This is a genomic window from Streptomyces shaanxiensis (genome assembly GCF_039537145.1).
Taxonomy (GTDB): Bacteria; Actinomycetota; Actinomycetes; order Streptomycetales; family Streptomycetaceae; genus Streptomyces; species Streptomyces shaanxiensis.
On record NZ_BAAAZY010000012.1, the window covers coordinates 931,685 to 975,160 of the forward strand.

The 43,476-nt window shown below is 70.5% G+C and carries 41 protein-coding genes and 1 pseudogene (1 of these 42 running past the window's edge); 20 read left to right on the top strand and 22 right to left on the bottom strand.

What is annotated here, in order from left to right; all coding sequences use genetic code 11:
* Both ABD932_RS27240 and ABD932_RS27245 read left to right on the top strand, forming a co-directional pair.
* Positions 1 to 332: the end of an RNA polymerase sigma factor gene (locus ABD932_RS27240; protein WP_345016212.1), read on the top strand. The gene continues 895 nt to the left of window position 1, outside the view; only the last 332 of its 1,227 coding nucleotides appear in the window; its start codon lies off the left edge, out of view; it ends in the stop codon at positions 330 to 332.
* A gap of 9 nt (positions 333 to 341) precedes the next feature.
* Positions 342 to 674 (top strand): DUF952 domain-containing protein, encoded by a 333-nt coding sequence (locus tag ABD932_RS27245; protein ID WP_345016214.1) that lies wholly within the window; start codon positions 342 to 344, stop codon positions 672 to 674.
* A gap of 225 nt (positions 675 to 899) precedes the next feature.
* Here ABD932_RS27245 and ABD932_RS27250 read toward each other — a convergent pair whose 3' ends face one another.
* Positions 900 to 1,637 carry a VOC family protein gene (locus ABD932_RS27250; RefSeq protein WP_345016216.1) on the bottom strand — a complete coding sequence of 246 codons (738 nt, stop codon included), beginning with the start codon at positions 1,635 to 1,637 and terminating at the stop codon, positions 900 to 902.
* A 161-nt stretch (positions 1,638 to 1,798) separates the two neighbouring features.
* On the opposite strand from ABD932_RS27250, the gene ABD932_RS27255 reads away from it, so the two are divergent.
* Together ABD932_RS27255 and ABD932_RS27260 are read left to right on the top strand one after the other, a co-directional pair.
* Positions 1,799 to 2,953 carry an inorganic phosphate transporter gene (locus ABD932_RS27255; RefSeq protein ID WP_345016218.1) on the top strand — a complete coding sequence of 385 codons (1,155 nt, stop codon included), beginning with the start codon at positions 1,799 to 1,801 and terminating at the stop codon, positions 2,951 to 2,953.
* Positions 2,954 to 3,026: 73 nt separating this feature from the next.
* Positions 3,027 to 3,257: a hypothetical protein gene (locus ABD932_RS27260; RefSeq protein ID WP_250089171.1), complete on the top strand. Its 231-nt coding sequence runs from the start codon at positions 3,027 to 3,029 to the stop codon at positions 3,255 to 3,257.
* A 151-nt stretch (positions 3,258 to 3,408) separates the two neighbouring features.
* Here the strand turns inward: ABD932_RS27260 and ABD932_RS27265 are convergent, their stop codons facing one another.
* The 4 genes from ABD932_RS27265 to sodN all read right to left on the bottom strand — a co-directional run bounded on the left by ABD932_RS27265 (position 3,409) and on the right by sodN (position 7,640).
* A complete protein-coding gene (locus tag ABD932_RS27265) occupies positions 3,409 to 4,869 on the bottom strand; it encodes a glycosyltransferase family 39 protein (RefSeq protein WP_345016222.1) in 1,461 nt (486 codons plus the stop codon).
* A gap of 327 nt (positions 4,870 to 5,196) precedes the next feature.
* Complete coding sequence (locus ABD932_RS27270; RefSeq protein ID WP_345016224.1) at positions 5,197 to 6,030, bottom strand: M55 family metallopeptidase; 834 nt, start codon at positions 6,028 to 6,030, stop codon at positions 5,197 to 5,199.
* Positions 6,031 to 6,108: 78 nt separating this feature from the next.
* Positions 6,109 to 7,047: a MerR family transcriptional regulator gene (locus ABD932_RS27275; protein WP_345016226.1), complete on the bottom strand. Its 939-nt coding sequence runs from the start codon at positions 7,045 to 7,047 to the stop codon at positions 6,109 to 6,111.
* A 197-nt stretch (positions 7,048 to 7,244) separates the two neighbouring features.
* Complete coding sequence (gene sodN / locus ABD932_RS27280; protein WP_059192389.1) at positions 7,245 to 7,640, bottom strand: superoxide dismutase, Ni; 396 nt, start codon at positions 7,638 to 7,640, stop codon at positions 7,245 to 7,247.
* A 145-nt stretch (positions 7,641 to 7,785) separates the two neighbouring features.
* On the opposite strand from sodN, the gene sodX reads away from it, so the two are divergent.
* A complete protein-coding gene (gene sodX / locus ABD932_RS27285; protein WP_345016433.1) occupies positions 7,786 to 8,220 on the top strand; it encodes a nickel-type superoxide dismutase maturation protease in 435 nt (144 codons plus the stop codon).
* On the opposite strand, the gene ABD932_RS27290 is transcribed toward sodX, so the two are convergent.
* Complete coding sequence (locus ABD932_RS27290) at positions 8,124 to 8,753, bottom strand: CGNR zinc finger domain-containing protein (RefSeq protein ID WP_126395015.1); 630 nt, start codon at positions 8,751 to 8,753, stop codon at positions 8,124 to 8,126. The two genes, sodX and ABD932_RS27290, sit on opposite strands and share 97 nt — an antisense overlap.
* 99 nt (positions 8,754 to 8,852) lie before the next feature.
* On the opposite strand from ABD932_RS27290, the gene ABD932_RS27295 reads away from it, so the two are divergent.
* Complete coding sequence (locus tag ABD932_RS27295) at positions 8,853 to 9,620, top strand: class I SAM-dependent methyltransferase (protein WP_345016231.1); 768 nt, start codon at positions 8,853 to 8,855, stop codon at positions 9,618 to 9,620.
* A gap of 264 nt (positions 9,621 to 9,884) precedes the next feature.
* On the opposite strand, the gene ABD932_RS27300 is transcribed toward ABD932_RS27295, so the two are convergent.
* Genes ABD932_RS27300 through ABD932_RS27310 form a run of 3 tightly spaced genes read right to left on the bottom strand, consistent with a single transcriptional unit; the run spans position 9,885 to position 12,583 of the window.
* Positions 9,885 to 10,646: an amino acid ABC transporter ATP-binding protein gene (locus ABD932_RS27300; protein ID WP_345016233.1), complete on the bottom strand. Its 762-nt coding sequence runs from the start codon at positions 10,644 to 10,646 to the stop codon at positions 9,885 to 9,887.
* Complete coding sequence (locus tag ABD932_RS27305) at positions 10,643 to 11,587, bottom strand: amino acid ABC transporter permease (RefSeq protein WP_345016235.1); 945 nt, start codon at positions 11,585 to 11,587, stop codon at positions 10,643 to 10,645. Before ABD932_RS27305 ends, ABD932_RS27300 begins: the two co-directional genes overlap by 4 nt.
* Positions 11,588 to 11,623: 36 nt before the next feature.
* Positions 11,624 to 12,583, bottom strand: coding sequence for an ABC transporter substrate-binding protein (locus ABD932_RS27310; protein ID WP_345016237.1), 960 nt, complete (start codon positions 12,581 to 12,583; stop codon positions 11,624 to 11,626).
* Positions 12,584 to 13,229: 646 nt separating this feature from the next.
* Here ABD932_RS27310 and ABD932_RS27315 point away from each other — a divergent pair.
* From ABD932_RS27315 to ABD932_RS27330, 4 genes are all read left to right on the top strand, one after another.
* Positions 13,230 to 14,453, top strand: coding sequence for an NAD(P)-dependent malic enzyme (locus tag ABD932_RS27315; RefSeq protein ID WP_345016238.1), 1,224 nt, complete (start codon positions 13,230 to 13,232; stop codon positions 14,451 to 14,453).
* A gap of 192 nt (positions 14,454 to 14,645) precedes the next feature.
* On the top strand, positions 14,646 to 15,608 hold the full coding sequence (locus tag ABD932_RS27320) for a zinc-binding dehydrogenase (protein ID WP_345016240.1): 963 nt from the start codon (positions 14,646 to 14,648) through the stop codon (positions 15,606 to 15,608).
* 111 nt (positions 15,609 to 15,719) lie between these two features.
* Positions 15,720 to 15,929, top strand: a complete 210-nt coding sequence (locus tag ABD932_RS27325) for a helix-turn-helix domain-containing protein (protein ID WP_062155215.1) — start codon at positions 15,720 to 15,722, stop codon at positions 15,927 to 15,929.
* A complete protein-coding gene (locus ABD932_RS27330; RefSeq protein ID WP_345016244.1) occupies positions 15,929 to 16,492 on the top strand; it encodes a Clp protease N-terminal domain-containing protein in 564 nt (187 codons plus the stop codon). Before ABD932_RS27325 ends, ABD932_RS27330 begins: the two co-directional genes overlap by 1 nt.
* A gap of 136 nt (positions 16,493 to 16,628) precedes the next feature.
* On the opposite strand, the gene ABD932_RS27335 is transcribed toward ABD932_RS27330, so the two are convergent.
* Together ABD932_RS27335 and ABD932_RS27340 are read right to left on the bottom strand one after the other, a co-directional pair.
* Positions 16,629 to 17,678, bottom strand: a complete 1,050-nt coding sequence (locus ABD932_RS27335) for a PadR family transcriptional regulator (RefSeq protein ID WP_345016246.1) — start codon at positions 17,676 to 17,678, stop codon at positions 16,629 to 16,631.
* 1 nt (position 17,679) lies between these two features.
* Positions 17,680 to 18,774 carry a DUF4097 family beta strand repeat-containing protein gene (locus ABD932_RS27340; RefSeq protein WP_345016248.1) on the bottom strand — a complete coding sequence of 365 codons (1,095 nt, stop codon included), beginning with the start codon at positions 18,772 to 18,774 and terminating at the stop codon, positions 17,680 to 17,682.
* Positions 18,775 to 18,943: 169 nt separating this feature from the next.
* Here ABD932_RS27340 and ABD932_RS27345 point away from each other — a divergent pair, with 169 nt between their 5' ends.
* Positions 18,944 to 19,786, top strand: a complete 843-nt coding sequence (locus tag ABD932_RS27345) for a hypothetical protein (protein WP_345016250.1) — start codon at positions 18,944 to 18,946, stop codon at positions 19,784 to 19,786.
* Between the two features lie 153 nt (positions 19,787 to 19,939).
* Here ABD932_RS27345 and ABD932_RS27350 read toward each other — a convergent pair whose 3' ends face one another.
* Positions 19,940 to 20,122 (bottom strand): DUF6104 family protein, encoded by a 183-nt coding sequence (locus tag ABD932_RS27350; protein ID WP_003997970.1) that lies wholly within the window; start codon positions 20,120 to 20,122, stop codon positions 19,940 to 19,942.
* 127 nt (positions 20,123 to 20,249) lie between these two features.
* Here ABD932_RS27350 and ABD932_RS27355 point away from each other — a divergent pair, with 127 nt between their 5' ends.
* Positions 20,250 to 21,239: a hypothetical protein gene (locus ABD932_RS27355; protein WP_345016254.1), complete on the top strand. Its 990-nt coding sequence runs from the start codon at positions 20,250 to 20,252 to the stop codon at positions 21,237 to 21,239.
* A gap of 158 nt (positions 21,240 to 21,397) precedes the next feature.
* Here the strand turns inward: ABD932_RS27355 and ABD932_RS27360 are convergent, their stop codons facing one another.
* The 4 genes from ABD932_RS27360 to ABD932_RS27375 form a co-directional block, all read right to left on the bottom strand.
* Positions 21,398 to 25,183: a multifunctional oxoglutarate decarboxylase/oxoglutarate dehydrogenase thiamine pyrophosphate-binding subunit/dihydrolipoyllysine-residue succinyltransferase subunit gene (locus ABD932_RS27360; protein WP_345016256.1), complete on the bottom strand. Its 3,786-nt coding sequence runs from the start codon at positions 25,181 to 25,183 to the stop codon at positions 21,398 to 21,400.
* 281 nt (positions 25,184 to 25,464) lie between these two features.
* Complete coding sequence (locus ABD932_RS27365) at positions 25,465 to 26,571, bottom strand: HAMP domain-containing sensor histidine kinase (RefSeq protein ID WP_345016258.1); 1,107 nt, start codon at positions 26,569 to 26,571, stop codon at positions 25,465 to 25,467.
* On the bottom strand, positions 26,568 to 27,305 hold the full coding sequence (locus ABD932_RS27370; RefSeq protein ID WP_003997964.1) for a response regulator transcription factor: 738 nt from the start codon (positions 27,303 to 27,305) through the stop codon (positions 26,568 to 26,570). The genes ABD932_RS27365 and ABD932_RS27370 overlap by 4 nt, the downstream gene beginning before the upstream one ends.
* A 132-nt stretch (positions 27,306 to 27,437) precedes the next feature.
* Positions 27,438 to 28,115, bottom strand: a complete 678-nt coding sequence (locus ABD932_RS27375; RefSeq protein ID WP_345016261.1) for a spermidine synthase family protein — start codon at positions 28,113 to 28,115, stop codon at positions 27,438 to 27,440.
* A 175-nt stretch (positions 28,116 to 28,290) separates the two neighbouring features.
* Between ABD932_RS27375 and ABD932_RS27380 the strand changes: the two genes are divergently transcribed.
* Positions 28,291 to 29,160, top strand: coding sequence for a rhomboid-like protein (locus ABD932_RS27380; RefSeq protein WP_345016263.1), 870 nt, complete (start codon positions 28,291 to 28,293; stop codon positions 29,158 to 29,160).
* Here ABD932_RS27380 and ABD932_RS27385 read toward each other — a convergent pair.
* Positions 29,143 to 29,710, bottom strand: a pseudogene (locus tag ABD932_RS27385) (GNAT family N-acetyltransferase); the annotation flags it as partial. The gene ABD932_RS27380 and the pseudogene ABD932_RS27385 sit on opposite strands and share 18 nt — an antisense overlap.
* A gap of 153 nt (positions 29,711 to 29,863) precedes the next feature.
* Between ABD932_RS27385 and lon the strand changes: the two are divergent.
* A complete protein-coding gene (lon, locus tag ABD932_RS27390) occupies positions 29,864 to 32,284 on the top strand; it encodes an endopeptidase La (RefSeq protein WP_345016265.1) in 2,421 nt (806 codons plus the stop codon).
* Positions 32,285 to 32,395: 111 nt separating this feature from the next.
* Here the strand turns inward: lon and ABD932_RS27395 are convergent, their stop codons facing one another.
* Complete coding sequence (locus tag ABD932_RS27395) at positions 32,396 to 33,229, bottom strand: lysozyme (protein ID WP_345016267.1); 834 nt, start codon at positions 33,227 to 33,229, stop codon at positions 32,396 to 32,398.
* A 249-nt stretch (positions 33,230 to 33,478) separates the two neighbouring features.
* On the opposite strand from ABD932_RS27395, the gene ABD932_RS27400 reads away from it, so the two are divergent.
* Positions 33,479 to 33,991 carry a MarR family winged helix-turn-helix transcriptional regulator gene (locus ABD932_RS27400; RefSeq protein WP_425587517.1) on the top strand — a complete coding sequence of 171 codons (513 nt, stop codon included), beginning with the start codon at positions 33,479 to 33,481 and terminating at the stop codon, positions 33,989 to 33,991.
* 364 nt (positions 33,992 to 34,355) lie between these two features.
* On the opposite strand, the gene ABD932_RS27405 is transcribed toward ABD932_RS27400, so the two are convergent.
* Positions 34,356 to 35,144, bottom strand: a complete 789-nt coding sequence (locus ABD932_RS27405; protein WP_345016270.1) for a protein phosphatase 2C domain-containing protein — start codon at positions 35,142 to 35,144, stop codon at positions 34,356 to 34,358.
* Positions 35,145 to 35,513: 369 nt separating this feature from the next.
* Here ABD932_RS27405 and ABD932_RS27410 point away from each other — a divergent pair, with 369 nt between their 5' ends.
* From ABD932_RS27410 to ABD932_RS27430, 5 genes are read left to right on the top strand one after another with little or no spacing between them, the layout of a single operon-like run.
* Entirely contained in the window at positions 35,514 to 38,339 is a 2,826-nt protein-coding gene (locus ABD932_RS27410) for a sensor histidine kinase (RefSeq protein ID WP_425587518.1), read from the top strand.
* The gene (locus ABD932_RS27415) at positions 38,336 to 38,839 is read left to right on the top strand and encodes a roadblock/LC7 domain-containing protein (protein ID WP_345016274.1); all 504 of its coding nucleotides are present in this window, start codon (positions 38,336 to 38,338) and stop codon (positions 38,837 to 38,839) included. Before ABD932_RS27410 ends, ABD932_RS27415 begins: the two co-directional genes overlap by 4 nt.
* Positions 38,836 to 39,264, top strand: a complete 429-nt coding sequence (locus ABD932_RS27420) for a DUF742 domain-containing protein (protein WP_126395038.1) — start codon at positions 38,836 to 38,838, stop codon at positions 39,262 to 39,264. The genes ABD932_RS27415 and ABD932_RS27420 overlap by 4 nt, the downstream gene beginning before the upstream one ends.
* Positions 39,245 to 39,883, top strand: a complete 639-nt coding sequence (locus ABD932_RS27425) for a GTP-binding protein (protein WP_345016276.1) — start codon at positions 39,245 to 39,247, stop codon at positions 39,881 to 39,883. The genes ABD932_RS27420 and ABD932_RS27425 overlap by 20 nt, the downstream gene beginning before the upstream one ends.
* 26 nt (positions 39,884 to 39,909) lie before the next feature.
* Complete coding sequence (locus ABD932_RS27430) at positions 39,910 to 41,163, top strand: styrene monooxygenase/indole monooxygenase family protein (protein ID WP_345016278.1); 1,254 nt, start codon at positions 39,910 to 39,912, stop codon at positions 41,161 to 41,163.
* Here the strand turns inward: ABD932_RS27430 and ABD932_RS27435 are convergent.
* The 3 genes from ABD932_RS27435 to ABD932_RS27445 all read right to left on the bottom strand — a co-directional run bounded on the left by ABD932_RS27435 (position 41,081) and on the right by ABD932_RS27445 (position 43,280).
* Complete coding sequence (locus tag ABD932_RS27435) at positions 41,081 to 42,202, bottom strand: C40 family peptidase (protein WP_345016280.1); 1,122 nt, start codon at positions 42,200 to 42,202, stop codon at positions 41,081 to 41,083. The two genes, ABD932_RS27430 and ABD932_RS27435, sit on opposite strands and share 83 nt — an antisense overlap.
* 102 nt (positions 42,203 to 42,304) lie before the next feature.
* Positions 42,305 to 42,616, bottom strand: a complete 312-nt coding sequence (locus ABD932_RS27440) for a hypothetical protein (protein WP_345016282.1) — start codon at positions 42,614 to 42,616, stop codon at positions 42,305 to 42,307.
* A gap of 10 nt (positions 42,617 to 42,626) precedes the next feature.
* On the bottom strand, positions 42,627 to 43,280 hold the full coding sequence (locus ABD932_RS27445; protein ID WP_345016284.1) for a TetR/AcrR family transcriptional regulator: 654 nt from the start codon (positions 43,278 to 43,280) through the stop codon (positions 42,627 to 42,629).
* Positions 43,281 to 43,476 lie beyond the last annotated feature (196 nt).

The following is a 43,476-nucleotide window of genomic DNA, read 5'->3' on the forward strand; positions in this document are numbered from 1 at the left end:
ACGAGGCGCCCTGCGCGCGGGCCACCGACTGGCAGGAGATCCTCGGCCTCTACGACGTCCTGGTCCGTCTCGTCCCCGGTCCCGTCGAGCGCCTCAACCGCGCGGTCGCCGTCGCCATGGTCCGCGGCCCACGCGCGGGACTGGCCGAACTGGCCGCGCTGGAGGACGAGTTGGGTACAGGGCACCGCCTGGACGCGGTCCGCGGCCACCTCCTGGAGCGGTCGGGCGCCCACGACGAGGCCCGGGCCGCCTACGAGTCCGCCGCCGCGAAGACCCTGAGCCTGCCGGAGCAGCGCTATTTGCACGCGCGGGCGGCACGGCTGAAGCCGTAGCGTGGGCCCATGCCCGAACAGACGCACATCCTCCACATCACCGAGCGCTCCCTGTGGGACGCGGCCCGCGAGCACGGCACGTACGAGATGTCGACGCGTGGTCGCACCCTCCGGGAGGAGGGCTTCGTCCACTGCTCGACCCGCGCCCAACTGCCCGCCGTGGCGTCCTTCCTGTACGGCTCCTACGACGGCCCCGACGAACTGGTGGTGCTGGTCGTGGACCCGGCCCGGCTCGACGTGCCGCTGAAGTACGAGGCGCCGGAGCCCGGGGGCGAGGAGTTCCCGCATGTGTACGGGCCGATTCCGGTGGACGCGGTGGTGGCCGTGGAGCCGTGGCGGTGACGGGTCGCCGCAGGTTATGGCGGCGGTTCGTGGTGGCGTGGGTGATCGCCGTGGCCGTCGCGGGCGGGGCGACGCTGTGGTTGCGGGACTCGGCCGAGCCTCCGGACCGTACGGGTGGGAGGAGGCCAGTCCGACGCCGTCACCTCCGGAGGGCTGGGAGTCGGCGTGCGCGAGGGCCACGCCCGATGAGAACGGCCAATCGCTCTGCTTCGTCAGGACCCGGCCCTAGCCGGCCAGTCCCCCCGTCTCCGGATCCCGGCCGGTCAGGCAGTACGTACCGCCCGCGGGGTCGCGCATCACGGTCCAGTGGGCCCCCTGGGCGACGACGGCCGCGCCCAGCTCCTCGTGCCGGGTCCGGGTCGCCGCGATGTCCGCGCAGGCGAGGTCCAGGTGGGCGGAGGCGGGGCGCTCCTCGCCGAGCCGCTGGAGCAGGATGCGGATCGGCAGCCCGGGCGGCGGCTTCAGCACCTGGAACTCGGGGCGGGAGCCCGGCGCCGACGCCCAGTCGGCCAACAGGGCGCTCCAGAAGGCGACTTCGGCGTCGTACAGCGAGGGCGGTACGTCGACGCAGACCTGGTCGAGCCGGCTCCCGCGCACCACGGGCGGCCGCGCCGACTCCCCGTGCCAGGGCACGGCGCAGAACAACTGCCCGGCGGGCGACCGCAGTACCGCCCACCCCTCGTGCTCGGCGGCGATGCCCGCGCCCAGCCGGAGCGCCGACTTCACGAAATCCGGTACGTCGTCCACGGCGAAGTCGAGATGCGCGCCGCCGCCGCCCGAGTCGACCCCCTGGGCCTTGACGCAGGCGTCGGCCCCGTCGCCCGGCAGCAGCGTCACGAACTCCCCCTGCTCACCGCGGAACTCGGACAGCCGGGTGTCCGTGACCGCGGTCCAGAAGGTGTGCGCCCGGTCGAAGGACCCGGCGGGGCGGTCGATGAAGGCGTAGGTCCAGCGGATGCTCATCGGGCGATCGTAGATCCGCCGAGGCGTGGCGGGCCCGGCATATTTCGTACGGCGTCCACCACGCCGGCTTTGCAGGACCCTTACCAACCGCGCGCCGGTTCCTGGGACACGCTTTGCCATCAGTTCCCCGCATATTGGCCCGCGCTTGTTTGCATTGGGGAATGGACCACATCACGTTCCTGGTGGCGGTCGTCATCGTGACGGCCCTCGCTTTCGACTTCACCAATGGATTCCACGACACGGCGAACGCGATGGCCACGTCCATCGCCACGGGGGCGCTCAAACCGAGGGCAGCGGTACTCATCAGTGGCGTCCTGAACGTCATCGGCGCATTTCTGTCCACCGAGGTCGCCAAGACGATCTCCGGTGGCATCGTGGACGACACACTCGTCTCACCGGGCATGATCTTCGCCGGTCTCGTCGGGGCGATCCTGTGGAATCTGCTCACCTGGCTGGTCGGGCTGCCGTCCAGCTCGTCGCACGCGCTGTTCGGCGGGCTGATCGGGGCCGTCTGGGTGGGTGCGGGGTCGCATGGCGTGCACTTTGACAAGGTTGTCGAGAAGGTGCTGATCCCGGCGGTGGCCTCGCCGATCGTGGCGGGGGTCGCGGCGCTGCTGGCCACGTACCTGGCGTACAAGCTCACCTCTCGGGCCCGCAAGCAGTCCGTCACCAAGGGATTCCGCCTCGGCCAGATCGCCTCGGCCTCGCTGGTCTCGCTGGCCCACGGCACCAACGACGCGCAGAAGACGATGGGCGTCATCACGCTGACCCTGATCTCGGCCGGCGCGCTGGGCCACGACGCCGGCCCGCCCCTGTGGGTGATCGCCTCGGCCGGTCTGGCGATCGGCCTCGGCACCTACCTCGGCGGCTGGCGGATCATCCGCACGATGGGCAAGGGCCTGACGGAGATTCAGTCCCCGCAGGGCTTCGCCGCCGAGACGGCCTCCACGACGGTGATCCTCACCTCGGCCCACCTCGGCTTCGCCCTGTCCACCACCCAGGTCGCCTCCGGCAGCATCCTCGGCGCGGGCCTGGGCCGCCGTCTGGCGGAGGTCCGCTGGGGCGTGGCCGGCCGCATGGTCGTGGCCTGGCTGGTCACCCTGCCCGCGGCCGCGCTGGTGGGCGGTGTCTCGGCGAGCGCGGTCAAGCACGGCGGCAACGTCGGTACGGCCGTGGTCGCCCTGGTCGGCGCCGCCGTGGCCGCCGCCATCGTGCTCGTCTCCCGCCGCAACCCGGTGTCCGCGCACAACGTCAACGACACCCACGAGGTCACCGTCCGCGGCGCGGAGCCGGAGCAGGTCGGCACGGCCGCCTGACGCGGCGGTCGCCCGAAAGTCGAAAGTCGTCCGAAAGTCTCCTGAGAGTTTCTGGGAAAGGGGAGTTCACACCATGAACCTCGACTGGACCGCACTCGGCCAGGTCGCCGCGGTGAGCCTCGCCGTCACGGTGGCCGTGGTCGCCGTCTTCGCCCTCGGCGTGCTGGGTCTGGCCCGTCACGAGGGGGCGCGCGAGGAGGGCGGCACGTCCACCCTCGGCTCCGCACAGGCCGGGCTGTGCTTCCTCGCCTGCGCGGCGGTGGTGGCGTACGGGATCTATCTGATCGTGCCGCAGTTCCACTGAGGGATCCGATCCCGCGGACAGCAGCGAAGGCCCGGCCGGAGCGTCGGCCGGGCCCTGGGGCTGCGCCTGCCTTCGCCTCCGCCTGCCTTCGCCTCCGCCTGCCTTCCCCTTCGTCTGCCTTCGGCTGCGCCTGCCTTCGGCTCCGCCCGCCCTACGGCCGTTCCGGCCCGAGCCGCTCGTACACAGTCACCCGCCGCCCGCGGACCTGCTCGTCCGCCACCACCCTGAAGTGCTCCTCCAGCACGGCGGTCTTCACCTTGTCCCGCTGGTTCGACAGGGGTCGGGCCACGTCGGGCGCGTCGGTGACCAGCAGTATGCGCCGCTGGGCCAGCATCGCCGACCGTATCCGGGCCGGATCCGCCTCCTCGCCCTTCAACGTCCCCGACGCCACCGGGTCTTCCGCCAGTGCGACGTCCCGCAGGCCGGTGAAGTGTCCGGGGGAGACCAGCGCGGTGTCGCGCCGGGCCGCGGGGATGAACACGACCGCGTCCCCGTTCTCCTTCAGCCGCCGTACGTCGGCCGCCACCGCCAGGACGTCGTCCACCCGGCTGGCCGGGGACCGCTTGGCCAGCGACTGCGGCAACAGTGCCGCCATCGCGACGGCGACCACCGCCGGGACGAGCCACAGCGAGGCTCTCGGGAAGCGCGGTCGGATCGCCCGTACGGCCGTGCCCAGCGCCGTGCCGATCAGCAGCGCCAGGCCGAGCAGGCTGAACAGGATGTAGCGGTCCAGGAAAAGGGGTCGGACCAGGGACAGGCCGATGAGGCCGAGCTGGGGTATCGCCAGCAGTGGCAGCCCGACGGCCGCGACGGACAGCCGGCCCGCTCGCGGCCGGTCCAGCAGGGCCCCGAGCCCGCCGATCGCCAGCAGGATCGCCGGGCCGATCAGCATGTGCCAGGTGAGCGGCGGGATCCAGGAGACCTGGTTGGACTGACGTCGGCTGAACAAAATCAACGGCAGTACGGCGGCGACGGCGACTGTCGCGGCCACCGTCCAGCGCACGCGGGTCCCGCGCCGGGCCCGGGTCCAGAGCAGGGTCGCCAGATGGGCAGGCAGGATCAGCAGCGAGAGCCAGTTGAGCAGCCCGCACAGCGCGACCGTGCTCCCGTACGCCACCCAGTGCCCGGCTCGGCCACGCTCCTGCAGGACAGTCACCAGCAGCAGGGTCGACAGCGCCGCCCCGGCCGTGACCAGCGCGTACGGCCGTCCCTCCTGGAGGTGGAACTGCACGGCCGGAAGCAGCCCGAACGCCAGCCCTGCGGCGAGGCCCGCCCACACCCCGGCCAGCCGTTGGCCGATGACGGTGACGCAGGCCGCCGCGACCGCCGCGGCCAGCACGGAGGGCAGCCGCAGCGTGGTGGTACCGGCCCCGAAGCACTCGAACAGGCCGTGCATCAGCAGGTAGTAGAGCCCGTGCACGGCGTCGACCTGCCCCAGCATGTGCCAGATGTCGCCGGCGGACCGCTGGGCCACCTGCCAGGTCGCGGCCTCGTCCCGCCACACGCTGTTGTGCCGGGACAGCCCCCACAGGCCGAGGGCGAGCGTCCAGAGCAGCGGTATCGGCCAGAGGGGCGGGCGGCGGCGCAGGGGTTTCTCCCGGGGGATCGACATCCGGTACGGCGGGGGCCGACCCGCCGGGTGATGTGGTCCCCCACACGCCCGCTGCTTCGGAGCACGCCGACGCACGCCTCGGCCGAGAAGGCCGAGACGGGATCCGAGCGGTGCTCAAACTCCCCCGTGAACCCACCCGCCTCGAAGATTGGCCGAGGGGATGGACATGCCAGAACCTACGGGACGGTTACCACCCGCAGCCACTGTTCGCCGCGTGAACACAATCACCGGGAATGCAGGCAACCTTGAGCTCGTGACATCGCCCCAAATGTCTCATTCACCGGCTATTGAGGGGTTGTCATCTCCGGGAAGCCGACGGCATGGCGGTCAGCAGTACGGCGGTTGGTTGGTCAGCGAGGCCGCCACCCGCATCCACACCCCGAAGAGCCGATACAGGCCGGGCAGTGCGCCTTGAGCCTGGACGGTTCGGCTGTCTGTCGAGGTGACCCCCGGAATTCCCAGGAGGGTGGCGGCCACGGAGGCCGACTGCCAGCGGACGGTGAGGGTGGACGGGGCCGCCGAAGCGACCGCAGGGGGCGTCAGGGGTGCGGAGAGGCTGGAGGCGACGGCGTCCTCGATCGCTCTTCTGGCTTCGTCCGCCGGGCGCAGCTCCGCTGCGAAGCGGTCGTGCGCGTACTTCACGGCCACGGTGGTGACGGAGGCGTCCCACTCCGTCATCTCCGTGCAGGCGCCGTCGTCACCGGTGAGGACCGCCACCGGCACCCCGAGGGCCGCCGCGGTGGCATGGGCCAGGCCGATCTCGCCCACCGGCCGGCCGTCCAGCCAGATGTCCTCGATCTCATGACCCATGAAGCTGTGACTCAGCACGCCGAGCGCGCCGGCCCGCGAGTGGTAGCCGACGCAGATCACCGCGTCGTGCTCGGGGGCGAGTCCTTCGAGCATGCCCATCTGCTTGGGCTTGCCGCGAATGAGGCGGGCAGCCGGGTGCAGAGCGTCCGGCAGCAGGTTGCGCATGGGCCCGTGCGCGTCGTTGACGGTGATGTCGGTGGCGCCCGCTGCGAGGGCACCCCGGACGGCTGCGTTCACGTCCTCCGCCATCGCCTGCCGTCCCCGCTCGTAGTCCCGTCCGCCGGGTTGGACATCCTGGGCATCCACGAGTCCCGTGACGCCTTCCATGTCCGCGGTGATGTAGATCCGCACGCTGCGCACTCCTCAACCTTGATCGTCTCGAAGACGTCTGCCGCTCCTCCCGCGGTTCCTTCACCGCGCGGCGTCGCGTCATCGAGCCGTTCGCAGGCGAAGGGCCGTGACCGACCAGTCGAGCGCCGGTGTCAGGCGTTCCGGGGCCGGCCAGCCGTTGACCAGGGCGAGCAGGTGGAAGTACCGGTCGCGGCGCGGATCGTTCGCGGCCGTCAGACGCCGCAGCATCCATCGACGCAGTGCACTGCCGTCGGGACGGCCCATGGTGCGCGCGCAGTCCGCGGTGAGCGCTGCGACAACGTGGTCGGCCTGGGGCGATTGCGGGGTGATTCCGCAGGAGAGGGCCGGCCTCGCATGGTCACGGGCGAGCGCGACGACGTCGGGGCGCGGCCGCCCGGAGCCGCTGTCGGACAGGTCGGTCGCGTGGTCCTGGGCCCCACGCCGCACACCGGCGCGGAAGTCCGGGTCCAGAGACAGTTCCGCCAACTCCACCCACGCCTCGAGCTGTTCCTCCGTCGGGTCGTCGGGGAGTTCGGGCGCCATGGAGCGTCGGGCACCGGCGTGGCGGGGACCGCCGTCGAGACCCGTGAAGACGGTGTCGAGGAAGTCGTCGGTCAGGCGTCGACGTTCGGCTTCGGTGAGTCGGGCCAGCCGGTGCATGCGTTCCATCTCCTCAGGTGTGGGGCTGCGCTTGGCCACGGCCGTCAGCACCGCCCGCCGCAGGCGCAGGATGCCGATCTGTGCCTCCAGCGCCGCGACGTGCTGCGCGGCGACGTCGCCGAGCGTCAGTTCGCGGTCCACGACCTGCCGGATCGCGTCGAGGCCGAGTCCCAGTTCGCGCAGCGTCCGCACGAGTGCCAGTCGCGCGACGGCGTCCGGGCCGTAGCGGCGATGGCCGGCGGCGGTGCGGTCGGTGGGCACCACGATGCCGCGATCGGAGTAGAACCGGATGGTCTTCACCGACAGCCCGGTGCGCCGGGCCAGTTCACCGATCGAGCAGAGGGTGCCGTCGTCCATGACCCCACCTTCGGCTCTCCCCCTACGGGAGACTCAAGCCCGTACGCCGATTTCCACACACCCGCACGGTGACTCACGGAGAAAAAAAGACCGCACCCGGACCGTCATGGACGCCGTTCTCGGCGCCCCGCGGACCGGGTGCGGACAGGCAGGCGATGCGACCCGCTGAATCGCGGGTCAGACGGCCTGGCCGGAGATCAAGCCTTCTTGGTCTCCCAGAAGATCTTGTCGATCTGGGCGATGTAGTCCAGAGCCTTCTGACCGGTGGCCGGGTCGGTCGACGCCTTGGCGGCCGAGAGGGCCTTCAGGGTGTCGTTGACCAACTGGTGCAGCTCCGGGTACTTCTCGAAGTGCGGGGGCTTGAAGTAGTCGCTCCAGAGCACCGAGACGTGGTGCTTCGCGAGCTCGGCGCGCTGCTCCTTGATGACCGTGGCACGCGCCTGGAAGTGCGGGTCGTCGTTGGCGGCAATCTTTTCCTGTACGGCCTTCACCGACTCCGCCTCGATGCGGGCCTGGGCCGGGTCGTACACACCGCAGGGCAGGTCGCAGTGCGCGCTGACCTTGACCTTGGGGGCAAACAGGCGGGAAAGCATGGAGCATTCCTTCCTCGTGATCGTCTTCTCAGGTGGGACATTACTCCCTGCAAGACGGGTTTTCGCGGGTGCCCCCATGGGCTTAGGACAAAAGTCCAGGGTCAGACTGAGACTGGTGGAGGACCGTACCGGGGAGGTGCCGGGGATGCCGGAGTTGTCGCAGGAGACCGAGCGCGGGCGGGCCGGCCGGCCCTTCGGGTGGGCCGAGGTGACCGGACCGTCGATGGTGCCCACGCTGTACCACGGCGATCTGCTCGTGGTGGTGCACCGGGGCCGGATCAGGGCCGGCGACGTCGTCATCCTGCGTCACCCGTTCCAGCAGGACCTGCTGGTCGTCAAGCGTGCCGCGGAGCGCCGCGACGGCGGCTGGTGGGTGCTCGGGGACAACACCTACGCCGGGGGCGACAGCAGCGACTACGGGGTCGTGCCGGACGAGCTGATCCTGGGCAAGGTCCGCTTCCGGTACCGGCCGCGCAAGCCCGATCAGCGCTCGCCGTTCGCGCTGGCGCGCTGGGCACTGTCGGCCGTACGGCCCGTCTTCGCCGACCGGTCGGCCTCCAGGCGCTTGCGGGCGCGGTAGGCGGCCACATTGGCGCGGGTCGCGCAGCGGTCCGAGCAGTAGCGCCGGGAGCGGTTGGTGGACGTGTCCAGGTAGGCGTTGCGACACGGGGCCGCCTCGCACAGGCCCAGACGGTCGACGCCGTACTCCGTCAGATGGAATGCCAGGCCCATCGCCGCGATCGCCGCGTAGCCCGCGGTCGCGTTCGACGGGTGGTCCGCCAGGTGCATGTGCCACAGGGGGCGGCCGTCGTCGTCCCGGAAGTCGTGGCCGGAGATCTGCGGGCTCACCGGGAACTCCAGGAGGAGCGAGTTCAGCAGGTTCACCGCCAGGGTCTCGTCGCCCTTGTCCGCCGCCTCGAAGACCGCCCTGAGTCGCGCGCGGACCGAGCGGAAGCGGGTCACGTCGGCGTCGGTGGCACGGCGGCCCGCCTCCTGGCTGACGCCGAACAGATCGCGGACGGCCTCGACCGAGGTCAGCGAGTCCTTGCCCCGGGCCGGGTCCTCGCTGTTGACGAGTCGTACGGCGTAATCCGAGTAATAGGCCAGTTCCACTTGTAGTCCTTACGGAGGCGTTCTATCGTCGTGGTGCGGTCGGGTAACAGCTGATCGTGCTTCCAGGGTATTACGTGACGCGCGCGATGGAGGGGCTCGATGACGGACACGTCCACGACGACGATCGGTGCCGACTGGCCGGCCTGGCAGGAGAGCTGGGACCGGCAGCAGGAGTGGTACATGCCCGACCGCGAGGAGCGCTTCCGGATCATGCTCGACATGGTCGAGGCCCTCGTCGGCCCCGCCCCGCGCGTGCTCGATCTCGCGTGCGGCACGGGAAGTATCACGGCCCGGCTGCTCACCCGGTTCCCGAAGGCCACCAGCACGGGCGTCGACCTCGACCCGGCGCTCCTGGCCATCGCCGAGGGCACCTTCGCCGGCGACGACCGGGTCGGGTTCGTCACGGCCGACCTCAAGGACCCCGAGTGGCCGGCGAAGCTGCCGTACGACTCGTACGACGCCGTCCTGACCGCCACGGCCCTGCACTGGCTGCACAGCGAACCCCTCGCGGCCCTCTACGGTCAGGTCGCGGAGCTCGTCCGCGACGGCGGTGTCTTCCTGAACGCGGACCACATGATCGACGACTCGACGCCCCGGATCAACGCGGCCGAGCGCGCCCAGCGCCACGTGCGCATGGATCAGGCCAAGGCGGGGGTCCTCGACTGGTCCGAGTGGTGGCAGTTGGCGGCCGAGGATCCGGTCCTGGCCGGGCCCACGGCCCGCCGCTTCGAGATCTACGGCGAACACGCCGACGGCGACATGCCGCCCGTCGCGTGGCACGTGCGCGTGCTGCGCGAGAAGGGCTTCGGGGAGGCACGGCCGGTGTGGTGCTCGCCCTCGGACACGCTGTTGCTGGCGCTTAAGTGACCCGATCCCCTTGAGGGGAAAACCCCGCTCGGTCCCGACCGGCCCAGCCTGCTGGGCGTGGCCTGCTTCTACTCCGAAGGGGACAAGATCACGGTCCAGGGCATCCGGGCGGACGGAATGCGCTACGACGAGACCAATCCGATCACCGCCTGGACGTCCGGCCGACAGGAATTCGTATTCCGCCCGGCGCAACGCACGCACTTCGGCCCCGCCAAAAGAATTGGCGGGGCCGACGTGTTGTTCGGCTCGTGGTTCTCGTGGTTCCTACAGCACCTTGGACAGGAATGCCTGCGTCCGCTCGTGCTGCGGGTTCGTCAGGACGTCGCGCGGGTTGCCGGACTCCACGACCACGCCGCCGTCCATGAAGACCAGGCTGTCGCCGACCTCGCGGGCGAAGCCCATCTCGTGGGTGACGACGACCATCGTCATGCCCGACTCGGCGAGGTCGCGCATGACGTCGAGGACGTCACCGACCAGCTCCGGGTCGAGGGCCGAGGTCGGCTCGTCGAAGAGCATCAGCTTCGGGTCCATCGCCAGAGCGCGGGCGATGGCCACGCGCTGCTGCTGGCCGCCGGAGAGCTGGGAGGGGTAGTTCCCGGCCTTGTCGGCGAGGCCGACGCGGTCCAGAAGCTCCTTCGCGCGCTCCTTGGCCTGGTTCCTGCTCACACCCTTGACCTGGACCGGCGCCTCCATGACGTTCTCGGTGGCCGTCATGTGCGGGAACAGGTTGAACCGCTGGAACACCATCCCGATGTCCCGGCGCTTCAGCGCGACCTCGCTGTCCTTGAGCTCGTACAGCTTGTCGCCCTTCTGGCGGTAGCCGACCAGCTCGCCGTCGACGTACAGCCGTCCGGCGTTGATCTTCTCCAGGTGGTTGATGCAGCGCAGGAACGTCGACTTGCCGGAGCCGGAGGGGCCGATGAGGCAGAACACCTCGCCGGACTTCACCTCCAGGTCGATGCCCTTGAGCACCTCGACCAGCCCGAAGGACTTGTGGACGCCTTCGGCCTTCACCATGGCGGTCATGCGGCACCTCCCGCCGACGAACGGTTCGACAGGGACAGCAGGTTCGCCCTGATCTTCTGCAGCGGCGTCGCCGGCAGACTGCGGCTGGAGCCCCGGGCGTAGTACCTCTCCAGGTAGTACTGGCCGACGCTGAAGATCGACGTCAGCAGCAGGTACCAGGCCGCGGCGAGGAACAGCATCTCGGCCGGGGCGCCGGAGGTCTGGCCGATGTCCTGGGCGACGCGCAGCAACTCGGAGTACTGGACGACGGACACCAGCGAGGTCGTCTTCAGCATGTTGATGACCTCGTTGCCCGTCGGCGGCACGATCACGCGCATCGCCTGCGGGATGACGATCCGGCGCAGCGTCTTGGCGTGGCTCATGCCCAGCGCGTGCGCGGCCTCGGTCTGGCCCTCGTCGACCGCGAGCAGACCGGCGCGGCAGATCTCCGCCATGTACGCGGCCTCGTTGAGGCCCAGGCCGAGCAGCGCCGTCAGGAACGGGGTCATGAAGTCCGACCACTCGTCCTTGTAGAACGGGCCGAGGTTGATGGTCTCGAAGACCAGCCCCAGGTTGAACCAGACGATGAGCTGGACCAGGACCGGGGTCCCGCGGAAGAACCAGATGTAGAACCACGCGATGGACGAGGTCACGGGGTTCTTCGACAGGCGCATCACGGCCAGCACGATGCCGCCGATGATGCCGATCGCCATGGACAGCACGGTCAGCAGGAGCGTCTTGCCCACACCGCTGAGGATGCGGTCGTTGAAGAAGTAGTCCGGGATCGCACCCCAGTTGATCTTGCCCTGGGAGAACGCGTAGACGATGCCGCCCAGCAGGGCGAGCGCGATGACGGCGGTGATGTACCGCCCGTAGTGGCGGACCGGGATGGCCTTGATCGCCTCCGGACCGGCCGGCGGAGTGTCCGCCGGCCCGTCCGACTTGTCGATGTCAACAGTCACAGGTGTTGCCTTTCAGTGCCCGCTGTTCTGGTGCGGTCACTTGCCGCCGTTGATGGTGGCTTCCTTCACCGCGCCGTCCTCGACGCCCCACTTCTTGATGACCTTGTCGTACTCGCCGCTGGCGATGATTGCTTCCAGGGCGGCCTGCAGGGCGTCCCGCAGCTGGGTGTCGTTCTTGGCGACCGCGATGCCGTAGGGAGCGGCCTCGACCTGCTCGCCGACGAGCTGGAAGTCGTTGCCTCCGCCGGAGGTCTTCACGGCGTACGCGGCGACCGGGAAGTCGGAGGATCCGGCGTCCGCGCCGCCCGCGCGCAGGCGGGTCTGGGCCTGCTGGTCGTTGTCGAACGCCTCGATGGAGATCGTCTTGCCGCCGGTGCACTTCTTGGCCTCGGCCTTGGCAAGGTCCTCGGAGACCGTGCCGCGCTGCACGACGATCTTCTTGCCGCACAGGTCCGACCAGGTCTTGATGTCGGTGTTCTTGCCCTTCTGGGTGTAGATCGAGACACCGGCCGTGAAGTAGTCGACGAAGTCGACGCCTTCACCGACCTTCTTGCCGGTCTCGGAGTCGATGCCCTCCTGGCGGTCCTTCGTGTCGGTCATCGCGGACATGGCGATGTCGTAGCGGTCCGAGCGCAGACCGGTGATCAGGCTGTCGAAGGTGCCGTTCTCGAACTCGAACGTCACGCCGAGCTGCTTGCCCATGGCGGCGGCGAGGTCGGGGTCGATGCCGACCGTCTTGCCGGCGCTGTCCTTGAACTCGACCGGCGCGTACGCGATGTCCGAGCCGACCTTGATGACGCCCTTGTCGCGGATCTCCTTGGGCAGCTTGTCGGCGAGCGGCGCCGCGCTCGTCGCGGTGTCGGTGCTCCCCGAGCCGTTGTCCTTGGTCTGGTCACCGCAGCCGGTGAGAATCAGGGCGCCTGCGACCGCGATCGAGCCGACCGCTGCCAACCGGGAGCGTGTGGCGGTCGTACGACGGGTGGAGCTTGCGGTCATGGTGGGTTCCTCCGGCGGATGGGTGGAGTTGCCGATGGGGCGGGCGCCTGTCGATGGGGTCGGCAGGGCCTTGGTTTCCTAGGTCGACGAGAGCACACGCCTTCGAGTGTCGCGACCTCGTGTGATTACGGCATCTTGCCATTCGGACTGAGGCATTCAGGGCGCCCGTCATGTCAAAATCGGATAACGGGTTACCCCCGAACCGCCGCAGGTCGGTACATCCTGACCGCACCTTCTGCGGGAATCTGTCCTTCCGGCCGGAAGATCTTCGGTGCATCTCGGGATGTGGACCGGTCGTGCGTGGGGTTTGTGGCCGACGGTTGTTCTTCGTGGTTTCTGGTGTCGATTGTCCGCTTATTTGGTCACGAATCACACCGGTGTCGTCGTCGGGTCGTGTCTGATTCGTGTCCCTCCGCCGGAGTGTTTCCCTTCCTGTCGTGTGATCTTGCACGTATTGGACTCGTCGGCGGCGCCGTCCGTCCGGTAAGAAGGTTCTTTACACCCCTCATCCGGGGCTCAGGGCGCGTGTGCGGCGCGCCGTCGCGTATGACCCGTACGCATCAACAGATCGGGCATGCGTGGTCCCGCCCACCCCTCACCAGGAGTGGTCACCCTCAACCAATGAAGATTTAAGGGGTAAAACAAAGTGGCAGCGGAGATCGTCAATCCTCGCAGCGACAGCAATACGGATCAGGACGGCGAGGTCGAGCCCGTCGATTCCTTCGATCCGGCGTTCGCGCTGCACCGCGGAGGCAAGATGGCCGTGCAGGCCACCGTGCCGGTCCGTGACAAGGACGACCTGTCCCTCGCGTACACCCCCGGCGTCGCGCGCGTGTGCACCGCGATCGCCGAGCAGCCGGAGCTCGTCCACGATTACACGTGGAAGTCGTCCGTCGTGGCCGTGGTCACCGACGGCACGGCGGTGCTCGGGCTCGGGGACATCGGTCCGGAGGCCTCCCTTCCCGTGATGGAAGGCAAGGCGATTCTGTTCAAGCAGTTCGGCGGCGTGGACGCGGTCCCGATCGCCCTCGACTGCACGGACGTCGACGAGATCGTCGAGACGGTGGTGCGCCTCGCCCCGTCCTTCGGCGGCGTCAACCTGGAGGACATCTCGGCGCCGCGGTGCTTCGAGATCGAGCGCAAGCTCCAGGAGCGCCTCGACATTCCCATTTTCCATGACGACCAGCACGGCACGGCGGTCGTGACGCTGGCGGCCCTGCGGAACGCGGCGCGGCTGAGCGGGCGGTCCATCGGGGATCTGCGGGCCGTCATCTCGGGTGCCGGCGCGGCCGGTGTCGCCATCGCGAAGATGCTGGTCGAGGCCGGCATCGGGGACGTGGCCGTCGCCGACCGCAAGGGCGTCGTGTCGGCCGACCGGGAGGACCTCACCTCGGTCAAGCGGGAGCTCGCCGGGTTCACGAACAAGGCGGGTATCACCGGGTCGCTGGAGACGGCTCTGGAAGGTGCGGACGTCTTCATCGGCGTGTCCGGCGGTACGGTGCCCGAGGAGGCGGTGGCCTCCATGGCCGAGGGCGCGTTCGTGTTCGCCATGGCCAACCCGAACCCCGAGGTGCACCCCGACGTCGCGCACAAGTACGCGGCGGTCGTCGCCACCGGGCGGTCGGACTTCCCGAACCAGATCAACAACGTGCTGGCGTTCCCGGGGATCTTCGCCGGGGCGCTGCAGGTGCGGGCCTCGCGGATCACCGAGGGCATGAAGATCGCTGCGGCCGAGGCACTGGCGGCCGTGGTGGGCGACGACCTCGCCGCTGACTACGTGATTCCGTCGCCGTTCGACGAGCGCGTGGCCCCTGCGGTCACCGCGGCGGTCGCGGCTGCGGCTCGTGCGGAGGGCGTTGCTCGGCGCTGACGTGAGTGTCGGTTGAACGGCCCCGTCCGGATGGACGGGGCCGTTCTTTTGTCTGGGGGCGGTTCTTTTGTCGGGGGTGGGCTGTTCGGGTGATTCGGCGGCGGAGGGGGAGGCGGGTACGGGTGGCAAGAGGGCGTGTCTCACAGGGCGCCGTGGTTCCGTCGGTCGGCGGTGCCGCCTATCGTCAACGTCATGTTCGCTGCCTACGCCGCCCGAATCGACCGTGACCAGCCGCTTTCCGGACTGGAGTTGGGGGAGCGACCGGCTCCCGAGGTCCGTCCCGGTTGGAGTGCCGTCAACGTCAAGGCCGCCTCCCTCAACCATCACGACCTGTGGTCGCTGCGGGGCGTGGGTCTCGCGGAGGACAAGTTGCCGATGATCCTCGGGTGTGACGCCGCGGGCGTCGACGAGGACGGCAACGAGGTCGTCCTGCACTCCGTGATCGGACAGAGCGGGCACGGCGTGGGGCCCAAGGAGCCGCGTTCCATTCTGACCGAGCGGTACCAGGGCACGTTCGCGGAGCAGGTGGCCGTGCCGACCTGGAACATCCTGCCCAAGCCCAAGGAGCTCTCCTTCGAAGAGGCTGCCTGTCTGCCGACCGCCTGGCTGACGGCGTACCGGATGCTGTTCACCAACGCGGGGGTGCGGCCCGGGGACTCCGTGCTCGTGCAGGGGGCCGGCGGTGGGGTCGCCACGGCCGCCATCGCGCTCGGCAAGGCCGCGGGTCTGCGGGTCTTCGCCACCAGCCGGGACGAGGCCAAGCGCAAGCGTGCTGTGGAGTTGGGGGCCGTGGAGGCCCTGGAGTCGGGGGCCCGGCTGCCGCAGAGGGTCGATGCCGTGATCGAGACCGTCGGTGCCGCCACGTGGTCGCATTCCGTCAAGTCGCTGAAGCCGGGCGGCACTCTTGTCATTTCCGGTGCCACCAGTGGGGACCGGCCCTCGCACGCCGAGCTCACGCGGATCTTCTTCCTGGAGCTGAAGGTCGTCGGGTCGACCATGGGGACCAAGGACGAGCTGGAGGATCTGCTCTCCTTCTGCGCTGCCACGGGTGTGCGGCCCGTGATCGACGAGGTGCTTCCCATGGACCGGGCCCGTGAGGGCTTCGAGCGGATGGAGTCGGGGGAGCAGTTCGGGAAGATCGTGCTGACCAACTGACGGTTCTGCTGCCGGTCCTTGCGGCGGGTTCGAGGCTCTTCGCCTCGGGCCCGCCGTTCTGTTTGTCAACTGAGGTTGACGTCGGATGGGGTGTCAACGTAAGTTGACATCATGACCGATGCAACAGATCTCGCCGAGCGGGCGGGCGATCGCGATCCGCGGGTCGGACTGCGGGCCGTCGCCGCCCTGCGCCGGTTGCTGGAGCAGTTGGAAGCCGTGCAGGTGCGCAGTGCGCGCAATCAGGGGTGGTCCTGGCAGGAGATCGCCGCGGAACTCGGGGTCAGCAGGCAGGCCGTGCACAAGAAGTACGGGAGGCGTTGATGTTCGAGCGGTTCACGAAGGATGCCCGCGCGGTGGTGACGGGTGCCGTCGAGCATGCCGAGAGGGGTGGGGCGCAGGCCGTCGATGCCGAGCACCTGCTGCTCGCCCTGCTCGATCGGGAAGGGAGTCGGGCCTCGTTCGCGCTCGCCGCGCTCGGGGGCGGGGAGTGGCTGGAGTCCGCGCGGACGGCGTTGGGCGAGGCTCGGCGCCGGGGCGGGCTGTCGCAGGCCGAGGCCGAGGCGTTGGCCGGGTTGGGGATCGATGTGGGGGAGATCGTCGCCCGGGTCGAGGAGGTGCACGGTGTCGGGGCGATGTCCGGGGACCGGAAGGACCGGAGGTGGTGGTCGGGGCACCGTTCGTTCAGCAGGGCCGCCAAGGACGTGCTGGAGCGGGCGCTGCGCATCGCCGTCGCCCGGCGGGACCGGCACATCGGTGACGAGCACATCCTGCTGGCCCTCACCGGCCGACCCGGGGTGCCCGCCGAGGTTCTCGCCGATCGCGGGGTGACGTACGAGTCCGTGACTCGGGTGCTGTACGGCGGGGGAGAGGCCAAGGCCGGTTGACGCCGCGGCGGTTGGCGGGCGGGGGCGAGAGGGCGGCGCGGCGCCGGGGTGCCGGACCCGGCGGTGGACGTGCCGTTTCCGGGCGGGCCCTGGGCAGTCGGCCGAGGTGGTGGCCGTACTGCCCAGGAGACCGATGTCAGGGCCTCGGCGTGCGCAGTAGCGCCCCGATGTGGGCCGCCGCCGTCGACAAGTGGCGGCGGGCGTCGCGGAGTTGGTCCGCCGTCACGCCGTGATCCCTTGCCGCGTCGCGGATGTCGTCGCGGAAGCGGTCGAGCAGCCGGTCCAGGTCACGGGCGGGATCGCCGCCGGGGGCCTCGTGGGCCCAGGCGGGTTCGTAGTCGGCGGGGAAGTCCTCCGGGGTCTCGGAGTAGTCGGGCCGCTGCTGCGCCGACTTGGCGGAGCCCTGGCGGCCGAAGCCGAAGTCCCTGCCGAACTCCTTCCCGAAGTCCTTGCCGAAGTCGCCGAACTCCTTGGCCAGTTCCGTCAGGCCCTCCCGCACTCCCGTCGGCCAGTCGCCGCGGGCGAAGTGGTCCTGTACGTGCTCCTGGACCCGGCGGGCGATGCGCTGGACCTCCTCCTGGGCCTGGGCCCGGGCGTGGTCCTGGGCCTCCTTGGCCTGGCGCCGGGCGCGCTGTGCCTCCTCGCGGGCACGGCGGCTCTCGTCCTTGGCGCGGCGGGCCTGTTCCTTCCACTCCTGCTTGGCGCGGCGCATCTCCTCCTTGGCGGCGCGCCACGCCTCCTTGTCGGTGTAGTCCGAGAAGTCGCCGAAGGGCGTGTCCGCCTTGGTGCCGTTCCCCTTGCGGGCCTCGGTCGCCGCCGCACGCATCTCGCGCCGCAGATCGCCCGCCGCGCCGCGCACATCGGCCCGGATCTCGGCGGCGAGTTCGGCGACCGACTCCCTGATCTCCAGCTCCAGGTCGGCCAACTCGCCGCTGCGGTCGGCCAGTTCCGCGCGACCGGCGTCCGTGATGGCGTACACCTTGCGGCCGCCCTCGGTGGTGTGGGTGACCAGGCCCTCGGCCTCCAGCTTGGCCAGCCGGGGGTAGACGGTGCCGGCCGACGGTGCGTACAGCCCCTGGAAGCGCTCTTCGAGGAGGCGGATCACCTCGTAGCCGTGGCGCGGGGCCTCGTCCAGCAGCTTCAGCAGGTAGAGGCGGAGGCGGCCATGGGCGAAGACGGGGGGCATGTCAGAGCACCTTCTTGTCGGTCGTGCCGTCGGCCGGGGCGTTGGTCGGGGCGTCTGTCGGGTCATCGCTCTGGCCGGAGACGGAATTGTCCCCCGAACTGTGCGGTGTGCTGTTCACCGGGTCGGCCGTCGTGTCCGTGATCGGTGTGTCCGTGATCGTCGAGTCCGCGGTCGTCGTGTCCGAGGTAGCCGATTCCGGGGTAGCCGATTCCGAGGCAGCCGGGTCTGCGGTAGTCGAGTCCGTGGCCGGCTCGGGCTCCTCCCAGGCCTCCGCCTCCCACGGCTCGTCCTCCTTCGGCGGGCGGCGCAGCAGGGCGATCGAGCCGGAGACCGTCGTCGCGCGGAGCTTGCCGGTGCCGGCGCCGAGACGGCCGGTGATCTTGTGAGCACCCCACTGGCCGTGCACCCGGAGGCCCTCGAAGGCGTTGGAGATCGTGCCGCTCGCGGTGTTGGCCTCGACGTCGGCGTCGGCCGGGGCCGGCAGGCGGATGGCGATCTCGCCGGAGACACTGGTCAGCCGGATGTCGGTCGGGCCGTCCGGGTCGAGGTCGACGATCATGGAGCCGCTCACGGAGTCGGCCTTCACCGAGGAACCGGATCCCTCGACGACCGTGAGGTCACCGGAGATGGAGTTGAAGCGCAGGTCGCCGGTGACGGCCTGGGCCTCCAGATTCCCGGAGACGGTGTCGGCGCGGACCGGGCCCTGCAGGCCCACGAGCGTCGTGTCACCGGTGACGCCCTTGACCACCGACGGGCCGTGGAGCCCGGAGACCACCGCCCCGGCCCCGATCACGCCCACCTCTACCCGGGTCTCGGCCGGCACCGCCAGGGACACCACCACGCTGCGCCGCCAGCCCTTGCGGTCGAGCCACTTGAGGAAGCCCTTCCAGGGCAGGTCCTCGTACGCCACAGTCAGCGTGCCGTCCTGCTGGGTCACCACCAAGGGCGGGCCCTCGATCTCGGAGACCTCCAGCCGGGCGGAACCTTCGTCCGTCCCCACGACGTTCACCGTTCCGTTGACGATGCGCACCTGGAGCTCGCTCACCGGCTCGTCGAAGGTGAGCTTCCTGGGCTCGGCTACGGACCACTCGGACATGCGCGGACCTCCTGGGCGACCGGACACGGCCGCACGGGCCGGACCTGAACACGACACGCCATATCGCGTCTTCCGTAAATCACGATATATCGCGGCCGGGGAAAGTCAAGGCACTCGTTCTGGTGATCACAAATCACGTGAGGCGGACAAACCGGCCTAGCGTGTTGTCATGCCGTCGGAAGAGTCCAGGACCGCCCGCCAGGCCCGACCCGCCCCGGGCGCCCTGCTGCTCTGCCGCGCGGAGCCCGAATCCGTCGCCTCCGCCGCCCAGCTGCTGCGCGAGCACATGCTCCTCGCGGCGGCCGGCGAGGAGTGGAGCGTGCTCGTCCCCGAGGGCAGACCCTGGCAGGAGGGCGGCGAACCGGTCGACCGCGTCCTCACCGGCTGGGCCACCGCACTCGCCGTCGCCCATCCCTGGCTCGTCCTCGCGCTCTGGTGGGACGCCGACCGTGCCGGATTCACCCTCGCCTCCGGCTTCCGCCGTCCCGTCGGGTACGTCTGGCTCACCAACGGCACCCCGGCCGGCGAGGACGAGGCCATGCGCACCTTCGCCGGCCGGCTCGGCCTCGATCCGGTTCTCGACATGCAGTCCCTCGACGAGCTGACGCGCCCCGACAGCGCGGCCGACGCACGGGCACGCATGCGTGGCCTCATCGCCGTCCTCACGCGCGCGGGCGTGTCCCTGCCGCCCGGCCTCGTCCCTGGCGAAAGCGCCGAGAGCCTCCACGAGGCGGTCCACGACCAGCCGCACGTACGGATCGAGTGGGCGGGCTGGCGCAACGCCTTCCGCGCGGAGCTCGACGCCGTCGAGGGCGGCCGCCTCGGCCCCTGGCTGCCCTGGGCGGGCGGCCCCAAGGCCCGCGCGCTCGCCCTCGCCCAGGTGGCGGCTGGTCTGCCGCTCACGGCCTGGGGGCTACGACGCCGCAGCGGTGGCTGGATCGTCGCGGGCGCGGTGCTGCTGGCCCACGGTGCGCTGGGGCTGGCGTACAGCGCGGTGCGGCCGCTGGACTGACGTCCCTACCGGTCGCCGTACGAAGCAGCCGCTGTATGAAGCAGTCGCCGTACGAACAGCCGCCGTGCGAAAAAGTCGCCGTACGAAACAAAAGGGCGCCCCACACCGGGGCGCCCCGAGAACGACCCACCCCCACCGAGGGCGGCCGAGCTCCTAAACGTCGTCGTCCTCGTCGTCCAGCCGGGCCAGCCAGGTCGCCAGCCGCTCCACCGGTACCTCGAAGTCCGGGTTCAGGTCGACGAAGGTGCGCAGCTGCTCGGCCAGCCACTCGAAGGTGATCTCCTCCTCGCCGCGCCGCTTCTCCAGTTCTTCGATGCCTCGGTCGGTGAAGTACATGCAGTGAGGATAAGTCCTGCCCGCCACGCGTGCGTGCCGGGCCCGCGCCGTGCGTGCGAGGCACCCGTCCGGCCCGTGGAACACTTGGTCGGCGAGAGGTTGTCCACCCCTACGGAGACGGATCTTCATGGGCACGCGCTTCGAGCAAGTACCCCTTGTCGGGACGGGGCTTGACCCGGCGGGGGACATCGACGGCTGGCTGGCCTCCGTGCCGGTGCATGCCCTGGTCGAGGCGTTCTCCAGCACCGGGCAGGACCTTGAACTGGCCCGCGATCTCGCCGCCGAGAAGGGCGATGTGGCCGAGCGCCTGGCGCGGCTCGACGCCTTCACCGACCGGTGGGACACCCGCCGGGGCCGGGAGCGCAACCAGGCCGACGAACTGCCGATGCGGCCGGACCAGGAGGAGCTGGTGACGGCGGCGGCCGAGGCGCTCGGCATGTGCGGCGGCACACGGCTCCGGTACGACCGCTACGACCACGTCCTCATGCTCGGCGGGCTCGTCCGCGCCTGCCTGGTGCGCACGGCGCACGCCGCCCATCTGATCCGGAGCGGCCAGGTGACCGCAGGTTCGGTGACCGCCCTCGGCGGCCACCGGCCCTTCGTGGGCGACGAGTTCGAGCTCGCCGCCCGGGCGGGGGCGCCCGAACTCGCCGAGGAGTACGAGGCGATGGACTTCGGCACGCGCAGGGCCTTCGGGCTCGGGGCGCCCGAGTCCGTGGAGGGCGAGAAGTCCGAACTCCCGGGCGGGACCTGGGGAGTGCGCCACTACCGTGCGGCCGACGGGACGCCCGTGCAGGTCGTGGCCGCGCCCTCCAGCGAGCCGGAGCGGCGTCGTGCGGACACCCCGGACAGCTATGCGTTCTTCGCCGAACACATCGCCGCGCTGCAGCCGGGGGAGCGGCTGCTGCTGGTGACCACGTCCATCTATGTGCCGGCCCAGCACGCGGCCGCCGTACGGATGCTGAAGCTGCCGTTCGGGGTGGAGGTGGACACCGTCGGGAACGAGCCGGGGGCGGTGGCGGGGATGGCTCCGCACCAGTTCACCGCGACGAAGTATCTGCTCGAAGTGCGGTCCACCGTGCGGTCGTTGGTGCGGCTGGCGGAGGTGTTGAGTTAGTCGGCCGGCAGGCTCGGGTCGGGCGGTCTGAAGGTGCGCGGGGCCGTCTCGGCGGCTCGGTGCTTGTGGCGTGCGAGCGGGCCGCGAATGCCGGAAGGCCCGGTTCCGAGTCGCGCGGACTCGGAACCGGGCCTTCTCGATCAGACCCGTTCGAGGGCTCAGGCCTCGAACACCTCACGCACCAGCTGCTCCTGCTCGGCCTGGTGCCGCTTGGCGGAACCGACGGCCGGGGACGAGCCGTGCGGACGGGAGATCCGCCGCAGACGCTCGCCGTGCGGGACCTCGGCGCCGACCGCCAGGTCCAGGTGGTCGATCAGGTTGAGCGCGATGAACGGCCACGCACCCTGGTTCGCCGGCTCCTCCTGGGCCCACAGGTACTTCTCGGCGTTCGGGTACTTCTTGATCTCCGCCTGGAGCTCGGCACCCGGCAGCGGGTACAGGCGCTCGATGCGGATGATCGCCGTGTCCGTGATGCCGCGCTTCTTCCGCTCGGCCTCGATGTCGTAGTAGACCTTGCCGGCGCAGAAGACGACCTTCTTGACCGCGGCCGGGTCGACCGACGAGTCGCCGATGACCGGCTGGAACTGCCCGGTCGTGAACTCCTCCGCCTTCGACGCGGCGGCCTTCAGGCGCAGCATCGACTTCGGGGTGAAGACCACCAGCGGCTTGTGGTGCGGGTTGTGCACCTGCCACCGCAGGAGGTGGAAGTAGTTCGACGGCGACGTCGGCATCGCGACCGTCATGTTGTTCTGCGCGCACAGCTGCAGGAACCGCTCCGGGCGGGCCGAGGAGTGGTCCGGGCCCTGGCCCTCGTAGCCGTGCGGCAGGAGCAGGACGACGCCGGACGTCTGGGCCCACTTCTGCTCGGCCGAGGAGATGAACTCGTCCACGACCGTCTGGGCGCCGTTGACGAAGTCGCCGAACTGCGCCTCCCACATCACGAGCGCGTCGGGGCGGGCCAGCGAGTAGCCGTACTCGAAGCCCATGGCCGCGTACTCGGACAGCAGGGAGTTGTAGACGTTCAGCCGCGCCTGGTCCTCGGAGAGGTACTGCAGCGGCGTGTACTCCTCGCCCGTCTCACGGTCGATGATCACCGCGTGACGCTGGCCGAACGTACCGCGCTGCGAGTCCTGGCCGGCCAGCCGGACCGGGACGCCCTCCAGCAGGAGGGAGCCGACCGCGAGGGTCTCGCCCATGCCCCAGTCGATGGTGCCGTCCTCGACCATCGACGCCCGGCGCTGCAGCTGCGGCAGCAGACGCGGGTGGACGGTGATGTGGTCGGGGATGTTGACCTGGGACTCGGCGATCCGCTTGACGGTCTCCGTGGTCACCGCCGTGCTGACGGCGACCGGGAACTCGGCCTGCGGGTCCGAGGGCTCCGCGGCGGCCGGCTGCGAGGTGGCCTCGCGGACCTCCGTGAAGACCTTCTCCAGCTGGCCCTGGTAGTCCTGCAGCGCCTGCTCGGCCTCTTCCAGGGTGATGTCGCCGCGACCGATGAGGGACTCGGTGTAGAGCTTGCGCACCGAGCGCTTCTTGTCGATCAGGTCGTACATCAGCGGCTGGGTGAAGGCCGGGTTGTCCGACTCGTTGTGACCGCGGCGGCGGTAGCAGATGAGGTCGATCACGACGTCCTTGTTGAACGCCTGGCGGAACTCGAAGGCCAGGCGGGCAACGCGGACGACCGCCTCGGGGTCGTCGCCGTTCACGTGGAAGATCGGGGCCTCGATCATGCGGGCCACGTCGGTGGCGTACATCGACGAGCGCGAGGACTCCGGCGCCGCGGTGAAGCCGACCTGGTTGTTGATGACCACGTGGACCGTGCCGCCGGTGCGGTAGCCCCGCAGCTGCGACATGTTCAGGGTCTCGGCCACCACGCCCTGGCCCGCGAAGGCCGCGTCGCCGTGCAGGGCCACCGGCAGGACCGTGAAGTCCGTGCCGCCCTTGTTGATGATGTCCTGCTTGGCGCGGGCGACGCCCTCCAGGACCGGGTCCACCGCCTCAAGGTGCGAGGGGTTGGCGGTGAGCGAGACCTTGATCTGCTCGCCGTCCAGGCCGGTGAAGGTGCCCTCGGCGCCCAGGTGGTACTTCACGTCGCCGGAGCCGTGCATCGACTTCGGGTCGAGGTTGCCCTCGAACTCGCGGAAGATCTGGGCGTACGACTTGCCGACGATGTTGGCGAGGACGTTCAGGCGGCCGCGGTGGGCCATGCCGATGACGACCTCGTCCAGGCGGGACTCGGCGGCCGAGTCCAGCACGGCGTCGAGCAGCGGGATGACGGACTCGCCGCCCTCCAGCGAGAAGCGCTTCTGGCCGACGTACTTGGTCTGCAGGAAGGTCTCGAAGGCCTCCGCCGCGTTCAGCCGGCGCAGGATGCGCAGCTGCTCCTCGCGCTCGGGCTTGGTGTGCCCGCGCTCGATGCGGTCCTGGATCCACTTGCGCTGCTTCGGGTCCTGGATGTGCATGAACTCGATGCCGGTGGTGCGGCAGTACGAGTCACGCAGCACGCCGAGGATGTCGCGCAGCTTCATCAGGGACTTGCCGGAGAAGCCACCGACCGCGAACTCGCGCTCCAGGTCCCACAGGGTGAGGCCGTGCTCGGTGATGTCCAGGTCGGGGTGCTTGCGCTGGCGGTACTCCAGCGGGTCGGTGTCGGCCATGACGTGGCCGCGGACCCGGTAGGAGTGGATCAGCTCGAAGACGCGCGCGGCCTTGGTGACGTCGTCGTCGTGCGAGGCGTCGATGTCCTTGAGCCAGCGGACCGGCTCGTAGGGGATGCGCAGCGCCTCGAAGATCTCGTCGTAGAAGTTGCCCTCGCCGAGGAGGAAGTTCGCGACGATCCGCAGGAACTCGCCGGAGGCGGCACCCTGGATGACCCGGTGGTCGTAGGTCGACGTGAGCGTCATGACCTTCGAGATGCCGAGCTTGTTGAGGGTGTCCTGGGAGGTGCCCTGGAACTCCGCCGGGTAGTCCATGGAGCCGACGCCCATGATCACCGACTGGCCGGGCATCAGACGCGGGACCGAGTGGACGGTGCCGAGGCCGCCGGGGTTGGTCAGGGAGACCGTCACGCCGGTGAAGTCGTCCATGCCCAGCTTGCCGTCGCGGGCGCGGCGGACGATGTCCTCGTAGGCCTGCCAGAACTCGAAGAAGTTCAGCGTCTCGGCCTTCTTGATGCCCGCGACGACCAGCTGACGGTCGCCGTTGGGCTTCACCAGGTCGATGGCGAGGCCGAAGTTGACGTGGTCGGGCTTGACCAGGGTCGGCTTGCCGTCCTTCTCCGCGAAGGAGTAGTTCATCGACGGCATGGCCTTGATGGCCTGCACCATCGCGTAGCCGATCAGGTGCGTGAAGGAGATCTTCCCGCCCCGGGCGCGCTTCAGGTGGTTGTTGATGACGATGCGGTTGTCGAAGAGCAGCTTCACCGGGACCGCGCGCACGGACGTGGCCGTGGGCACCTCCAGCGAGGCGTTCATGTTCTTCGCGACCGCGGCGGCGGGGCCGCGCAGCGTCACCAGCTCGGGGCCGTCGGCGGCAGCGGCGGGCTCGGCCTTCTTCGGCTGAGCGGGCTTCGCGGCCGGGGCGGGGGCGGCGGGCTTCGCCGCAGCCGGAGCCGCGGCGGCGGGTGCGGCAGCCGCGGGCTTCGGGGCGGCCGGGGCCGGCGCCGGGACCGACGGAGCAGCCGGGGCGGCAGGAGCCGCCGGAGCGGTGGTGGTGGCTGCGGCCCCCGCGGCCGCAGTACCCGCCGGAGCCGCGGCGCCAACGCCCGGCTTGTAGTCGGCGAAGAAGTCCCACCAGGCACGGTCCACCGAATTGGGGTCCTGGAGGTACTGCTGATAGATCTCGTCGACGAGCCACTCGTTCGGCCCGAACGCGGCCGCGGGGTTCTTGCCCGCTTGGTCGGTGTCGGTCGAGATGCTCGAGTTACTGGGGGACTGTGGCGACACGGCGGCAACCGCCCTCTTCCGCTTCACAAGGTTATGGACAGCGGGAATAAAGGCTACGCCTCCATGGCCGGGAAGGTGAGGCCGAGCAAGGTCATCGTCGCGTAAGTCACATCGGAAAGTGTGTTTCGGGCCTGGAAATGGCGGGAAACAAGTGTAGTTCCGCTTCAGATGGGAAGGCGCGAGCGCGGCCTGGCGCCACGAAAGCGCAGGCCTGGACCTGATCACACGTGTCCGTCAGCCGGGACAGTCGTGGATCTTGTGGCTCCGCTTCGAACTTTACGTCAACTTGGGACGGAAGGCTGCCCCGGCAGTGTGACAAGAATCCGGCAACCTCGATCGGATTCGGCCACCCCGATGTGGCCCCCGTGCAGATCGACGGCCCAGCGCGCGATCGCCAGCCCCAGTCCCGTACCGCCGTCGCTGCCCGGGCCGTGCGGACGGCGGACGGCGCCCCGGTTGAAGCGCTCGAAGACCTTGTGCCACTCCGACTTCGGGATGCCCGGCCCCTCGTCCAGGACCTCCAGCTCCAGCGACTCCGGATACGCCCCGCGCCGCGCTTTGACCGTCACGCGGCCGTGCGCCGGGCTGTGCTTGATCGCGTTGTCGATGAGGTTGGCGACGACCTGGTGGAGGCGCTCGGGGTCGGCATGCGCGGTCAGCTCCGGCGGGGAGACGTCGAGGTGCAGATGGACGTCCGTACGCGTGTGGCTGCCGGAGCCCGACGCCATGCCCCGGCGCGCGGAGGCGACCATGTTGGCCTCCTTCAGCACACCGGACAGGTACGGCCAGACCTCGAAGCGCCGCAGCCGCAGCGGCACTACGCCGTTGTCCAGGCGGGACAGGTCGAGGAGCGTCTCCACGAGCCGGCCGAGCCGCTCGGTCTGCTTCAGCGCCGTGCGCATCGTCTCGGGGTCGGCCTCGGCGATGCCGTCGACCACGTTCTCCAGGACGGCCCGCAGGCCCGCGATCGGGGTGCGCAGCTCGTGCGAGACGTTCGCCACCAGCTCCTTGCGCTGCTGGTCCTGGGCCTCCAGCTCGTCGGCCATCAGGTTGATCGTCTCGGCCAGGTCGCCCAGCTCGTCCCGGCGGTTCTCCCGCACCCGGCGGGTGTAGTCGCCCTGCGAGATGGACCGGGCCACGGTGTTCATCTCGTCCAGCGGGGCCGTCAGTGAGTGGGCCACGAACTGGGTGACCAGCAGGGTGGCGATCATCGAGAAGACCATGATGAAGCGCAGCTCCGTCTGGTACCGCACCGCGTTCACCGACAGCCCGGTGGTGATCAGCACCGCGATGACGACCAGCGCGCCCAGCTTGGTCTTGATCGAGAACGGACGTACGCCGCCCCAGGGCTCCCCGGGGCCTCTCCGCGGAGCCGGGCCGTCGCTCATGGCGTCGGCGTCTCCAGGGCGTAGCCCACGCCGTGCACGGTCCGGATGCGCTCCGCACCGATCTTCCGGCGCAGCGCCTTGATGTGGCTGTCGACGGTCCGGGTGCCGGAGGCGTCCGCCCAGTCCCACACCTCGGCGAGCAGCTGCTCGCGCGAGAGCACCGCGCGCGGGGTGTTCGCCAGGCACACCAGGAGGTCGAACTCGGTCGGCGTGAGGTGGACGTCCTCACTGCGCACCCGCACCCGGCGCTGCGCGTGGTCGATCTCCAGCTCGCCCAGCCGCAGGATGCCCGACCGCGGGGTCGTGGCGGCCAGCGCGGCCCGCTCGACGCGGCGCAGCAGTACGTGCACGCGTGCCGCCAGCTCCCGCATCGAGAACGGCTTGGTCATGTAGTCGTCGGCGCCGACGCCGAGCCCGACCAGCATGTCGGTCTCGTCGTCGCGCGCGGTCAGCATCAGCACCGGCACCGGCCGCTGGGCCTGCACGCGACGGCAGACCTCCAGGCCGTCGAAGCCCGGCAGCATGATGTCGAGGATCAGCAGGTCGGGCTGCCAGGCCTCGGCCGTGTCGACGGCCGCCGGACCGTCGCCCGCGGTCTGCACGAGGAACCCCTCGGCGCGCAGGCGGGCCGCGATGGCGTCCACGATGGTCGGATCGTCCTCGACCACGAGGACCCGGCGCTGTGCGCCAGGGGTCGCCGCCGTGCCGTTGTGGGAGGTGTGTGTCTGCTCCATCGCCCGCCCCAAAGTTGCTTTCCGGAATCCGTGGGGTGATCCCGCTTACTGGCTATGCCTGCGCATGCTTGCGATTGACGCTTGAATGATCCGCGTCAGAGAAGCAGAGTACGGGGAGTCACCGCGCCAGGGCTATCCAGGGCGGACGGCGAGGTGCACGACGTCCGGAACGCCCCGGGCAACGGGGATCTCTTCGGTACGCACCTGTTGGAATCCGGCATTACGCAAGGTTTCTTCGAATTCCGGAGAGGGTTGGGCGGACCATACGGCAAGCACCCCACCCGGCCTCAACGCCCCTGCACAGCCTGCCAGTCCGCCGGGTGAGTAGAGGCTGTCGTTGCCGTCGGTGACGGTCCAGTCGGGCCCGTTGTCGATGTCGAGACAGAGTGCGTCATACGTGGCGGATGTCTCATGTACGTACCGCACGAGATCCGTTTCCAGAATCTCGGTGCGCGGATCGGCGAGGGCGCCGGCGGAGAAGCGCGACAAGGGTCCGTCAAGATGCCAGCCGATAATCGCGCTCTCACGCTCGACGACGGTGATCCGTCCCGGGCGCGGATCGGCGGCGGCATGTGCGAGCGAGAACCCGACGCCGAGCCCGCCGATCAGTACATGAGGCTCCGGCCGCCCGTCCAGCGCGCCGAGCGCGGCGTCGACCAGCAGCCGCTCCGAACGCCCGTCGGAAGTGTCCATCAGGAAGCAGCCGTTCGCGATGATCTGGAGCAACTCGCCGTGCCGCCGCAGCACTACCTCGCCGTGCGGGCCCTCGCGACGGTCCAGTACCTCGGGGGTGTCGTACGAAGTGGGCATCCGGCCATCCTGGCAGCCGGGGCCCGGGACGGCCGAGCGAATTACCTCTCAGAGTTGACGCGACGCGGACCAGGTTGGTTGAGAGGTTCCTGAGAATCGGCTCATGAGTGGCGCAGGTCACAGACACGGGCGGGCCGCAGGCGAAGGGTGAGGGAAACGGAAGGAGCGCCTCACCTTGGAACGGACTGCGGTTGAGGGTGCGACGGGCTCGGTTCCGGAGCCCGGTGAGGCGGGCCTGCCCGATGTCGCCGGGTTGCTGGACGGGATGCCGCGGCAGCGCGGACCACTGAGCGCCACCACGACGAGTGCCATCGCGCCGAGTGTTGTCGCGCCCACCGCCATCGCAACGACCGCCACCGCGCCGCCGCCCCCGGCGCCGGCCATCACCGAGGCCACCGCACCGTCCCGACCCCGTGCCGTCCGCCCCTGGCACCTCCTCCCCACCCCCACCGGCACCCCGTTCACCCTCGCCTACGCCGCCGTACTGACCGTCACCTCCCTGGTCGCCACATACGCCGACGCCGCCCTCGTCCACGCCCTGCACCAGGGCTCCAGCACCGATGTCGCCCATCTCGTGCAGAGGCCCGTGCTGGTGCTGGTGGCCAGTGCGCTGTGGGTCGCGGGCGGGATCGTGACGCCGTACACGCTCTGTTTCCTGCTCGTGCTCACCGCGCTGGAGCGGCGGATCGGCAGTGCCCGCACGGCCGTCGTCTTCCTGGCCGGGCACGTCCTGGCGACCCTCGCGACCGAGGTCCCGGTCGGGCTCGCGGTGCTGGTCGGGCATCTCCCCGCCAGCTCGCTGCACCGCCTCGACTACGGCATCAGCTTCGGCGTGGCGGCGAGCATCGGCGCGCTGGCCGGGCTGCTGCGGCCGTGGCTGCGGTGGCCGGTGCTGGCGCTGTTCGGCGGGATGCTGATCCAGGACCTGATCGACTTCACGGATCCGCTGACCAATTGGGGGCATCTGATCGCCCTGGTCATCGGGATCGCGATGTGGCCCGTGGTGCGGCGGTGGCGCGGTTCGGAGTCAATCGCCCTCGGGTGACCACACGTACGGCGTGGTCGTGGTCACCGCCTCGAAGCCCAGTCGCCGCAGGATCGGCGCGCTGTCGTCGGAGGCGTCGACGTGCAGGTATGTGACACCGCGCGCGACGGCGAGGGCGGCGCGGGTCGCGACGAGCGCGCGGTGGATGCCGCGCCCGCGCCACTCGGCCGGCGTCGACCCGCCCCACAGGCTCGCGAACTCGGTGCCTTCGCGGAAGGCCAGCCGGGCCGAGACGACCTCGCCGTCCGCCTCGGCGACGTGGACGGAGATCTCGTCCGGCGCGGACGCGACCCGGCCGATGAGATCGTCGGCGAGCCGGCTCCAGCCCTGGCCCCACATCACCGACTCCATCGCGGCGATCCGCCGCATGTCCGCGTCCGCCGTGACCCGGCGCAGTGTCACGCCCGCCGGCAGGACGGGCTCGTGCAGCGAAGAAGTCGCGCTGCCGGGCGATGAGCCGGTCGAGCTCGGCGCCGCGCACGCCGAGGGAGCGCGGGCCGCTGACCAGGCCCCGGAATCCGCCGACGATCCGCAGCAGCGGTCCGTCACGGGCCGGGGCCCGCACAACCGGCCATTCGCGAAAAACCCGAGGTCACAGTGTGTGTGAGTGATGATCGCTCACAGCGAACGGAGGTCGGGGAACATTCGCACTCCCCCGTGCATTGAGTCGGCATAGCTCAACTTGACTGCCGAAGGGGAGATCATGGCTTCGACGTCCACACCGCTCACCTTGCCTGTGCTGCCGCTCGACGACGAGGTCGTGCTGCCCGGAATGGTGGTCCCGCTGGATCTGAACGACGCCGATGTGCGCGCCGCGGTGGAGGCCGCGCAGGCCGCCGCCCGGTCGCAGCCGGGGAAGCCACGGGTGCTGCTGGTGCCCCGTATCGACGGTACGTACGCGAGCACCGGTGTGCTCGGCACCGTCGAGCAGGTCGGCCGGCTGGCCGACGGTGACCCGGGTGCCCTGATCCGCGGCCGCGGCCGCGTGAAGATCGGCGCCGGGACGACCGGCCCGGGTGCGGCGCTGTGGGTCGAGGGGGCGCGGCTCGACGAGACGGTCCCCGAGCCGCTGCCGGGTCACGTCACCGAACTGGTCAAGGAGTACAAGGCCCTCGCCACCGCCTGGCTGCGCAAGCGCGGCGCCTGGCAGGTCGTGGACCGGGTGCAGGCCATCGACGACGTGTCCGCCCTTGCCGACAACTCCGGTTACTCGCCGTTCCTGACCACCGAGCAGAAGGTGGAGCTCCTGGAGACCGCCGAACCGATCGCCCGTCTCAAGCTCGCCACCCAGCAACTGCGCGACCACCTCGCCGAGCAGGACGTCGCCGAGACCATCGCCAAGGACGTCCAGGAAGGCGTCGACAAGCAGCAGCGCGAGTTCCTGCTGCGCCGTCAGCTGGAGGCGGTGCGCAAGGAACTGCGCGAGCTGAACGGCGAGCAGGACGGCGAGGAGTCCGACGACTACCGCGCCCGCGTGGAGGCCGCCGACCTGCCCGAGAACGTCCGCGAGGCCGCGCTCAAGGAGGTCGACAAGCTGGAGCGGTCCAGCGACCAGTCGCCCGAGGGATCGTGGATCCGCACCTGGCTCGACACCGTCCTCGAACTGCCCTGGAACGAACGAACCGATGACACTGGCGCCTACGACATCCAGGGCGCGAAGCGCGTGCTGGACGCCGAGCACGCCGGTCTGGAGGACGTGAAGGAGCGGATCACCGAGTACCTGGCGGTGCGCAAGCGGCGCAGCGACCGGGGGCTGGGGGTCGTGGGAGGCCGCCGCGGCGGCGCCGTCCTGGCCCTCGTCGGCCCGCCCGGCGTCGGCAAGACCTCGCTCGGCGAGTCCGTCGCGCACGCCATGGGCCGCAAGTTCGTCCGGGTCGCCCTCGGCGGCGTCCGTGACGAGGCCGAGATCCGCGGCCACCGCCGTACCTACGTCGGTGCGCTGCCGGGCCGGATCGTGCGGGCCATCAAGGAGGCCGGGTCGATGAACCCGGTGGTCCTGCTCGACGAGATCGACAAGGTGGGATCCGATTTCCGGGGCGACCCGGCGGCGGCCCTGCTGGAGGTCCTGGACCCGGCCCAGAACCACACCTTCCGGGACCACTACCTGGAGGTGGAACTGGACCTGAGCGACGTGGTGTTCCTGGCCACCGCCAACGTCCTGGAGGCCATCCCCGAGGCCCTGCTCGACCGTATGGAACTGGTCCGCCTCGACGGCTACACCGAGGACGAGAAGGTCGTCATCGCCCGCGACCACCTGCTCCCGCGCCAGCTGGAGCGGGCGGGCCTGAACGACGACGAGGTCGCCATCGACGAGGGCGCCCTGCGCAAGCTCGCCGGCGAGTACACGCGCGAGGCGGGCGTCCGCAACCTGGAGCGGTCCATCGCGAGGCTGCTGCGCAAGGTGGCGGCGCAGCACGAACTGGGCGAGCGGGAGCTGCCGTTCACGATCGGCGACGGTGACCTGCGCGGTCTGATCGGCAGGCCGCACCATGTGCCCGAGTCCGCCCAGGACCCGGCGGAGCGCCGTACGGCGGTGCCCGGCGTGGCCACCGGCCTCGCGGTCACGGGAGCGGGCGGAGACGTCCTGTTCGTGGAGGCGTCGCTGGCCGACCCGGAGACGGGTGCGGCGGGTCTGACGCTGACGGGCCAGTTGGGTGACGTGATGAAGGAGTCGGCGCAGATCGCCCTGTCCTTCCTCCGCTCCCACGGCGCCGAACTCGAACTGCCGGTCGCCGACCTGAAGGACCGGGGCGTGCACATCCACTTCCCGGCGGGCGCGGTGCCCAAGGACGGCCCGAGCGCGGGCGTCACGATGACGACGGCCCTCGCGTCGCTGCTCTCGGGCCGCCTGGTCCGCACGGACGTGGCGATGACGGGCGAGGTCTCGCTGACCGGCCGGGTCCTGCCCATCGGCGGCGTCAAGCAGAAGCTGCTGGCGGCCCACCGGGCAGGCGTCACGACCGTCGTCATCCCCAAGCGCAACGAGCCCGACCTGGACGACGTCCCCGCAGAGGTGCTGGACAAGCTCGACGTCCACGCCGTCACCGACGTCCGTCAGGTCCTGGAACTGGCCCTGTCGCCGGCCACCGACGGCGCGGCCCCCGAGGTTCCGATCGCGGCGTGACGACGTAGCCCATCAGCGGGCTCCGCCCGCGAAGACCGGACAGGCAGGGCCCGGGTCCCGTGAGGGAGGCCCGGGCCTTCGCCGCGCTGCGGTACGTCATACGACGACGGGTCAGCCGTTCGCCAGAGCCTGGACGCGGTCCAGCGCTCCGTTGAACCTGTTGTGGTCGCCGACGGTCGGTCCGGAGGACGTGTACTGCCACATGGTGTAGTAGCTCCACCCCGCCGGCAGTTCCCCCACCTCCGCGGCGTACCGGGCGACCCACAGCGGGTTGGCGGTGGCGAAGCCGCTGTAGTTGCCGGTGCACTGCTTCCACCAGCTGGTGGCGGTGTAGATGACGGCGTCGCGGCCGGTCCTGGCCTTGTACCGGTTCAGGAAGTCGCGGATCCAGGTGACCATCTGGCTCGTGGTCTTGCCGTAGCAGGCGTTGCCGTACGGGTTCCACTCGATGTCCAGGACGCCGGGCAGGGTCTTGCCGTCGCGGGACCAGCCGCCGCCGTGGTCGACGAAATAGTTGGCCTGGGTTGCTCCGTTGGTGGTGTCCGGGGTCGCGAAGTGGTAGGCGCCGCGGATCATGCCGACGTCGTAGGAGCCGCTGTACTGCTGGGCGAAGTACGGGTTCGTGTAGTACGTCCCCTCGGTGGCCTTCACATAGGCCCACTTGACCCCGCTGTTCCACAGGGTCGACCAGGCGACGTTGCCCTGGTGGCTGGAGACGTCCACGCCTTCCGTCTGGGTGGCCAGGGCGTCGTCGGGGAGGCCGTGGACACCGTCGTGAGTCGCGACGCCCATGCCCATGTGGGCGGAGCCCGGGGACGGGGCGTCGTCTTCGGCGGACGCGGGGGAGGGATGGGTGGCGAGGAGGAGGGAGAGGGTCGCGGCGAGCAGGAGCCCGGCGAGGTGCGGGCGCCGAGGGCGGAGCGGTTCGGGTCTGTGCACGGACATAGCGTGCCTCCGAAGGCTCGGTGGTGCTCGGTGAGGAACGCGCGGGGGTGTGGCCGCCGTTGTGGAGCGCGGCTGTGGCGCGTGCATGCCAGTCACGCTTCGATGGAGAAGCTAGGCGCGCAGAAGCGCAGGTGGAAGGGGGTCCGGAGGCTGCCTTTGGTCTGAGCCTGCGAAATACTGGCGGAGCTGCGGCGATGGCGGCGGTTGGCGGAAACTTTCAGGACCGGGACCTACCAGGCAGGGGCTGACGTGCACGAAGGCGGAAACGGCGAGGACCGGCGAGTCGAGTCCGGGGGTGCCCCCTCCGGGGGAGTGCCCGATGGCGGCATGGACCAGCCTGAATTCCTCGACCTGGAACGCGAGTTGACGGTCCTCTTCCGGCGCGCCAGGGCCAAGCAGGGCGAGATGGCCCGCGAGGTGCATCCGGACCTGGAGTCGGCGGCGTACGGGCTGTTGGTCCGGCTGGGTGAATCCGGGCGCCAGCGGGCCACCGAACTCGCCGCCTACATCGGGGTCGGCAAGGCCACCATGTCGCGCCAGCTCCGGGCCCTGGAAGACCTGGGTCTCGTCGCGCGCGAGCCCGACCCCGCCGACGGGCGTGCGTGGCTGGTCCATCTCACCGAGGAGGGACGCGGGCGGGTCGCGAAGGTGCGGGAGGCCCGGCGGGGCCGGTATGTCGAGCAGCTGTCCCACTGGGACCGGGACGAGGTCGCGGAGCTGGCGCGGCTGCTGAACCAGTTGAACCGGGGGATGGAGAAGTAGGCCCACGGGCTCCGTGACTCACCGGGTCCGTACTCACCGGCCCTTGGCTCACGTGGCCCCTGGCTCACGCGGCCCCTGACTTACGCGGTCCCTTGGCTCGCGCGGGCCTTGGCTCGCGGGGCCCGTAGTCATCGGTCCCTTGGCTCGCGCGGCCCTTGGCGCGCCGGGCCAGTAGTCATCGGCCCCGTCACTCGCGCGGCCCTTGGCGCGCCGGGCCAGTAGTCATCGGCCCCGTCACTCGCGCGGCCCTTGGCGCGCCGGGCCAGTAGTCATCGGCCCCGTCACTCACGCGGCCCCTGGCTCTCCGGGCCCGTACTCACCGGCCCCGTGGCTCACGCAGCCCCTGGCTCACCGGGCCCGTCGCTCACAGTTCCGCGTACACGACCGTCGCGTCGTCATGCGTCTTGCTCCGCCCCAGGTACGCCCGCTCCTCCGCGTCGGCCGACTCCAGCGCCCGGACCCGGTCCACCAGCGCCTGCGCCCCTTCCTTGCGTACGAGGGTGAAGCAGTCCGCCCAGCCCCCCTCCCGGAACTTCTCGACCCACCTCGTCGCCCCGTCCGTCAGCGCCGCCAGCGCCCGCACCTCCTGCCGGGCGAGCACTCCCGTGACCGCCCGGCCCGCCACCGACGGATCCGCGGCGGCCGTGAAGAAGCCGCCCTCCTTGTTACGGATGTGCGCGTCGATCAGTGCGTCCGTGGCCAGGGACGCCCGCGGGAGGCGGGACAGGCGGTCGTCCAGGTAGGGGGTGACCGTGCCGTCCGGCGACTCCACCAGCAGGGCCGAGTCGGACAGGAGCAGGTACTCCACCGACTCCGGCGACCACCGCGCCAGAACCACCGTTGCCTGTGGGGTACGCGGGTGAGAAAGGTCACAGGTCGTGGCGTGGGCCTCGGCGGTACGCGCGAGGGCGCGGGTCAGGGCGTCGGCGAGGGGAACATCCGGGAGTGAAACGGTCAGTTCGGTCAGTGCGCCGCCGAGCCGCGCGGTGAACCAGGGGACGGAATGCAGACAGCCCGTCTCGCCCCGCGGCGGCGTCACGCCGTCCAGGACCACCAGCGCGCCGCCCTGTCCCGAGGCGGGAAGTCCGACGCTCGCGAAGTCCTCGTTGGGGCGCGTCCGGTCGCCGGGCTCGGAAGCAAGCTCTGTTCGCATTCGGCCAGTCTGCACGAGCCCTTCACAAGGTTTGCGAAGGGGTTGCATCGGTTGCCGAATGGGTGCAGCCGTGCAGGTCAGACGCCTGATTTGGGGTGGAATGGCTCGCTCCGGCCAGGCGTGGCGGCGAATACTGCCATCGCCCGCCGCAGACGTCCAACCGGCCCGCCGCGCAAGGCATGTGTGCGCGCCGGAAGAACTTGCCCGCCAACTCTCCTCCGGGGTTCACTCCTTCGGGTGGCGGGTCAGGTGATGCGCGGCCGCTGTCCACCGGCACTGGGAGGGTCGGGAACCGCATCGAGTGTACGTACAGTCGGTCGGCATTAGTTGACGGAACGTCACTCGGACCATGGGTATCACGAGTCAGGAATGCGAGCACCGGTGCAGAAGATGCGGCCTCGTCGCTCAGGCAAGCAGACGGCCTCCGCAGGGGGCACGCAGCCCACTCCCGGCACCACCACCGACGCCACACCCGCCGGCAAGGGGCGCCCGACGCACGTACGCAACCGGCTGATCGTCGCCGTTGCCGTCGTGGCCGCCGCCATCGCCGCGGCCGGTGTCCCCTCGATCGTCGCCGCCTCCGGGCAACTGCACGACTCCCAGGAACTGGTGACGCTCGCCGAGCAGACCCAGGACGCGCTCACCCTCGCCCACTCCCTGGCCGACGAGCGCGACGAGGTCTCTTCGTACATCGCCGCCGGCCGGCCCAAGTCCAAGGCGCCCAGCGAGCAGCGCAGCGCCCGGGTGGACCGTCAGGTCGAGGAACTGCGCGCCGACACCGACGCCCCGGCCTCGCTCCACGACGATCTCGACGGCATCGCGGCCGTGCGCCGGGCCGCGCTCACCGGCAAGAGCACCGCGCTGGAAGCGCACGAGGCCTACTCGGCCGCCATCACCGAACTCCACCGGCTCGCCGAGCAACTGGCCGAGCAGATGCCGCCCCGCACGGGTCCCGGCGCCTACGCGCTGGCCGAGCTGGACTCCGCCGTGCAGCAGGCCGCCGCCACCCGGGGGCTGCTGCTCGCCGCGCTCAGCGTGCCGACCACCACCGAGACCGTCGTCGACCCGGTCACCGGCCTCGCGACCACCCAGAAGACCTCCTCGGCCGCCGACGCCAAGCAGCGCGCCGTGCTCAGCGCCGCCGCCCAGCAGGCCCGCCTGCGCTCCGACGCGGCCCTCGCCGACTTCCACGACACCGCCCCCAAGTCCGCGCGGACGTCGTACGACTCCACGGTCACCGGCCCCGAGGTCAACACCGCCGACCGGTATCTCGCCGCCCTCACCGACCAGTCCGCGCTCTCCGCCCGGGACCTGAACACCGACATCCAGCGCGCCGAGGGCGCCCTGTCCGCCCGCGTCGACCTGATGCGCGGCGTCGAGTCGGCCCTCTACGACCGCCGTACCAAGGACCTCGAACAGCTCCGCGACGACGACGTCACCGCGCTGGAGATCCGCATCGCGATCCTCGGCGCCCTGATGCTGCTCGCCGTCGGCGTCGCCACCGGCATGGCGCGCTCCCTCACCCGGCCGCTGGCCGTGCTGCGGATCGGCTCCGCGCGGCTCGCCCAGGCCGAGGACCCGGCGGCGGAGGAGCCGGTCAAGTTCACCGGCCGCAAGGACGAGTTCGCCCAGGTCGTCAACTCCGTCAACGCCCTGCACGCGCACGCCGCCGCCCTCCACGAGCGCATCGCCACGCTGGAGTCCGACCGCAAGCACCTCGTCGGCCAGCGCCAGAAGATGGCCGACGCCCGCGAGGAGCTGCGTACCGAACTCGCCGACTCCGCAGCCCAGTTGGAGCGTCTGCGGGACACCATCGGCTCCACCTTCGTGAACCTCGCCCTGCGCACCCTCGGCCTCGTCGAGCGTCAACTCGCCGTCATCGAGGGCCTGGAGGAGCGCGAGCAGGACCCGGACCGGCTCGCCACGCTCTTCAAGCTCGACCACTTCGCCACGGTCATGCGCCGGCACAGCGAGAACCTCCTCGTCCTGGCCGGCACCGAACACGTCCAGCAGCACGCCGGGCCGGTCCCGCTCGTCGACGTCGTCCGCGCGGCGGTCAGCGAGATCGAGCGGTACGAGCGCGTCCGGATCGCCGCGCTGCCGCCGCACGCGCACGTGGCCGGGTTCGTCGCCGACGACCTCTCCCACCTCCTGGCCGAGCTGATGGAGAACGCCACCGCGTTCTCCCCGCCCGACCAGCCCGTCGAGATCTCCGGCTGGCTGCTGGAGAACGGCGAGGTCATGCTCTCGGTCCAGGACGAGGGCATCGGCATGACCGACGAGCGCCTGGCGCGGCTCAACTCCCGGCTCGCCGACTTCGACCCCGAGGCCTCCTACGACCAGGAGGGCGACGAGGGCCTCGGCCTCGGCCTCTACGTCGTCGCCCGCCTCGCCCACCGCCACGGCATCCGTGTCCGGCTCCGCGAGCAGAAGCAGGGCGGCATCGCGGCGGTCGCGGTCCTGTCGAAGGGCCTCCTCGCGGCGGCTCCCGCGGCCGCGGTCCCCGCCGACTCCCCGCACCGTGCCGGCACCCACACCTTCTCCCTTCCGGGCGCCGACGCGGAGGCCAACTCCAACGTCATGCGCGGCCGTTCGAAGGACAGCGACCCCTTGGTGGCGCTGGCGGAGAGGGCCGTACAGGAGACGGCCGTACAGGAGACCGCCGTACGGGAGACCGCTCAGGAGGACGAGCCGGAGGACCGTAAGGCACCCGAGGCGGCGCCCGCCGAGACGACGATGGAACTCCTGATCCCGGAGCAGCCCGCCGGCCCCGCCCAGGAGACGGAGACCCCGGTCACCGATCCCTATGCCATCGGGCCCGACACCCATGAGCGTGCCCGGGACGAGAGGGACCAGAGGGACGAGAGCGACGAGGGGGAAGCCGGCGACGAGGGGGAGGAACTCGTCACCGACAAGGGCCTGCCCAAGCGCACCCCGAAGATCACCGCCCCGGCCCAGGCCCCGCGCCAGCGGACCGGCGGTGTCGACGCCGATGCCCTGCGCAGAAGGCTCGGCGGCTTCCGCAGGGGAGCGGAGGCCGGCTACCGCGACGTGCAGGCGGAGATCGCCGAGCAGACGGGCCAGAACAAGGCACCGACAGCGGAAACCGCGGGAACCGCAGAATCCGCGGAATCCGCAGGACGCACCGAATCCGAAGCAGCCACGGGGGGCACCGTCGAGGAGGCAAGCAGTTGACCGCGCCCAGTACCTTCGGACTGAGCAGTGAAGCCCGCAACCTGCACTGGCTGCTGACGAATCTGGTCGAGGAGGTGCCGGGCATCCAGTCAGTCGCGGTGGTCTCCTCGGACGGCCTGCTCCTGCTCTCCTCCGATGACGCCCGCAACACCGAGGCCCGGGAGCCGAGCAGCGGCAGGCCCACCGGCCCCCGCGGCTCCTCCGCCGACCTCGCCACCATCGTCTCCGGCATCGGCAGCCTCACCATCGGCGCCGCGAAGCTGATGCAGTTCGGCGGGGTGAAGCACACGATGGTCGCGATGGACGAGGGCAGCCTGTTCGTGATGTCCATCAGCGACGGCTCCCTGCTCGGCGTGCACGGCTCCGCGGACTGCGACATGAGCGTCGTGGCCTACCACATGGCGCTCTTCGTCGGGCGCGCCGGCCACGTCCTCACCCCCGAACTCCGCAGCGAGCTACGGAAATCCCTCGAGACCGCGTCGGCAGGGAGTACCCGATGAGCAACGCCCCGAAGAACAGGCCCCAGCTCCCCGTCCGCGGCGGCGACCGCAAACCCGCCCGCGTGCGCCCCTACTCGCTCACCGGCGGCCGTACCCGCTTCGGCCACGTCCTGCTGGTCGAGACGATCGTCGGCAGCACGGCCGCACTGGAGGCCGCCGAGGAGCGCAAGGAACTGACGAACGGTTCCCTCACCACCCGGGTGATGCCGGAGATGCGGGCCATCGTCGAACTGTGCCGCCGGATGCGCACGGTGGCCGAGATCGCCGCGCTGCTGCAGATGCCGCTCGGCGTGGTCCGCGTGCTCCTCAGCGACCTCGCGGACCAGGGAAAAATCCGTGTGTACGGCACCGGAACCGGCCACGGTACGGGCCGGCCGGAACGCGCGCTGCTGGAAAGGGTGCTGAGTGGACTCCGTCGTCTCTGACGCCGCTCGCGGTGTCTCCCCGCTCCTCGCCGAAGAGGGGCCCGAACAGCCCTGGCAGACGGACCGCACCAGGGCCCCCATAGCCACGAAGATCGTCGTGGCGGGTGGCTTCGGTGTCGGCAAGACCACGCTGGTCACCGCCGTCTCGGAGATCACGCCCCTGCAGACCGAGGCACTGATGACCGAGGCGAGCGAGGAGACCGACGACCTCACCTCGACGCCCGGCAAGCTGACCACCACCGTGGCCATGGACTTCGGCCGCATCACGCTCGACGACGACCTGGTGCTCTACCTGTTCGGCACGCCGGGCCAGCAGCGGTTCTGGTTCATGTGGGACGACCTGGTGCGCGGCGCGATCGGCGCGGTCGTCCTGGCCGACACCCGGCGGCTGAAGGACTGCTTCCCGGCGCTGGACTACTTCGAGAGCTGCGGACTGCCGTACGTCGTCGCGGTCAACCACTTCGACGACAGTGAGCTGTTCCAGCCGGAGGACGTGCGGGAGGCGTTGACGATCCCCGCCCGGATACCCGTAATGATCATGGATGCGCGCCGCCGGATCTCGGTGATCGAGACCCTGCTGTCCCTCGTCGGCCACGCGCTGGACGAAACCCCCGAGTAGATCCCCGAGTAGGAGAACAGCCCCGCATGCGGAAGATACTCGTCGTCGGAGCCGGCCAGTCCGGACTCCAGATAGCCCTCGGCCTCCAGTCGCACGGGTACGAGGTCACCCTGATGTCCAACCGGACGGCGGACGAGATCCGCTCCGGCCGGGTCATGTCCACGCAGTGCATGTTCCACACGGCACTGCGGCACGAGCGCGATCTCCAGCTGAACTTCTGGGAGTCCCAGGCCCCGAAGATCGAAGGACTCGGCGTCTCGGTGGCGGCCCCCGGCTCCTGGGGCGAGGGTCCCGCGGCGCGCGCGATCGACTGGCTGGGGCACCTCGACGGGTTCGCGCAGTCCGTCGACCAGCGCGTGAAGATGGCCGGCTGGATGGAGACGTTCGCCCAGCGCGGCGGGCAGCTGGTCATCCACGGCGCGGCCGTCGGCGACCTCGACTACTTCTCCCGCACGTACGACCTGGTGCTGGTCTCGGCCGGCAAGGGCGAGCTGGTCCAGATGTTCGGGCGGGACCCGGAGCGCTCCCCGTACAGCCAGCCGCAGCGCGCGCTGGCCGTGTCGTACGTCCACGGCCTGGGCCCGCGCCCCGAGCACCCGGACACGGAGGCCGTCCGCTGCAACCTCGTCCCCGGCGTCGGCGAGCTGTTCGTCATGCCCACCCTGACGACCTCCGGGCGCGCGGACATCCTGTTCTGGGAGGGCATACCCGGCGGGCCGCTCGACGTCTTCGACGGCGTGAAGGACCCGGCGGAGCACCTCTCCCTGACCCTGGGACTCATGGAGAAGTACGTGCCGTGGGAGTACGCCCGGGCGACCGAGGTCGAGCTCACGGACGCGGGCGGCGTGCTGAGCGGGCGGTACGCGCCGACCGTGCGCAACCCGATCGGCAGGCTCCCGGGCGGCGGGCTCGTCCTGGGCGTGGCGGACGTCGTCGTGGCCAACGACCCGATCACCGGGCAGGGCTCCAACTCCGCGTCCAAGTGCGCGGCCGCGTACCTCGGCTCGATCCTCGAACACGGGGACAAGGAGTTCGACGAGGCGTGGATGCGCAGCACCTTCGACCGGTACTGGGACACCGCACAGCACGTCACCAAGTGGACGAACGCGATGCTGGCGCCGCCGCCGGAGCACATCCTGGGCCTCATCGGCGCGGCGGGGCAGCTGCCGCAGGTGGCCGACCGGTTCGCCAACGGGTTCAATGACCCGGCCGACTTCGAGAACTACTTCTATGAGCCGGAGAAGACCCAGGCTTACCTCGCTGAGATTTCTGGGACCTGACCTCGGGGCGTACGGCTCCCAGGACCGGGTTGGACGCGATCGGGGAGATCCTGATCTTCTCGCCGGTGCGCGGCGCCTGGACCACCTTGCCCTTGCCGAGGTACATGGCCACGTGGGTGGCGTCCGGGAAGTAGACGACCAGGTCGCCCGGGCGCAGTTCGGTCAGCGGGATGCGGTCGAGTTGCGCCCACTGCTCCTGGCTCGTGCGGGGGATCCGGGTACCGGCGTGGGCCCAGGCCTCGGAGGTCAGGCCCGAGCAGTCGTACGACTTCGGGCCCTCCGCGCCCCACTTGTACGGCTTCCCGAGCTGCTTCTTGGCGTAGCGCACCGCCCGGGCGCTCTCGCGTGAGGGCTTGTGGTCGTCCTTGGCGAGGGCGCCGGACGCCAGGAAGTCCTGCTGGGCTCTGGTGGCGTCCTTCTTCTCCAGGTCGGCCAGGGCCTTGAGCTGCGTGGCGGTGAGGGCGGCCAGGAGTTCCTCGATCCTCTTGAGTCGCTTGTGGACCGCGTCCTTCTCCTTCTTCCGGCGTTCGGCGAGGGCGATTTGGTCGTCCAGGGCCTTGCGGGCCTTGCGGGCGAGTTCGTCGGCCTTCCTTTCGGTGCCGGTCAGACGGCCTACCGTCGCGGCGCGCTCGCGGGCCAGCCGGCCGATGACGTGGCCCTGGTCCAGGGCGTGCTGGGGGTCGCGGGCCAGGAGCAGGTGCACGTACGGGGAGATGTCGGTGGTGTTCTGGTACTGCTGGCGGGCCAGGCGGCCCGCGGCGCCCCGGCTGTCGTGCAGGGAGACACGGACGCGGGACAGGGCCGTGTCCAGGTGGGTGACCTCGGTGCGCTGCCGCCTGAGCTTTTCCTCGGTCGCGTTGTAGGTCTCCGTGGCCTGTTCGGCCTCGCGGTAGAGGCGCTGAAGGTCCGTCAGGAGACCGGCGACGGAGCGTTCCTGGGGTTCGGGCGCGGCCGTCGCGTGGGTCGGTGCGAGGATCGTGCCGGCCGCCGTGGTCGCCGCGGCCGCCGTACACGCCAGACGGAGAAGCCTTCCTGACACGTCATCACCTCCGGTGCGGAGAGGCTCTCTGCTCCGCATCGCGAGCTTTAGACGCGATCGCCGGGTTCGCGCGCCAGGTGTGCGCGGATCGGCGTAAAAAGGTCACCCGTCGGTGTCGTCCGGCTTGCCCCGCGGCGTGGCTTCCGGCTTGGACCACGGCCAGTTCAGTCGGCGGGGCTGCAGTCCTTCGGGGGCGTACTCGTACTTCCAGCGCCGGGTGAGGCCGGTGCGGGAGCCGGGGGTGCCCGGGGTGCGGGGGACGCGGCGGTAGACCAGGACCGTGGGCGGGCCGCCGTGCGGGTCGGGGACGGGGATGCGGTACGTCTTGGGCGGGTGGCCCGTGATGCCCAGGAGTACGGGGAGGACGCGGCCGTCCATGGGGCCGCCCTCGAAGGGGGTGTCTTCGCTCTTCACGGCACCAGTGTCAGCCATCCGCCGCGAGCTTCTCGGCCAGTGCGGCGGTCTGTGGATCGCGGGCCGCGGTGACCGAGAGCACGGCGGTGAACTGTTCCACCAGCCAGTCCCGCAGTTCCTCCACCGGTGGCTCCTTGTCCTCGTCGAGCCAGATGAGGGAGGCCGCCTCGACCGCGGTGATCCACATCCGCACGGTCATGCGGAGGCGGAGGCCGGGGTCGGTGACCTCCAGGTGGCTGAGGATGTGCTCGGCGGCTGCGCGGCGGACTCCGTCCACTATGGCCGTCGTGCGGGACGTCTCCACGACGCTGCCGCCCTGGAGCAGTGCGCTGAAGCCGGTGTCGTGCTCGTCGACGAAGGCCAGGTAGCGGTCGAGGGCGCGGGAGAGGCGGGGAAGGAGGGGGCCCTCGCGGGGTTCGTCGAAGCAGTGCTGGAGTTCTTCGGCGGCCGAGCGGAGGGCGGCCTCGTAGAGCTGCTGCTTGCCGCCGGGGAAGTAGCGGTAGACCAGGGGGCGTGAGACGCCGGCCGCCTCTGCCACGTCGTCCAGGGACACGTCCTCGGGGGTGCGGTGGGCGAAGAGGGTGAGGGCGGCGTTGAGGAGTTGGCTGCGGCGCTCCTCGACGCTCAGGCGGCGGTAGGCGGGGGTGGGGGCCGAGGGCGTCATGACCAGCAGGGTAGTCGGGTGCGGAGTGCTGGTGCTCCGGTGGTTTGGCCGGGAATGCCTGTGGTGGGTTGCGTGGGTTGCGTGGGTTCGGTGGGGTGTGCGTCGTTCGGTGGGGGTGCGTCGTGTGGTGCCTGCGGCGCCTGTGCGGGCTCGGTGGGGGTGCGGGTAGCGCCTTGCGTTTTGTTGTGGGTCGGGG

Coding starts and splice junctions, on each gene's coding strand:
- ABD932_RS27245 (WP_345016214.1), top strand. CDS start 342: ATGCCCGAACAGACGCACATCCTCCACATCACCGAGCGCTCCCTGTGG.
- ABD932_RS27250 (WP_345016216.1), bottom strand. CDS start 1,637: ATGAGCATCCGCTGGACCTACGCCTTCATCGACCGCCCCGCCGGGTCC.
- ABD932_RS27255 (WP_345016218.1), top strand. CDS start 1,799: ATGGACCACATCACGTTCCTGGTGGCGGTCGTCATCGTGACGGCCCTC.
- ABD932_RS27260 (WP_250089171.1), top strand. CDS start 3,027: ATGAACCTCGACTGGACCGCACTCGGCCAGGTCGCCGCGGTGAGCCTC.
- ABD932_RS27265 (WP_345016222.1), bottom strand. CDS start 4,869: ATGTCGATCCCCCGGGAGAAACCCCTGCGCCGCCGCCCGCCCCTCTGG.
- ABD932_RS27275 (WP_345016226.1), bottom strand. CDS start 7,047: ATGGACGACGGCACCCTCTGCTCGATCGGTGAACTGGCCCGGCGCACC.
- sodN (WP_059192389.1), bottom strand. CDS start 7,640: ATGCTTTCCCGCCTGTTTGCCCCCAAGGTCAAGGTCAGCGCGCACTGC.
- sodX (WP_345016433.1), top strand. CDS start 7,786: ATGCCGGAGTTGTCGCAGGAGACCGAGCGCGGGCGGGCCGGCCGGCCC.
- ABD932_RS27295 (WP_345016231.1), top strand. CDS start 8,853: ATGACGGACACGTCCACGACGACGATCGGTGCCGACTGGCCGGCCTGG.
- ABD932_RS27300 (WP_345016233.1), bottom strand. CDS start 10,646: ATGACCGCCATGGTGAAGGCCGAAGGCGTCCACAAGTCCTTCGGGCTG.
- ABD932_RS27310 (WP_345016237.1), bottom strand. CDS start 12,583: ATGACCGCAAGCTCCACCCGTCGTACGACCGCCACACGCTCCCGGTTG.
- ABD932_RS27320 (WP_345016240.1), top strand. CDS start 14,646: ATGTTCGCTGCCTACGCCGCCCGAATCGACCGTGACCAGCCGCTTTCC.
- ABD932_RS27325 (WP_062155215.1), top strand. CDS start 15,720: ATGACCGATGCAACAGATCTCGCCGAGCGGGCGGGCGATCGCGATCCG.
- ABD932_RS27330 (WP_345016244.1), top strand. CDS start 15,929: ATGTTCGAGCGGTTCACGAAGGATGCCCGCGCGGTGGTGACGGGTGCC.
- ABD932_RS27335 (WP_345016246.1), bottom strand. CDS start 17,678: ATGCCCCCCGTCTTCGCCCATGGCCGCCTCCGCCTCTACCTGCTGAAG.
- ABD932_RS27340 (WP_345016248.1), bottom strand. CDS start 18,774: ATGTCCGAGTGGTCCGTAGCCGAGCCCAGGAAGCTCACCTTCGACGAG.
- ABD932_RS27345 (WP_345016250.1), top strand. CDS start 18,944: ATGCCGTCGGAAGAGTCCAGGACCGCCCGCCAGGCCCGACCCGCCCCG.
- ABD932_RS27350 (WP_003997970.1), bottom strand. CDS start 20,122: ATGTACTTCACCGACCGAGGCATCGAAGAACTGGAGAAGCGGCGCGGC.
- ABD932_RS27355 (WP_345016254.1), top strand. CDS start 20,250: ATGGGCACGCGCTTCGAGCAAGTACCCCTTGTCGGGACGGGGCTTGAC.
- ABD932_RS27365 (WP_345016258.1), bottom strand. CDS start 26,571: ATGAGCGACGGCCCGGCTCCGCGGAGAGGCCCCGGGGAGCCCTGGGGC.
- ABD932_RS27370 (WP_003997964.1), bottom strand. CDS start 27,305: ATGGAGCAGACACACACCTCCCACAACGGCACGGCGGCGACCCCTGGC.
- ABD932_RS27375 (WP_345016261.1), bottom strand. CDS start 28,115: ATGCCCACTTCGTACGACACCCCCGAGGTACTGGACCGTCGCGAGGGC.
- lon (WP_345016265.1), top strand. CDS start 29,864: ATGGCTTCGACGTCCACACCGCTCACCTTGCCTGTGCTGCCGCTCGAC.
- ABD932_RS27395 (WP_345016267.1), bottom strand. CDS start 33,229: ATGTCCGTGCACAGACCCGAACCGCTCCGCCCTCGGCGCCCGCACCTC.
- ABD932_RS27405 (WP_345016270.1), bottom strand. CDS start 35,144: ATGCGAACAGAGCTTGCTTCCGAGCCCGGCGACCGGACGCGCCCCAAC.
- ABD932_RS27410 (WP_425587518.1), top strand. CDS start 35,514: ATGCGAGCACCGGTGCAGAAGATGCGGCCTCGTCGCTCAGGCAAGCAG.
- ABD932_RS27420 (WP_126395038.1), top strand. CDS start 38,836: ATGAGCAACGCCCCGAAGAACAGGCCCCAGCTCCCCGTCCGCGGCGGC.
- ABD932_RS27430 (WP_345016278.1), top strand. CDS start 39,910: ATGCGGAAGATACTCGTCGTCGGAGCCGGCCAGTCCGGACTCCAGATA.
- ABD932_RS27445 (WP_345016284.1), bottom strand. CDS start 43,280: ATGACGCCCTCGGCCCCCACCCCCGCCTACCGCCGCCTGAGCGTCGAG.